Here is a 57,671-nt window from a genome sequence, read left to right on the forward strand (position 1 = left end):
CTAAATATCGTCCCGATCTTGAAGGTTACAACACAACTAATTCACCTGGTGCAACTGGTGATGGTATCACCTTAGCTAGTGCTGTTGGTGCTAAGTTAGTTGATATGGATCAAGTCCAAGTTCACCCAACTGTTCAACAAGATACTGACCATCCATTCTTGATCGGTGAAGCTGTTCGTGGTGAAGGTGCTATCCTGGTAAACAAATCAGCTAAACGTTTTGTTAATGAACTAGACACTCGTAAGAATGTCACTGCCGCAATCGATGATTTGAAGGAACATGGCGCATACTTGATTCTTGATCAAGGTATCCGTGACCGTGTTAAGGCTATCGAATTCTACGATAAGGTAGGATTGGTTGTAACTGGTTCATCCATTGAAGAATTGGCTGATAGTATCGGACTAGATGCTAAGACTCTTGAAGCAACAGTCGCTACATGGAACAAAGCAGTCGATGATCATAACGATGCTGAGTTCGGTCGAACAACTGGTATGGATCGTAGTATCGTCAAGGGACCATTCTTCTCGATCCACATTGCCCCAGCCGTTCACTACACAATGGGTGGCTTAAATATTGATGCCGAAACTCATGTATTGGATGAAAAAGGCCAAGCTATCAAGGGATTATTTGCTGGTGGAGAAATTGCCGGTGGATTGCATGGTAACAACCGTATCGGCGGTAACTCTATTGCTGAAACAATCATCTTCGGTCGTCAAGCCGGACAACAAGCATTTAAATTTATTCAAAACCTAGAGAAGACAAGTAAGTAATGGAATAAATTGTTATAATTTATTTTGTGATCTGGGTTGGATTCAATTCGTTAAGAATTAGAAACTAATCGAGGTGTGGTAATAACGCAAAGTAGGTTAAGCAATATGAATACACGTGATTTGTCGTACTTTCGAATTCTAGTTGAGAAGCGTAACTATACTGAAGTTGCGGAAATGTTTTCCGTTTCGCAGCCAACGATTACGCAAGCTGTGAAGCGACTAGAAAAAGAATTTAATTCAAAATTAGTCCATGTTGATCGAGTTCATCAAAAAACAGAGATAACTCGTTCAGGCTATTTACTGTACGAAAAATCAAAAGTAATTCAAGAAAACCTTGATCTAGCTCGTAAGGAAATCAAGGCGGCCGATAGTCAAAAAATCAAGTTTGGCTTACCACCAATAATTGGAACATTGTATTTCCCACAAGTCGTTCAAAAATTGGCACAGGCATCACTCTTTCAAAGATTGAACATATCTGAAAGTGGTTCATCAGAATTACTCGAAGAACTCGATAACGGTAATGTTGATATTGCCGTTATCGCGACGATCAAGCCGATCGAAAATCCGAAATATCAAGTTGAGTACTTGGGCAGTCGTCCCTTCAGCGTAATTGTCAGCGCTAAAAATCCTCTTGCTCAGAGTACAGAACCAATTGATTTTAGGAAGTTAATGAAGGAAAAATTTGTCAGATTGACGGATAAATATGTTCATTCGCAGATGCTAGAAGACTATTGTAATTACTATGAATTCGAACCAGAGATCGCCTATGATACGCCTGACATATCTTGGTTCAAGAGTCTGATCCGAGCTAATGTCGGGATCGGTATCTTGGTTGCGGATGAGGTGAGTCCATATGATCAAGACTTAGTCCGCCTAGACATTGCGAATCCACTGCCGGAGAGCTTTAACATCTCAGTGGTTCATCGAAAGAGTTATATTCTGAAGCCAGATGAGCAGAAGCTAGTCGATATCTTGAAACAAATGAATATTAAGAATACAAAGGGCGGTTACTATTGAAGTAATCGCTTTTTTGATACAATTGAAGTGAAAAAATTATAGGGGGAAAAGGGGATGCGAATATCTAAACGCGTTAAACGAATTGTTTGGACTAGTTTGGTCTTTGTCCTGTCATTGACAGCGTTATATGGAATCATGACGGGAACTGACTTTGGCAGTAATATTATTCAAGCCGCACAAAAGGTTAAGTATATCGGTAAGGATAAGTATAATATTGCCAAAAAAGAACACGATGCACTATTGGCTAAGAAGAAAAAATTAGTCGCACAAGAAAATAAAACACAATCACAAGTAACTGATATCAAGAATCAAGAAGAAGAGGCTAAAAAGGCAGCTGCAGAGCAACAAGCTGCCGCCGAAAAGCAGCAACAGGAACAACAAAAACAGGCCGAGAAAGCTGCCAAACAAGCTCAATATCAAGCAAATACCAGTACGTCATCGAGTAGTAGTACGAGTTCTCGAGGCGATATGAATACTTCTTCGAGTGGGCAAATCGTTGGAAATAAGAATTCACATATCTATCATGTTCCAGGGCAACGTGGCTACAATATGAATTCTAGCAATGCAGTATACTTCCAGAATGAACAAGATGCCCTCAATGCTGGCTACAGAAAGGCTAAGGTGTAGGATATGAAAAATTTAATTAAAATCTTAGCCGTTATAACGTTGACCATGTCGTTAACCGCTTGTTCTGAAACTGACTCAACCGATAGTAAAGATGGTACAAAGACAGAAGTAGTTAAAGATTATTCTTATCAGAAGAAAGCAACTAAGTTAGAAGCAAGTAATAAGAAATTGAAGAAGTCGATTGCTAAATTGCAGGATCAAATTGCTTCGAATCAAGATTATTTGAGTCAGCATGACCAGACTCAGTACAGCAATAACAATTCTCAAACTGCATCGACTGCGGATCTAGCCAACTTGAAATATACCGGCACACAGGAAATTGTCGTCAATAATAATAATCCTAACTTCTCACAAGAAGATATGTCGACTAATAATGGTGCCTGGCAGACGTACGGTGATCTCGATAATCTAAATCGAGCCACTGCAGCTAATGCCATGCTTAATGCGTCGCTGATGCCAAGCGCCAAACGTGAAGGATTAACCTGGAGTCCAACTGGTTGCACAATAAACGGATCAGCTCAGGTTGGCTATACAACCGGAGTCATCTGATCGGCTATCAATTAACGGGTCAGAATAATAATCCTAAGAACTTGATCACGGGGACACGTTCGTTGAATAGTCCAGAGATGTTGGCCCATGAAATGGATATTGCTTATTATTTGAAACAGAGTAATAGTCACTACATCAGATATCGTGTAACACCAGTATTTAGAAACGATGAGTTATTGGCACGTGGTGTTCAAATGGAGGCACAATCTGTTGGTGACGATGCGGTGCATTTTAATGTTTATATTTTTAATGTCCAGTCTGGAGTTACCCTTAATTATGCTGATGGTACGAGTCAAATTGGCTAAGGAAGTGCATCTGAAAAGATGTGCTTTTTTTTTTGGAAATTACGAATGTTTGTTTTTTTTTGTTTTTTTTCATGTGCACTTTTTAAAAAAAACGTTTCACTATTTCAAGTATCTTGATGGCAACTATAGGCACAATGTGCTTTGTAGCTAAATTTAAATTCACTATATATATCAATTATTGTGAAAGCGTTGACATAAATGGAGCGTGGTGCTTTAATATAGTCGTGGTTGTTATAATAATATAACAAGTTGAGGAATTCCTATGGGTCATGCAATACCACTGTATCAAAGTATGTTGAACGAGTTGATGCGGCAAATTGAATCAGGACAGCTGCCTGAGAATAGCAAGTTGCCGTCAGAACAACAACTGGGAGAGTTGTATAACGTTTCTAGAATCACTGTCAGACGTGCTTTGACAGAGCTAGAGAACAGAAAATATATATATAAGAGACAAGGTCAAGGGTCTTTCGTCATGTCGAAAGATGAATCTAAGCCTGGGATAAGCTACTTAAATGTTCCGAAGATGATTTCGAAGATGGGCGCAAATCCCAAAATAGAGTTGGAAAAATTCAGTATCAACGTTGACGGCACTGAGAAACGTGCCAGAGAAGAACTGGGCTTGAGTGAAGATGATTATCTGTACTCATTTCAATATCTATATTATGCGAATGATGAACCAGTCTTCAGTGAAAAGGTCTTTTTGCCATTTGATATTTTTCCAATGATTCATAAAAAAGAAATTGTCGATAAGGACTTGATTCCGTACTTGGCCAAGAGGTACGTGATGCAAGCTGAGTTTTACTCCAAAACTGAAGCTAGCCTAATCACCAGCAAGAATCGTAAGATATTCAATCTGAATGTCGGTGATCCGATGGTAAACGTTACGACCAAAGGCATCGCGGATGGTAAGTTTGTCTATTATAGTCAATCGATCGTTGTCGGTGACTTGATCATGTTCATAGTTAAATAAATGAAAGAAGGAATAAGCATGGGTGAACCAAATATTGTATTAACAAGAATTGATAACAGATTAGTCCATGGACAAGTTGGTGTTGTTTGGACTTCATCTGTGGGTGCTAACTTATTGTTAGTCGCTAATGATGACACAGCTAACGATCCACTACAACAAGAATTGATGGCTGCTACAGCTGATAGTTCTGGTGTTGGAATTCGTTTCTGGACTATCGAAAAAACTATCAACAATATCCATCGTGCTAGCGCTAGACAAAAGATTTTTATCGTTGTTCGTACACCAGAAGATGCTCGTAAGTTGCTTGAAGGTGGAGTTCCAATTAAGAACTTAAACATTGGTAACATGCACTTCTCAGATGGCAAGAAACAAGTTACTAAGTATACATATATGGATGACAAAGATAAGGAAGACTTGAAGGCATGTGCTGACAAAGGTGCCAGCGTTTACGTTCAAGAAGTACCAGAGGACAAAAAACAACCATTGGAAGAAGTGATCTAGATGCAAGTTACATTAATGCAAGGACTGTTGATCGGTCTTTTCGCAATTATTTCTGGTATTGACTTTTGGTGGGAAGGTTTCTATATCTTCAGACCAATGATAGTTTGTACCATTACAGGTTTGATCCTAGGAAATATTACACTAGGTATCGTTGCTGCCGGACTTACTGAACTAGCATTTGCTGGTTTAACACCGGTTGGTGGGACACAGCCGCCTAACCCTATTATGGCTGGTATTATGACTGTTGTTTTAGCTTATACAACAGGTAAGAGTCCAGCTACCGCTATTGGATTAGCATTACCATTCAGTATTTTGATGCAATATATTATTTTATTCTACTATTCAGCATTCTCAGTTTTGACTAAGAAACTTGATACATACGCTGAAAAGGGTGGAACAAAGAGATTTACTAATTTAGCTTTACTACCAACATGGATCGTTGGTTTGACATATGGTATCATCGCCTTCTTGTGTGTCTATGGTGCACAAGGCCCAATGAAGTCATTAGTTAACGCAATGCCTGTTTGGTTGAGTCACGGATTCGAAATTGCCGGTAGTATCTTACCTGCCGTTGGTTTTGGTTTGTTACTAAAGAGTATGTTAAAAGCACGTTATGTTCCATATCTACTTATCGGATTTACAGCTGCTTGCTTTATTAAGTTTGGTAACTTGATGCCTGTTGCTATCATTGGTGTTGCTTTAGCCTTGATCGAATACAACAGAAGCAAGAAAGATGCTGAAAACGAAAAGAAATTAAAGACTGCTATGGAAAATTCAAATGGAGGAGACGACGAAGATGGAATCTAAACAATCAGAAACTCCAACAAGAGGAAAATTAACTAAGCATGACGTTGGTATGCTTGGTATTAGATCTATTTTTAACCAGTCAGCAATGAACTACGAAAGAATGCAAGCTGATGGCTGGACCTTGGCAATGATTCCTTCATTGAAGAAGATCTACAAGGATGACAAGAAGGGCTTGGCTAATGCCATGAAGTCTAACTTGCAATTCATTAATACTAACAACTATGCCGCTCCTCTATTGATGGGACTTGAAGCCTCACTAGAAGAGAATGGTGAGAAACGTTCAACAATCGATGGTTTGAGAATCGCTTTGTTCGGACCATTAGCTGGTATCGGTGATGCCATTACTTGGTTCACAATTCTACCTATCGTTGCTGGTATTACAGCATCATTCGCTAAACAAGGAAGCATCTTAGGACCACTGATCTTCTTCCTTGTCTACGTTGCAATGTTCTTTGCACGTATTCCTATCGCACGTTTGGGATACACAACAGGTACTAAGGCCATTTCTAAGATTCGTGAGAATTCAGCTATTGTTTCACACGCTGCCAGTGTCCTAGGTTGTACAGTTATCGGTGGTTTGATCGCTACATATGTTCAAATCACTGTTAAGACAAAGATTCCAGTTACTGCCGGTCATACAATTTCGATTCAAACACAATTCTTTGACCGTATTTTCCCTAACATCCTTCCATTGGGTTACACTTTCTTACTATATTGGTTGCTCAAGAAGAAGAACGTTAGTCCTGTTATGTTGATCCTAGTTACATTCATTCTAGCTATTGTACTCTCATGGTTGGGGGTTCTATAGTATGAAGATTATTGTTACTGGACATGGAAATTTTGCATCAGGAATTCATTCAACTGTTAAATTATTAGCTGGCCAATTGCCAGGCGTTAGTTTTATTGATTTTACTGGTGATATGAACGATAAGAGTCTCTCCGCAGAGTTTACTAAAGAAATCAAAGACGATGATTCAGTAGTATTCTTCTGTGACTTATTAGGCGGCACCCCTTTCAAAGAAGCCGTCAAATTAAGTATGAGTAGTGATAAGGATATCCAAGTTACCTGTGGTTGTAACGTTGGATCATTGATGGAAATAGGCCTCCAACTATCTTCATTCGATGGTAATGCCACGCAGTTAGCAGATAAGCTCGTGGAAACAAGCAAGTCACAGACTCAATTGTTTGTACACAAAGAAAACAAATTCGAAGCAGATGCTGAAGACGACGGCATCTAACTCAAACGTCCAAGAACTCCATACCAATTTGGTATAGAGTTCTTTTTTATCCTGAATATGTTATATTTTTAACAAAGTGACAAATATTCCAGAAAGGAAATAATCATGACTCAACAAGCAGGTACAGGAAAAGGTAGTTATGAGCAAATGTTCATCAGATCTCTCAAAGAAGGTGTTGTCCCTGCGACGGGTTGCACAGAGCCAATTGCTATTGCGTATGCGGCAGCTAACTGCATGTTATATCTAACTAGCAATGACATCCAAAAAATCGATGTAAGCGTCTCTCACAACATTATGAAGAATGCCATGGCCGTTATCGTTCCTGGTACTGGTCGACCTGGATTAGTCGTGGCCGCAGCGGCTGGTGCGATTGCTGGTGACCCAAAAGTCGGTTTGAGCGTTATTTCCAAATTAAATGAGACACAGCTACCTGAAATCAATCAATTAGCAGATTCAGGTAAAATCTCCACTCATGTCGCTGAAGTACCAGACGATTTGTATGTTGAAGTTGCAGTATATGATGCAACGGATTCAGTTAGAGTCTGTATTGCAGGCGATCACACAAATATATTTTTAATTGAAAAGAATGGCAAGACTATCTATTCGAAGGATCGCCCAGCACCACACGCTATTTCAGAGACCAAACAGTTTTTGCAGACGATCAAACTTAAGGACATTTGGGATTTTGCTTTGACTGAACCACTGGCAAATATCGTCTTTATGCGTAAAGCAGCTAACTTCAACTTAGCTTTGGCGGATGATGGATTCGAACACGATTATGGTGTTAAAGTTGGTAAGTCATTGCGGAAGTCAAAGCTGCAAAAGAATAGTAGTTTGACGGAACAAATAATCTCGTATTCAGCTGCGGCTTCGGATGCTCGAATGGGTGGTTCACAATTGCCAGCCATGTCTAATTCTGGTTCGGGAAATCAAGGAATAACTGCTACGATTCCAGTCTGTATCGTGGCTAAGCACAAAAAAGCTAGTGAAGAACAGTTGATTAGAGCTTTGACTTTATCTCACCTAACAGCGTTATATGTTCATGCGTTCTTGCCAGTATTATCAGCTTTTTGTGCAACTGATTCGGCAGCTATGGGTGCGGCGACTGGCTCGATTTATCTATTAACGAACAATTACGAACAAGCTTGTTCAGCTATCAAGAATATGATTGGTGACGCGGCAGGGATGGTTTGCGACGGTGCGGGATGCTCCTGTGCCATGAAGGTTGCGACTTCGACTTCTTCCATGTGTCGTGCAGTCGACTTGGCGATCCAAGGTGTAGAGATACCGGCGACTAACGGTTTGGTTCAAGAAGACATTGACGAAACGATTCGCGGCCTAGGTAAGTTAGTTACGAGTGGTTTTGGCCAGACGGACTCAGCTATTTTAGATGTAATGATGAATAAATAGAATTCAAAAAAGCAATCTCACACGAGATTGCTTTTTTAGTATCTAGACACTTTCAACAATCGACCATTTGAGTTCGGTCTCATATCTACCAGCGGTTAGATTATTATCATTCATATGTAATAGGATGCCGTTTTCCTTGGACCAACCGATCGAAGGTACTGAATTACCTTTGCCGGTAGCTTGGATTACTTGGTCTGTTCCAAGAATATCGTGGCCAACACCATCTTCATAGAACTGTAAACTGCCTAGAAGCTTGACCGATTGTTCGTTGGTGAAGTCCTTCGCCTGTTGAACACGAACTTCAGCGTAGTCCAAATTGCGTCTTTGGTCATCGATCTCAACGATATTTTCGGGTTCATTCAGGTTGTCAGGTCGATAGATTATTTCGTTGGCGGAGAAGGGTGTGATAGTTCCGAAGTCGATGTTCTTAACGTCCATTTGAATCTTATTGGTCAGGTAAGTGATAGCTTCTTCATCACCGTCACTGCGGTAATCGTCGGCGGCAGAGACTTGTCGAGAACGTAAGGTGTTGTTCTCTGTGTCGTCTTCTGGTCGATGGTACCAATGGTTGTATTGACCGCTACAACGTGACTTTGTTTGGTAGAGAAACCGAGGTTCTTTACAACCAATTCTTTGGTGCCATCTTTGGCATCAGAAACTATTTCGTAGTGATCACTAGATAATTCTTGATCATCTACAACAACGGAATTTACGGTTGAATTTTCTCTGATCGGTAGGTGGTATGTTCCGTTAGTCAGTACTCCGGTTCCACTAATATTAGTTATCGTGGCACTCTCAGTTATATGGTCACCTTCATTAACACCGAATAAATGCAAGTCACTATCGAGTTCATCATGGTGGTCAGCGTTGGTGAGGTTATTCTTGATCTTAATGTCGGGCGAACCATCTGGAATAACAGTCAGAGTAGCTTTGTTGGTAGTGTAACTCTTATTGATAGTACCTAGCTTAACGTTGATAATGGCTTGGTACTTGCTCTGGTTGTCGTCTTCCATGGTGGTGGGATCAGTTGTCACTGACAAAGAACCGTTGAGCTCGTCGTCCTTGTTGATCTGGACTCTGGAGCCATCAGGGTTGTCACGATACCATTTGACGGTATATTCATTGTTACCATCACTGTTGTCACCACCTTCATCTCCGTCGTCGTCATCATCCCCATCGTTATCCAGTTCTCCTAGATTACCTTCGATTGAGAAGGTGGCTTTTTCCCCGGCTTTGACGGATTGATCTTCCAATCCTTGTCCGACTTGGACCTCTTTAACTGCTTGAATATCATCTCCAATAGGATTGTGAAGGGTACCGATAACTGTCACCGTACCGTGAACTTCAGGTTTAGTTACGGCTGTTAGTAGTCCGGTATCTTCATCGATAGTGGCTAGGGAAGGGTCATCAACGCTCCATGTTACCTCACCAGTATGGTGCGCTGGAATGATATCAGCGTGAGCATAAGTAGTCTTTTGTGCCATATCAAATGATGTACTGTAGATGTAATCGTCGTCTGTTCGAATCTTCATTTCTGTACCATCGGTAGGTTCAGGTACGGTGTGAACTGCTGCTACTTGAGAGTAGATCTTTTTGGCGAAGATGTTGTGGATCAATCCTTGCCATTGAACTTGTAATTGATAATAAGTGGTTTCGTCAGCTGTTTTACCAGTTATGACTAGGTTTTCTTTGGTACCACCATCGGCTTTACTAATCTTGGTCCATTCACTATCACCAGCTTTACATTGATACCACTGATATCTGGCCGATCTAGTAAGTGTGGCAACAGCGTAGACCGCTGAACGTGCTGAGTCAGTTCTTAATGTGATTGTGTTGTCAACAACAACATAGTTGTCAGCTTTTGGTTGTAAGGCAAATCCAGTTGATAACCAGATTCCAAAGAACTTTCTTACGTCTTTAGTAGGTTTGTGGTAGTATCCCACGTCTTCTGCGTTTGGTTCGTTGTCTGTATCTTCAGCTGCTACATTCTTGCTGGAGAATTGGAAGCAGGCAAGAGCTAATAGGAGGGCGAACATTGTTAGGATAAACTTTTTAAGCCGCATAAATCTTCTCCTTATTTATAATTTGTTACAAGTTTAACATTATGTATATCGAAAAATAATTCATTTTATACAAAAACTATTTTAATAATATGGGTCAAAGAAATCTATGAAAACGCAAAAAAAGACGACCTCTTATGAGGTCGTCAAATTGTCAAAACATCGGATTTAAATTTAAATTAGTCTTTTGAAACTTTGTCTTTCCATGAAGTAGCTGTTTCAGCTAATACTTCGTTCAATTCATCAATGTTCTTCTTACCTTCAGTGTTCATCCACTTCTTACCGGCTTCTTCACCATCTTTAGCAAATGGTACTACACCGTTTCTCCATGTGGCACGTCCACAAAGAACACCATTGAACTTAGCACCGGCTTCTTTAGCCATCTTAAGTTCTGTTCTGAATGCTTCAGCAGTAACACCGGCACTTAAGAAGATATAAGGCTTGTCAGTAGCATCTGATTGTTCCTTGAAGTACTTAACAGCTTCTTCTTTAGTATAAACGGCTTTGTTGTCACCATTGAATCCTTCAACGTAGTCAAGGTTAATAGGAACTTCAACCTTCAAAACATCGATCTTGTATTCAGGTTTTGAGAATTCTCTCATTGTTTCAATAACTTTGTGAGGCTTTACCTTAGCATATTCAGCAACGTCACTGATTGAGTCATCGTATGTAACTAGTTCAACGAATAGAGGAATGTCTTCTGCGGCACATTCTGAACCGATTCTTTCAACAAAGGCTTCTTTGTGATCAACGATTGTCTTGTCTTCATCTGGATCGAAGTATAGCAAGAACTTGATTGAGTCAGCTCCAGCTTCCTTGAGACGACGTACTGACCATTCTGGGATCAAGTCTGGCATTCTACCAGCTTCTGTTGTGTCATATCCTGTCTTTTCGTATGAAACTAGAAGACCTGAACCATCGGTACGAACTTTAGCTGCTGGAAGACCATATTCTGGGTCAAGTAAGATTGATGAAGCATAAGGTGTTAATTCTTTTGAAATAACTTTCTTGAATTCAACGATATCATGTTCGTTGGCTGGCTTGCCTGAAGCTGCGGCTAACATTTTCTTTAGTGAGCCACGTTGGTCAATAGCAAGTGCGGCGATAACTCCGTCATTATTAGACATTTTTTCAAGTGCTGCATATTTCTTTGGTGTCATGTATTTAATTCCTCCGATTTTTTTAAACAAATTAGTAGTTAACTACGTTTACCTTTTCAAAGTAATCTTTATATTGATTAATGTCAATATATCCTGTTTTTTCTTGAAGGGTGTTCAAAATTCCAACAGTCATTGCGCGTTTCATAACGTCTTCTGGACTTTCTTGATTTACGATACCAGCGGCTAAACCAGCAACAGTAGAATCACCTGAGCCGACAGGGTTGACGGCGTGGATCTTAGGTATGTTTACTTTAAAGAATTTATCGATGTGTTTTACGAAACAACCCTTTGAGCCAAGTGATACTACGATCCAAGGAATATCTTGGAATATTTCTTCGGTTGCTAATTTATCCTTCAAGTCGTCCAAGTCTTCAACTTCTTTGCCTATAAGTTGAGCTATTTCGTCTTGATTAGGTTTGATCATAAATGGTTTAACATCTGCTTCGAGTGCTAATCTCAAAGCTTCGTTAGAACTGTCTAGAATCACGGGTACGTTATGCTTTGCCGCAACTTTAACCATCTTAGAGTAGAGGGCAGTTGACAAACCTTGAGGTAGACTTCCTGAAATTGTAACTAATGAGAATCCACTTACTTGGTCTTCAAAATGTTCCAAGAAGCTTTCTTCATCAGATTCAGAGAGGCTAGGACCCGATTCAAGAATTTCAGTTTGATCTCCATCGTCATGCAAAATGGCGATACAGTTACGAGATTCTTGATTAATTTTCATAAATGCGTGATCGACTTTGTTTTCGTCGAGTTGGTTCAAAATATATTGGCCGATCGTTCCGCCAATAATACCAGAAGCTGTTACGGGAACATCTAATTGTTTGAGAACTCTAGTAACATTTAGACCCTTACCACCAGCAGTTTTGGAAACTTCTTTAACACGGTTGACCGTGTCGATTTTCAAATGATCTAGTGGGTAAGAGATATCAACAGAAGGGTTCATTGTAATTGTAAGAACTGAATTACTCATATAAAGCTCCTTTTTTTCTAAACGAGTTGCGAAAACGAGTTACAAAAGCCAAATTTCTGTGCTTGCTACGAATAATAAATGCGTCACTTCGTGCCACTTTTATTATTCTAGGCAATGCTCAAAATTTCCCGGCTTTTTCCACTCTCTACTCTCTAGTCGTGGTAGTATCCTTCATTCCATAACTTCATTTCGTGGTCGTAGAAGTGAGGATTGTCGTGTTGTTCTGGATTATCTGGTTCAAGAGCATCGATCTTAGCAACAAGGTCGTCGTCTTCACCTTTGTAATCAGCAGCAAGATATGTCTTAACGATATCTTCAGCCAAGTGTTCACCAACAACGGCACCACCAAAACTAATAACATTAGCATTTAGGTGTTCCTTAGCATACTTAGCAGTAGTTGTATCGTTAACTAGAGCTGCACGTACGCCTTTGTTCTTATCAGCGGCAGTTGAGATACCAACACCAGTACCACATAGAACAACACCATAATCAGCCTTGCCATCACGAACCAAGTTAGCAACACGTAGTCCGTATATTGGATAGTGAGTTCTTGTATTATCATATGTTCCGACATCGATAACTTCGTTACCCATAGCCTTTAACATATCTGAAATTTGCATTTTAACATCTGTAACAATATGGTCGTTTCCTAGTGCAATAATCATAAAATATTCCTCCTGTTATCAAATTGAATTTTTTAATTAGATTAATTTTTCAAGCATATCTAGACGGATTTGGTGACGTCCACCTGCGTAATTTACACCTAAGTATGAATCAACGATTCCTTCAGCCTTCTTAGGTCCAACGATTCCGGCACCCATTGCGATAGCCTTTGCACCATTGTGTTGTGTTGTCATGTGAGCTGTGTTTTCTTCAACAACATTAGCTGTTACCATGCCATGGATCTTGTTACTTGCCATTGCTGAGCCTGTTCCATATTCATCGAACATAACACCACGATCAGCTTTTCCATCAAGAATGTAATGTGCAAGTTCAACTGATGAATCAACGAAATCAGCAGCTGGTTTTTCGCTTAGGTCGATAACTTCATAACCCTTGCCTTCGCCTTGTAAGTAACTCTTGATATGTTCCTTCAATTCAAAACCTGCTTTATCTGAAGCTAGTGCAATTTTCATAAATTAATTCCTCCTATTATCATTGATAACTCTTACATATTGTTGATAGTAATCTAAAGTTTCATAAGAAGTGTCCTTATTGGTAATCAGGTAATCAACATCATCTAAGCTGTAAAAAGTATAAAAATCATTTCGATTCAACTTATACTTGTCAGCTACGATGTATTTTGTCTGAGAATTGTTTAAAGCAACGCTCTGGATACGTCCTTCTTCGGTATTAGCGGTCATGATCTGAGAATTCTGGATCCCGTTGACACCCACAAAGGCCTTATCGAACTTCAGTCCGCTAACGGCATTACTTGCTAAAGCACCTATTAATGTTCCTGATCTGCTTCTGTAAATTCCACCAGCTAAGATCAATTCGCATTGAACGTCAGCATTCTTGAAACTTTCGAAGACAGGAATACTTATAGTTACAATTCTTAAAGAATTAACACCCTTAATATAGGGAGCAATTAATTCCGATGTTGTACCAGGACCGACAAAGACAGTATCGAAGTTACGAATTTCATTGGCTGCTAACTTAGCAATTTCCTGTTTTTCCTTTATATGTACTTCACGCTTCTCAGCATGTGAAGCTTCTTCTAATGGAGAAACATTAACTTTTTGAGCACCACCGTGAATTCGGATCAATTTACCGGATTCGGATAACTCTTCAAGATCTCGGCGTACCGTCATATCGGATACGTTAAGTAGGGAAGTTAAATCATTAACAGTAACGATGTCATTCTTATCCAATTCGGATATTATCTTTAGAAAGCGTTCCTTTTTTAACAAAAGACCACCTCTTTTTGTTTACTATTGTTCGTTACAAACACAATTTAGCATCTATGATGTTTATTGTCAATGTTTTTTGTTTGACTTTTTAAAGCCTTTTCATTTCTCTAGGAATGCCCTTATAGGAAGAAAGTAAGCAAAATCATAAGTTTATCAATAATTGTTGACAATTTTTATGTTAGCGTTTACTATTGTCTTGTAAACAAAAACAAACAACCAATAGGCAGGTGGTGGCATTAATGAGCAATTTGGCTACTGATCCACTATTTAACGAAAGTGAAGTATTCATTTCCGATGCTTCTAATCAAGAAGAGGTTTTTCGTGAAGTAGCTGAGTCTTTATATAAGAGGGATCTAGTAACAGAAGATTTCATCAACAATTTATTGGAACGTGAAGCGAACTACCCAACTGGGATCGATATGTCAGTTGTATCACCAAAGATACCTAACATTGCTATTCCACATACGGAGAGTGAGTTCGTCAAAGCACGAATGATCGTTCCTATTAAATTGAATAAGCCAATTTCTTTCCATAATATGATTGATCCATCGAAAGAATTTGACGTTAAGTTCCTATTCATGATTTTGAACAATGATCCTGAGGGACAATCCAATATCCTTGCTCAAATCATGGACTTCATGGCTCGTACTTCCGAGAACGAGCTAGTTTCATTCTTTAAGGCTAGCGATCCTAAGGATATTTATTCATTCTTGAATCGTAAGTTTATGCAATACGCAAAAGATAACAACTAATTAAAGGAGAGTGTTTATTATGTTCAAAATTTTAGCTGCTTGTGGTGCTGGAGTTAACTCAAGTCACCAAATCAAAGATGCATTGGAAACAGAAATGGGTAACCGTGGTTATAATGTCCAAGCTGATGCCGTTATGGTTAAAGACATCACAGAAGACATGATGAAGAACTACGATCTATTCACACCAATTGCTGCTACTGATTTGGGATTCACATCAGATGTTCCCGTTGTTGATGCTGGTCCTATCCTATATAGAATGCCTGCTATGGCTGCACCTGTATATGATGCCGTAGAAAAGGTTATCAAGGAAAGCGGCAAGGGCTAGAATTTAGCTCCGGACGTTTGATTGAGTTTTCTTGCACCTATCATGTTACTAGAAGCTTTAGTATTACCTGGAAACAAGATTTTACCTCTTGGTGGTATCATCGCCATGGGTGTTACACCAGCTTTGCTAGTTGTTACACGTGGTAAGATTGTTCGTATGATCGTTATCGGTGCTTTGGAATTACCTGTCTTCCTATGGGCCGGTACATTAGCTGCTCCTATGGTTACTGAAACAGCTAAGAAGCTTGGTGCATTCCCTAAGGGTCTTGCATCAGGAACAATGATTTCTCACTCAACAATGGAAGGTCCTATCGAAAAATTCTTGGCTTACCTTGTTGGTAACGCATCTAAAGGACAAATCACATTTGTACTTTACGCTGCTCTTGCATTAGTCGCATACCTATTGATCTTTATCTGGTACGCTCGTCAAATGAAGAAGAGAAATGCTGCATACGCTGCTGAAGCCGCTGCAAAATAATTACAACTTTAGTCATACAGAAATAATTTAAGAGTCCTCGAATGAGGGCTCTTTTTTTGTGTCCTAAATCATTGGAATTGGTATACTCAAATACTTGTATTTTGTTTCTGATTTTGTGATTTTTTCACTTTATTAAGATGCAATTTTCAGAAATAAATTAAGGGTATTATATTCTTTTACAAATGAGATTAAGCGACATATAATAGCACCGTTAATGACTGGTATAACAACGATACTGACTGTATATAGACGGCTTGTAAATAATATAAATTATTTCATAAAAAAGCAATACAATTACTGTTGACCAGCCTATAATGAAAGTACACAGCTAGAATGTTTACATTTTCACAATAGTGTCGAGGGAAGTGATTAATTTGGTATTAGAGCAAAACTTAGCTGAAGATGGATATTTATTCAACACAGGCAAGTCATTCAAGAGTTATGAGTTCTTAGGATGTCATGTCTTGAGTAGTGGTATCACAGTGTTTAACGTCTGGGCACCACATGCCAAATCGGTTGCAGTCGTAGGTGATTTCAACGAATGGCAGGATTCAGATTTGACCAAAGTTGGTACCACTGGAATCTGGCACGGGGAATTTAACGGCGTAGACCCCGGCAGTTTGTATAAGTTCGCAATTACTGGGCCAGATGGTGAACGCAACTTAAAAATCGATCCATATGCTCGAGAGTTTGAAAAGAAACCCGGTGATGCTGCAGTAGTCATTAAGCCTACTGATAAAAAATGGCATGACAGTCTGTGGATGGCACGCCGAAAGCGCAGTGATTCTAAGAAGCGTCCCATGAATATCTATGAATTGCATCTAGGATCTTGGCGGCGTCATGAAGACGGCAGTTATTACAGCTATTCTGAAATTGCGGATGAGTTGATTCCGTACGTTAAGAAGATGGACTATACCCACGTTGAATTGATGCCAGTGATGGAACATTTACTAGACGCATCGTGGGGCTATCAACAATTAGGATACTTCGCAATAACCAGTCGCTTCGGAGATGTGACAGGGTTCTTAGATTTAGTCGACAAATTACATCAAGCCAATATTGGTGTGTTAGTCGATTGGGTACCGGGCCACTTTATTCGTAATTATGACGCATTGTATCAATACGATGGTACGCCGACATATGAATATCAGGATGAAAATCGTGCCAATAATCGTGGCTGGGGTGCGTGGAATTTTGATCTTGGTAAAGCTCAAGTTCACAGTTTCTTGATCTCGAGCGCGTTCTACTGGTTAGATGATTGCCATCTTGACGGACTCAGAGTCGACTCGGTCTCAAACATGCTGTATCTGGATTATGACGTTGGCAAAGAAGGTCTGACTAACCAAAAAGGTGACAACAGGAACCTCGAGGGGATTGAATTCTTGCAACAACTTAATCAAGTTGTTCATCAAGAACATCCTGATGTATTGATGATTGCGGAAGAATCTTCTGCATATGCAGGAGTCACTGACTCAATTGACAATGGCGGTCTAGGATTTGACTATAAGTGGAATCTAGGCTGGATGCATGACACCTTGAAGTTCTTTGAGATGGATCCGTTGTATCGCCGTGACAATTTCAATTTATTAACATTTGCATTTGTTTATATGCTTAACGAAAAATTTATTTTGCCATTCTCACATGATGAAGTTGTTCACGGTAAGAAATCGCTGATGCACAAGATGCCCGGTGATCGATACAATCAATTCGCCAATTTACGGACATTGATGACGTACTTAGCGGTATTCCCAGGTAAAAAGTTGACCTTCATGGGTTCAGAATGGGGGCAATTTCTGGAGTGGCGTGACTGGAGTCAGCTGGAATGGGTCGATCTAAAAGATCCTATGAATCACAAGATGCAGACGTTCATGCAATCACTCAATCGTATTTATCGTGACAGCCGTCCCTTGTGGGAACAAGATTTTGAACCAGCGGGAATGATTTATTCCAATACTGATGATGCACAGAGTTCAACGATGGGGTTTATTCGCCAAGGCAAGCGTAAGCATCAATTTGTTGTTGCGGCTTTTAACTTTGTTCCAGTTGAGCGTAAAGATTATCGTATCGGCGTTCCATATGCAGGTGAATATGAGTTACTTATCAATACTGAAGATGCTAACTATGGTGGGACTTGGACGAAGCTAGAGACTAAGTTCACGGCCGACAAGACACCATTCAATGGCCAACCTGCAAGCTTTACTACGACACTACCAGCAATGGGAGCGTTATTGATTCAACCAACCAAATTGAAGTAGGGGTGAGTCACTATGACAGAAAAAAACGAAATGTTAGCAATTATTTTAGCCGGTGGGCAAGGTACACGTTTGGGAAAATTGACTAAGTCCACTGCTAAACCAGCGATCCCTTTTGGCGGTCGCTACCGTATTATTGATTTTACTTTGAGTAATTGTGCCAATTCAGGAATTGATACCGTCGGTGTCGTTACCCAATATCAACCACTGGAACTCAATGCCCACATCGGTAATGGCTCTAGTTGGGGATTAGATGATCAAAACGGTGGTGTAACGGTGCTACAACCTTTTTCTTCTAGTGAAGGTGAGAAGTTCTTCGAAGGAACAGCGCATGCCATCTACCAAAATATCGAATATATTGATCAACAGAATCCGGAGTATCTATTGGTTCTGTCTGGTGATCATATTTATAAGATGGATTATGGTGCCATGCTTGAATATCACAAAGCTAAGAAAGCTTCACTGACAGTTGGAGTTATTCCGGTATCAATGGAAGAGGCTAAGAGATTCGGCATGATGAATACGGATGAAACTGACCGTATCATCGAGTTCGAAGAGAAGCCTGAACATCCAAAGAGTGACAAGGCATCAATGGGGATCTATATTTTCAATTGGCCAACACTCAGAAATTATTTAACAACTAGCTTCACAACTAACAAGTCATTGGAAGACTTCGGTAAAAATGTCATTCCGATGTACTTAGCCAACAATGAATCGACTTATGCCTATGCTTTCGATGGTTATTGGCGTGATGTTGGTACGATCCACAGTCTCTGGCAAGCCAATATGGAATTTCTTTCACCACATAACAGCTTGAATATTGGTGATCATAATTGGCGGATCAATTCTAAGGCACAAGTTCTACCACCAATGTTCTTGACTAATACGAGTAACGTTAATAACTCCATGATCGTTGACAGTTGCTACGTTGCGGGTGAAGTGGATCATTCGATCCTTTCACAACGTGTTTCTGTTGGAACTGGCAGTCGTGTTGTGGACAGTATGATCATGCCTGGGGCAACGATCGGTAAGAATGTTGTGATCGATCACGCACTAGTTGGTGAAGAGGCTGTTATTGGCGATGGTGCCGAGGTCAAGGGAACAGAAAAAGATATCGCCGTGGTAGGTTATGGCGAAGTTCTGGGGGTTAAAAAATCATGAAACACAACAGTGTAAGTGCCGTTATCAATTTAGTTGAACCGTGGGAAAAACTTGAACCTCTAACAGACGCTCGTCCAGTAGGAACTCTGCCATTTGGTGGCCGTTATCGTCTGTTGGACTTCCCACTATCCAGTATCGCAAATGCTGGTATCCAAAATGTCATGATTGCCTCGCCGCGTTCAGGACGTTCTGTTTCTGACCATATTCGTAGTGGTAATGATTGGAACCTAGATACGATCCGCGGCGGACTATTCAATTTCCCATACAATGATTTATCGCTGATTGCTCCGGAAAAGAAAGATACTTTGATACATCATTATTATGATAATGCCATCTTGTTCCTCAAACGTAGTAACAGTGAATATACGGTCGTTATGGGAACTAGAAACATTTGTAACATTGATCTGAAGGCGTTGTTGCGCTATCACAAAGAACGTGATAATCGGGTTACGACGGTCTATAAGAGTGTCGATGCAAGTGAGGTCAAACCAACTAATACCGTCTTGCAATTGACTGATAATGGTATGGCAACCTCGGTCGTTCAAGCTTCGAAGACGATTCCTTCTAGTGAAGGTAAACTGGCCAAAGACTTGAATATTTATTTGATGAGTACAGTCGATCTAGTTGATATTTTAAATGAAGCTAACCAACGTGGTGATTTGATCAGTCTGGAACGTTTGATGAAGCAGGCGGTTATTCAACACAACGCCAATGCCTTCGAGTACACCGGCTTCTATGCCAACATTCACGACATTCCTAGTTATTACAAGGCCAGTATGTCAATTCTCAAGGAAGATAACTTCAGAGCGCTGTTCTACAGTCAGCGTCAGATCTATACTAAGGTCAAAAATGAAATTCCAACATTCTTTGCCAAGAGTTCACAGGTCAAAGGTAGCCTGTGCGGAACGGGTGGTTATATTGAAGGAAAGGTTGATAACTCGGTTATTTTCCGTAATGTCTTCATTAACCGCAATAGCTTGATTCAAGATTCAGTCATCATGCAGGGTACTCGAATCGGCGTCGGTACGACGATTCAAAATGCTGTGATCGATAAGAATGTTGTTATCGGTCCTAATCTTGAATTGAAGGGAACGCCTGAAGAACCACTAGTGATTGGCAAGGGTAAGAGAATATTCAGACAGACGGAGGTTACTAATGAGTAAAGTTTTATTTGCGGCCGCAGAAGCAGCGCCATTTTATAAGACAGGTGGTCTGGGAGATGTCAGTTTGGCATTGCCCAAAGCTTTGATTAAAAACGGTGTCGAATTGCGAGTAGTAATTCCATATTACAAGAAACTTTTTCCAGAGCAGTATCGCTCAGAACTAAAGGACTTGATGTACTTCCAAGTTCAAGTAGGTGCTAATGCCAAATATTGTGGTATCAAAACCTTGAAGTTAGATGGTGTTGAATATTATTTGATCGACAATGAAGAATACTTTGGCCGTGACGGTATTTATGGTTATTGGGATGACGGTGAACGCTTTGCCTTCTATCAGTTAGCCATCTGTGAAATGTTGGAGAAGGTCAACTATATTCCAAATGTTATTCATTGTAACGATTGGCACACAGCTTTTATTCCCGTGCTGTTGAAGGACAAATACAATTGGATCGATTCGTATCGTCATATCAAGACTGTACTGACGATTCACAATATTCAGTTCCAAGGTGTCTATGATCCGGTTATTTTGGGCAGCTTGTTTGGCATCGGGACAGAAACCTTTGATGAAGGATCAGTTGAGTATTACGGTAATGTCAACTTCATGAAGGGCGGAATCTATTATGCAGATGCTGTTACGACAGTATCTCCAAGTTACGCTCAGGAGATTCAGACACCAGAGTTTGGCGAGAGCTTAGATGGTATCTTACGAGATAATTCTTATAAGCTACAGGGAATCGTCAACGGAATCGATACGCAAGTTTATGATCCAGCAACTGATCCTAATATTTATTCACACTATCAAGTTGACGATATGACTAACAAACTCAAGGACAAGCATGCTCTGCAAAAATCTCTAGGACTTCCACAAGTCGATGTCCCAGTTTTTGCGGTAGTATCAAGGTTGACCAGACAGAAAGGGATGGATCTATTACTCGATTCCTTGAATGACTTCTTGCACGAACATGATGCTCAGGTCATTGTTCTGGGGACAGGAGATCCAGATCTGGAAGATGGATTTAGAGGTTATCAAGTTGCTTTTCCTGATAAGTTTGTAGCGGCGATTGAGTTTGACGTGAAGCTTGCACAACAGATCTATGCTGGAAGTGATATCTTCGTTATGCCATCAGCATTTGAACCTTGTGGATTGTCACAAATGATGGCAATGCGTTACGGCAGTGTACCATTAGTCCACTCAGTTGGTGGATTGCGTGATACAGTCAAACCTTACAATCACTTCACAGGAGCTGGAACGGGATTTGGATTCACCGACTATCGTGCCAGTGTCCTAAGCAAAATGATGAATAAGGCTTATGACTTGTACCACGATGATCCCAAAGCCTGGCAGAAATTGAGATTTCAAGGGATGAAACAAGACTTCGGCTGGCAAAAATCTGCACAAAAATACCGCCAGTTATATCAAGAACTATCCGAATAAGATTGTCTTAGCGGTTGATGGGAGTTATAAACATGAAATTAGATGAAACAAAATTTACAATGGATTTTATCAATGAGGTCAAAGCCACATATGCCATCGATGTCAAAGATTCTTCACCTTTGGAGCAGTTGATGGCTCTAGGTAATTTGATCAAGCGCTATGACAGCAGTAACTGGAAGAATACTTCTAAGAACTATCGCCAAAAAGATGCCAAGCAAGTTTATTATTTTTCGATTGAATTCTTGCCAGGACGTTTGATGAAGTCTAACCTATTGAACTTAGGCATTCTCGATACGGTCAGGGATGGCCTGGATAAGTTAGGATTGGATTTTGAAAAAATCTGTTCCTCTGAACCTGATCCTGGGTTAGGTAATGGTGGGTTAGGCCGATTGGCAGCCTGCTATATGGATTCAATGGCTAGTTTGGGCATGGCAGGTAATGGTAACGGTATTCGTTATCGTTATGGTTTGTTCAAGCAAGTCTTCATGAATGGTTATCAAGTGGAATTGCCTGATGACTGGCTACGTAATGGTAATGTCTGGGAGATTCGTCGTGAGAACCGTGCCTGCCTAGTTAGATTCGGCGGTCATGTATGGCTGCAGAAACAAGCTGATGGACACTTACGACCAGTCTATGATCACACTGATGACGTGTTGCCGGTACCTTATGATGTCGGGATTGTTGGTTATCATAACGACGTTACAAATACGATGAGATTGTGGTCGGCTGAACTCCCTCCAAGTGCGGATCAGACTTTTTATAATCAAGCACAGCGTGATCGTATCGATCAGATAACCGAAGTCTTGTATCCTGATGATTCCAATGCTGCTGGCCGTTCATTACGATTACGACAAGAGTACTTCTTCTCATCAGCAGGAGTCCAGAGTATTGTCAGACATTACTTCTTGGACCATCTATCTGTTAATGAGTTTGCTCGAAAGGTCGCAATCCATATCAACGACACACATCCAACTTTGGTTATTCCCGAGTTGATGCGGATTCTCTTGGATGAATATGATTGTCCATGGGACAAAGCTTGGCAATTGACTGTCGCCACAATGAGTTATACTAACCACACGATCATGCAAGAGGCACTAGAGACTTGGCCAATTGATATGTTCAAAGGCATGTTGCCAAGGATATATGAAATCGTCGAAGAGATCGATCGTCGTTATCGTGAAGAGAAGACACCGATCTTTGGTGAGAATACAGTTGATAAGACTGCTCCACTGGGCAATGGTCAAGTTAGGATGGCTTACTTGGCCGTCATTGGTAGTCATTCTGTAAATGGTGTAGCGCCGTTACACACAGAATTGCTGAAGAAGGATGTGCTACAAGATCTCTATCGTATCTATCCTGAACGCTTCAACAATAAGACTAACGGAATAGCTAGTCGTCGTTGGTTGCAACTCGCTAATGAGCCATTGTCTAATTTGATCGACTCTAAAATCGGCGAGACTTGGCGCTATAATCCTAAACAAATTCAAACTCTGTCAGCCTTTAAGGATGACGATGATTTCTTGAACAAGCTAGAAGCGGTCAAAATTGAAAACAAAAAACAATTGGCTAAATATGTTGATGAAGAATTAGGTATTAAGATCAGAACTGATGCTATCTATGATGTTCAGATCAAGCGTCTGCACGCCTATAAGCGTCAATTACTACACGCACTTGAAATAATTCGTGAGTACTTGGATATCAAAGATCATCCTAAAAAAGATGTCATTCCTCGAGTTCACTTCTTTGGTGCCAAGGCGGCTCCTAGTTATCACTACGCTAAGTCAGTCATCAAGATGATCAATGCACTGGCGGAATTGGTTAACAACGATAAGGCAGTCGAAGACAAGTTAAAAGTCGTGTTCGTTCCTAATTATGGCGTGTCACTTGGTGAGTTGATCATCCCAGCAGCCGACATTAGTGAACAAATTTCAACTGCTTCAAAGGAAGCCTCTGGTACCAGTAATATGAAGCTCATGACCAATGGTGCCTTATCTCTTGCAACGATGGACGGAGCTAACATTGACATCGTTCAAGCTGCTGGTAAGGAAAACGAATATACCTTTGGTCTAACAGCGGATGATGTCTATGGTTATTACCATCGTGGTGATTATCACGCTGCACAATTTTACGACAGTAATCCTGAATTGCAACGTATATTAGAGACATTTGTTGACGGAACTATTCCTGGTATCTCGACCGAAGGCCGTGAAATCTACGATTCATTGCTTCGTTATAACGATGAATACTTCGTACTGGCAGACTACGCTGAATATGTTCAAAAACAAAAACAGATCAGTCAGGATTTCACAGACAAAAAAGTTTGGGAACAGAAGTCGCTCGCCAATATTGCTGCATCAGGAACATTCTCAGCTGATTATGCAGTTGCTCGATATGGTGAAGATATTTGGCAAGTACCATATGATCGAGTATTGAAATAGATAACAGGAGAAAGTTAATGAGTATTGTTATTGAATATGATTCCTTTCAGACAACTGACAAGTCTCCGTTTGGTGCGATCCAGAAACTGTCTGATGTCTGTTTCAAAGTAAAAGTTCACGCGAGTGATACGATTCAAAAAGTTATTTTACATGTGGCACAAGATGGCCATTGGGACACTGAACATCAAGTAGTAATGGATTGGCATGATCCTTATTATTGCGGTGAATTTACACCGAATAATGCCAGTTTGTATTTTTACTTTTTCGAAGTCATAACTGCCAATGAACAGTGCTTCTATGGTTGTCCGGATGGTGGATATGGTGGTTCGGGAATTATTTACAACAAGCGGTCAGATGTGCAGATGTATCAACTGACTGTAGTTGACCATGTTGAACCGATTCCGAAGTGGTATCGTCATGGTTTGGCATATCAGATCTTCGTTGATCGGTTTAATAATGGTAATCCTGACGGCCATATTAATAATCCTAAGCCGAATAGTTCTATCTATGGCCAGAAGTCTGATTTGCCAATGTACATTCGTAATAATAAGCAAGAGGTCGTTCGCTGGGACTTCTATGGCGGCAATCTTCGTGGTATTGAAGCGAAGCTGCCTTATCTCAAGCAACTTGGTGTAACGATGATTTATTTGAGTCCGATTTTTGAGGCAATGAGTAATCATCGTTATGACACAGGGGACTATTTAAAAATTGATCCTGTCCTAGGAACATTAGCCGACTTCGACCATTTGGTCGCAGCGATTCATGCAGCAGGGATGTACGTAATTCTCGATGGTGTGTTCAATCACGTTGGTGTCAATTCGCGTTACTTCAACCAGAGTGGTTATTACGATACGATCGGTGCAGAGCAATCTACTGACAGTAAATATTATCCTTGGTTCACCTTCACTAAGTATCCGAATGAATATGATAGTTGGTGGGGTGTAACAGATCTGCCAACAGTTAATAAGTCCAATCTTGATTTTCAGAAGTTTATTTATGGAGGTAAAGATTCGGTTATCGACTACTGGACTTCACGTGGAATCGATGGCTGGAGGTTGGATGTGGCGGATGAATTACCTGATGAGTTCATCATGGGCATTCGCCAAGCGCTTGATAAATATCCGAACAAAGTCTTGATCGGTGAAGTCTGGGAAGATGCCTCGCATAAGTTAGCCTATGGTCGTCGTCGCCACTATCTAGAAGGCGGGATGCTTCAAGCAGTTATGAATTATCCGCTGCGAAAACTTATTATCCGAGTCTTAACGGGTGACCTGAAACCATCAGAATGGTGGTTAGAATTGATGACTCTGAAGGAAAATTATCCGAAGACTGTTTTCAATTATAATTTTAATAATATTGGCAGCCATGACACTGAACGTATTCTGACAATGCTTCATAATAATCATGACTGGCTTCAACAAGCCTTCGGTCTACTTTTCACTATGCCGGGAGTACCATGTTTGTACTATGGTGATGAGGCCGGCTTAACTGGTGGCAAAGATCCCGCTAATCGGCTTATTTCCCATGGGATACTGCTGATACGGTAACTCAAGCAAAAGTCAAAGAGTGGTATCAATGGCGTAGTGAACATTCGTGGATCAATGAAGCTGATTTTGCACCATTTTATCTGTGTGATTATGGAATTGGCTTCGTGTATTGGCAAAATAATAAGCAAGTATTGGTAGTCTTGAATACTTCACCGAACTCTCGTGAAGTTCAGACAAATGATTTTATGTTAGATGTCATTCCAAGTAATCTGTCTGCTAAGATCAAGAAGTGCTTGATTGGCAAGACATTGGATCAATCAGCTATCAAAGTTATTGAAGATTTTTAAGTAAATAAAAAAGTTCAGAATGAAGAATTAACTTCGTTCTGAACTTTTTTGTTTAGTCATTAAAGTTGTTATTTTCAACATCTTTGATGAATGTCTTCAAGTGATCGAAGTAAACTGGAGCGTTGTCGATCATGTGATGGTGTCCACCATTTGGTGTTGTAACTAAGCGTGCGTGAGGAATTTCCTTTTGCATGATCTTAGCTGTAGGGATAGGCATTGTTTCGTGTTCACCGAATGTGATCAAAGTTGGGACTTTGATTTCTTTAAGGTGTTTTCTGAAGTGCCAGTCCTTTAATTTACCAGTGATAACGAATTCGTTGTCACCTTGGAAGACGCCATAGACGCCAGTAGCAGTGGTGTCGATCAAGTGTCTGATTGATGTTGGTTGCTTGCGGTCGATATATTCTGCATTTAGTATATCAACGTAGCTTTGGTATGTAGCGTCAGTAAGATTGTTGTCAGCTTCGATTTTTTCCATGTACTTAACCTTGTCAGGACCAAGTGTGTCCAAGCGGCATTGGTTGATACTCTTTACATAGTCGTCAATTTCGTCGACCATACTTGAGATGATAGCACCCTTTAGGTGTTGTCCATATTTAGCAGCGTACATTTGAACTAGAGCGCCACCCCATGATTGTCCAATAAGGTAGAAGTTATCTAGTCCTAATTTTTGTCTTACTTCTTCAACTTCATCAACAAAGTATTCATAAGTAAGGTATTTGTCAGCGATAGCAGGGTCACTGTAGTCGGGTTGGTCTGAGTACCATGATCCTAGTTGATCATACATTGATACTTGAACACCAAGGTCAGCGAGTTTCTCACCGAAGTTTTCGTAATATTCGTGATTTCCACCAGGTCCGCCGTGTAGGCAAAGTAATTGGATGTCGCCGTGGCCTTGTGTGTTTGTCCATAAATGGTAGCCATTATCGAGAGTGATAATTGTTGTGCCTTGTTTCATATGATTTCACCTTCCTGAATGTAATATTAATAGTATATAACCCAATCAGGTGCGAGTCCAAATATTTTGTAATATTTCTTTAATCAATTTAATTTAAATCTACTTTAGGGATGAACATTTATTAGATATAGATACCTAACTAACACTGACATGTAAGCACTGACATAGATATTACGTATATCATATAAATTATAAAGATAATTTCAATATTAAAATTATGACATCGGTTTCTTAAATTAGTAGGAGAAGTTATTTTATTTATTGACCAGAATCAATTATTTGTTCAAAACCCCATTGTTACAATGTATTATGGTGACTATGTGAGCTAAAATATGATAAGATTTATATGCTTGGGGGCGATACGATGAAGAGGAAATTAATCAAATTATTAGCCGCAGTCATGTTACTCGGGGGAGTCACGACTGTTGCTGAAAACAATTTACCGATGGTATCAACTACGCAAGTTGCACAAGCTTCGTCGGATACCGCAAATTCACAAAATATTTCATATGATATTTATCAAACTGGAACTGACAATGTTGATTCCAATAGTGCTTATTTTACAAAAACAGCTAAAACATCACAAAATGGTGATGGGACATATAAAGTTACGCTGACTATGACTTTGCCAAAATTGAAGTCACTAGCAATTATTTCAATTGACGGTCAAACGCCAATTGTATCAGCGACTTATGATGACAATGGTACGACCAAACAGGATATTAGCTTCAATGTTAATAGCTTGGATGCATTGAATAATAATATTGCCGGAACATTAGAGTCGAAGACCAAAGCATTAGGAATTGAACTAACAAAATCTAATGTTGATTTTAAGTTCGATACCGCCACTGCTAGTGGAGCTACTAATAGTAGAAGTGCGTTGTTGGATAACTTGAAGTCGATCACTGATGCAACCAAGGGTAATAACAGTCAAACGACTGATACGACCCCGGTGATTCCAGATGATTTGCATAGTTCAAAGAATGTGATCATTGAGAATCCTAAGTCGAGAACGACTATTTCTAAGAATAGGGATGGTCAAAGTCTTACCTATAAGGTAGTTAAGAATGACAGGAGCGGTTCGGCAGCAGCTAATTACTTAACTAATACGGCCACAATCACACCAAATAACGATGGAACTTATAACGTTGCCATGACGATTGCTTATGATAAGAAGTTGGGTGATTCAGCAGTCAAAATCAATATGATCAATAATAAAACGATCGATCCAAGTAATATCTTTAAGTACACCAAGGGTAACAATGATTATTTGAAGTTTAACTTCAACATCGATAGTTTGGATGACTTGAGTAAGTTGATCCCAGGACAATTGAGCTTGAACAGCCCTGATTATGGTTTGGATTCATTGCTCGACTTTAATTTGGACTTTGACGGATTATCGTCATTAGACCTATCCAACTTAGTTAACACGTCGGACCTTTCTAACATGATGAATGATCTGAAGACTTTGTCCAGTGATTTGAAGTCATTACAGAATGTGACTGCATCGGCTGCGACTGATACTAGTTCGGCTAACGACGTTGCCCAGACATTGCCCAAGACTGGAAATGATCCAGGTTATCTCTTAACCGCCATTGGTTTTACGGTCTTGTTGTTATGGTTCATCCTTCTTCGTGGTACTTATTTGAAAAATTGAGAGAGCAAGCTTCGGTTTGCTCTTTTTTTGTACTTTCTTTCAAAACTTGACCTTAATCAAGTTGGACGCTCCTAAAACCTTATACAATGTATTTGTGCTTAGGAGGAAAGATAATATGAAATTTAATATATGGGTTCAAAAAAATCAAAATAGAATGACTGCGGCAATCGCAATTTTAATCGTTGTCAGTTTCGCCGCAAAGTTTTTACACTTGCCAATGGTTGAAACACCAGCCATGATCATCGCAAGTATCATCGGAGCTATTCCAGTATTCTTACATGCTTGGACAGCCTTGATGAATAAGGTTATCAGTATTGAACTACTAGTTACAATCGCCGTCATCGGTGCTTTCGTAATCGGGGAATACGAAGAATCAGCCGTAGTTACATTCTTGTTCTTATTCGGTAGTTACTTGGAACAAAGAACTCTACAAAAGACTCGTTCCTCTGTTAAGAACTTGACACAAATGGCACCAACAACTGCCGAAGTTGTTGATGAAGATGGAAATATTTCTACAGTTGATGTTGATGACGTTGACGAAGGTGACCACGTAATCGTCAAACCCGGTGGTCAAATTCCTGTCGATGGCGTTATCGTCGAAGGTAAAGGATACATGAATGAAGCTTCGATCACTGGTGAATCAACACCAGTCGAGAAGTCTATCGGTGATAAGGTCTTCGCCGGTTCACTTACAGATAATGGTACTATCACTGTTGAAACAACTTCAGTCGGTGAAGATACAACATTTGGTAAAATCATTGAACTTGTTGAAGAAGCTCAAGACAGTGCTTCTCCAGCCGCTAAGTTTATTGATAAATTTGCTACATACTACACACCAGCAGTTTTGGTTATCGGTATTCTAGTTTGGATCTTCACTCAAGATTTCCCATTAGCTATCACAGTTCTAGTTCTTGGATGCCCTGGTGCTTTGGTTATAGGTGCTCCAGTTTCAAACGTTGCTGGAATTGGTAACGGTGCTAAGAACGGTATCTTGATGAAGGGTGGTAACGCCGTAAACACCTTCTCAAAGGTTGATACATTGGTTCTAGATAAGACCGGTACGCTAACAACTGGTCAAATGAGTGTTACAGAATTGACTCACTTTGGTAGTGACAAAGAATCAGACATGGCATTGTTAAGTGCTGTTGAAGGAACATCAGATCACCCATTAGGTCGTGCAATCGTCAAATATATCACTGGTGAAAATGTCAAAGCCACAGCAGAACTTCCTGAACTAGATACTGTTAAGGGTCAAGGTTTGCAAAGTGCTGACGCTGATATCTTAGTTGGTAATGAACGTCTGATGAAAGCTAATAACGTTGTTATTAGTGATGAAGCAAGAAAAGCTATGGATGCACGTGTCAACCAAGGAGATTCAATCGTCTTGATGGCCGTAAATAAAGAATTGAAGTTGGTTGTTGGTGTTAATGATCAACTCAGACCAGATGCCTTTGAAGGATTAACAGCCTTGAAGAATGCTGGTATCAAGCGTGTTGTCATGCTTACTGGTGATAATAAGACTGCCGCTCAACATGTTGCAGACAGATTACCAATTGATGAAGTTCACGCAGAATTATTACCTGAACAAAAAGTTGATTTTGTTAAGAAGTTTACTGATGAAGGACATCACGTTGCCTTCGTCGGGGATGGTATCAATGATTCTCCATCACTCGCTACAGCCGATATCGGAATTGGTATGGGTACAGGTACAGATGTTGCTATCGAAACAGCCGATGTTGTTTTGGTTAAATCAAGCTTTGATGCACTAGCACATGCTTATGTCTTAGCTAAGAAGACAGTTGCTAACACACAAGAAAATATCATCATTGCCGTAGGTACAGTTGCACTACTATTATTAGGTCTATTAGTTGGTGTTATTCACATGGCAAGTGGGATGTTTGTCCACGAATTCAGTATCTTGATCGTTATCTTCAACGCTATGAGATTATTAAGAATAAAATCTTTCAAAAAATCTCCAAAACTTGATGTAAATCAAGTTAAGACCGCATAAAAGATACTAGTATATAACTTGTAAGTTAGTTAAAGATATTTAGGAGGAACTTAAATATGGCAAAAGTAGTATTACAATTAGGCGAATTAACATGCCCATCATGTATGACAAAAATTCAAAAAGCAGTTTCAAATCAAGACGGAGTTTCAGATGTTAAAGTTATGTTCAATGCCGGCAAAGTAAAAGCTAACATTGATGAATCAAAAGTTTCAGGTGAAGATCTAGGTAAAGTTATTACTGAATTAGGATATGAAGTTAAGAAAATCAAGACAAAGGAAGTTGCATAATGACAGAATTAACAATTGACGAGAAGTTTGCTGCAGAACAAAAACAAGCTGACGCTGATCACCACAAACCCACAGCTGGAGCAATGACTGGACACATCGTTTCTAATCACGCTTATATCAACGTTAAATTGCACCAATTAAAGTGGTTCGTTAAGGGACCAAATGCTGAGAACTACAAGGCAGTTTTGAGTGATACGATCGATGAAAACAATGCTTGGTTCGACAAGATTGCTGACCAATTGTTAGATGAAGGCGAGTTACCACCATCAACAATGAAGGAATACTCAGACTACACAATGATCGAAGAAAATGGTGCTAACAAGTATTTGGATGCTGAAAGCATGATTCAAACTGTTGTTAATGATTTTGCAACTGACAATATGTTTGTCACACGTGCAATCAAGTTGGCACAAAACGAAGATCGTCCATTTATGGCACAAGTTCTAGTTGAGTTGCTTGGCTGGAACAATCATCAAATTCGTATTTATCAAGCTTTACTTGGTAATGATGCTAAGGCTGGATTTGAAGAAGACGATGATGATGACGACGAAGATTAGAGAGTGCAGGAAGGGCGGTCAGCTCCTGAGCATAGCCTAGGTAATTAAATGATGCGGTTTGTGCATCCTTTAATTATCGTAGCTAAGCGGAGGGAGTTGTCCTTCCGGAACTCGTTTTAGAACCGGATAAAAATGGTAAAGTTTACTATAGATATTAGTTGATAGAAGGGCTTAGTTGGTCCTTCTATTGCTGTATTCTGATATTCCGGTTCCGAGATATTTAACCTGCCGTGGGGACCGGTTCGAGCCTCGGTCTCGAACCTCGACTTGAAGCTTTTCTTCGAAAATCTTCAAGCTCGTCCCGTGGTGTAAGAACGGAAGTTCACCGTTCTTACACCACTTTCACGGCCGGATAAATATCTCTCCACCTCCATTTCTTGTAAGTTGTATTTAGATTCAAAGTAGTTTTCAGAATAGTAGTTGAGCAAGAAAATAGTTAAATACTCCTTAAGTTAGTAGTGTTATAAGCGAATAGAAGTATATTGATATTTAGCCGGAGGTAGGGAGTGATGTACCAGCAGTGTTAGTGGTGTTGAACGGCGGGTTACCGTTCTTACAGCACAGGATGTCTTTTGAAAGCTGCTAGTTTGTGCAGAGTTCAAAAGCAAGACTTCAGACCTTGGCTGAAGTCGGTCCCACAGCAGGTACAATCACTTCCAACCGGAGGCGGCAAAAGAAAAGAGGAATAACATGGCACATCTAGCTCATAATCACACAGCTGAGGATTGTGTGGAATTAGTAACGATTTTTCAATCGTTATCTGAAGAAGATACAAGTACAGTTGCTTCATTAGTTTCAGACAAACACTATGAAAGTGGCGAATACATTTATCAAGCTGGCGATCCTGCAGATGCTTTGACAATTGTGGCGCATGGACAAGCTAAGGTTTTCCAATTAGCTTCTAATGGAAAAGAACAAATGTTGAGAATCCTGCAGACTGGTGATTTTGACGGAGAAGCCGCACTTTTCAGTAATGAAGATCGAGGTAGTTTTGCTCAAGCTTTGATGGACACGGACGTTTGTCAGATCAAACGTAGTGATTTTCAGAAGTTGATGAAGTCATCACCAGAATTGGCTGTTAATATGGTCAATGCCTTTGGACAACGGATCGTTCAACTTGAACAACAGACTACTGAGCCGCAACTTCAAGTGTTGAAAGCCGCTTGGCCAGTTACTTGTTAGAAACTGGTGCCGGTTTGAAGCAGGATGAATTTGAATTACCTTTGAAGAAAAAAGATATTGCGACTTATCTGGGAACGACTCCAGAAACAATCAGTCGCAAGCTGAGTTCGTTGGCTAAGGATGAATTGATCGAGAAGAAGTCTAATACTTTGATCAAGATTCTGGATGCTGATGGATTGGCTATGGTTGAATAATTAGTAATATATTTTTACATCAAAAAATGGAGCTAACTCGATTATGAGTTAACTCCATTTTTGTGTGTAATACGGAAATATTTGACAGTACATCACATTGCATCAGGATATTTGATGAACCATTATGAATGGTCGACACTTTGTGACCAAGGAGATGTGTGCAACATCCAATTGATACCGTACTTATCAGTGAAGCCACCCATCTTGCCACCCCAGAATTGTTCAGCAAATGGCATCGTGATGTTTACTTGTCCTGATTCTTCTAGGTGTTTGTAGAATTCGTCGGCAGCTTTGGCACTTTCTGGATCTTCACTATTGATATCTAACAATAATGATACTTGTCCAGATGGTTCTGCGTTGCCGGTGAAGGCGTCAGCACATTCGATTTTCATGCCAAGAATCGTGAAGCCAGCGTGCATAGTCATGCTCTCTAAATCAGCATCTTCAGGGACACCGAATTGCTTGGCTTGTTCAGACTTGGGGCTCAGACGGTATACTTCAGTGGCTCCGAAGACGTCTTGGTAATATTCAATAGCTTCTTTGGCATTTTTGAAAGCTAAGTATGGGTAAATTTGTGATTGCATTCGAATCATCTCCATAATCATTTTTATGACCAAATTGTACCAGATAAACTATACGAAATGTCTAAAAATGTAATATTTATTATTCAATGATGAATTGTATGATATCAACGTTTGTGGGGCCTCGAATAAGTTATAATTTTTGAATTATCTTTATAAAAATGGTAATATTATTTAACTAAAATTTTCGAGGTGGACATGACGGAAAAATCTAAAGTTAAACAATTAGATGAAAAAATGATTGAACAAGAGCATCTTGACGATGTTGTTCAAAAAATCAAAACTTCTGAAAAAAAGCTCCAAGATCATATTGATATTGCGGAAGATGATTTGAAAGTTATCAATGGCGCTTTCGATGATATTCATGTCGGTATGGATGGCGATGCTATCTCGATGGATTCGGCACTTTCGATCCATGCACAACAACAGATGCTCGATGAGCGTAATAACAGTTGGCAACAATCAAAGCAGCGTTTGGGAATTCTGAAGAAGTTGGAAAAGAATCCATTCTTTGCTCGATTGGACTTCCAGGAAAAAGGTGAACCAAAGCGTGAGACGATTTATATTGGTCTGAGTTCTTTCACGGACAAGACTGATCACTTCTTGGTCTACGATTGGCGTGCGCCGATTTCTAGTATTTACTATGATGGTAAGCTCGGTGATGTTGAATACCAAACACCAGATGGCTTGCAAAACGTTGACTTATTTTTGAAACGTCAATTCTTAGTTGAGAATGGTAAGATTCAAGCTTATTTTGACACGCAGGAAACTATCGGTGATCAAATGTTGCTGGAAGTTCTTGATGGTAAATCTTCGACGCATATGAAGGGTATCGTTAAGACCATTCAGGCGGAACAAAACAAAATCATTCGTGATACCAAGTCGAAATTATTGTTTGTCCAAGGTGCTGCCGGTTCTGGTAAGACTTCAGCTATTTTGCAACGGATCGCGTTTCTTCTATATAGATATCGTGGGACTTTGACTTCTAGTCAAGTGGTTATGTTCAGTCCGAACATGCTATTCAACGATTATATTCAAGATGTTCTACCAGAAATGGGTGAACAGAACATGGTGCAAATGACATATGCACAATATTTGTCACGTCGTTTGCCTAATATTTCGGTTGAGAATCTTTCCCAACAATTTGAAAAACAAGAAGATCCAGTTAAGAAAAATATTTCGAAGTTTGTTTCGGATATTGAGTTCTTTAAGATTCTGACCAACTATGGGAAGTTACTTAACCAAAGTGGTGTCAGCTTCAAGAATATCAAGTTCCAAGGCAATATCTTTATTCCTAAGGAAAAAATTGCGGAGATCTATTACAGCTTCGGTCCACAATATAATCTGGGCAATCGACTAGATGCGACTGTTGAACGTCTTCAAAAAATGTTGCGTCGTAAAGTGGGTTCAGAGATGCGCTCGAAGTGGGTCTCAGAACAGATCGAGGACTTGAGTCAGGAACAATTGAAGATGCTCTACAATACTGCCGATCAAGAGTTCAAAAACGGTGATGAAGAGCATAAGTTCTTAGCTCGTAAGATCGTTATGGCAGCGATGCAAAAAGTTTATAGTCAGATCATTCACTTACGATTCTTGAATGTCTCGACTAATTACTTGAACTTCTTGAAGGCTGTACCTAAGATCGCGGACTTGAAGAAGCATGGTATCAGTGAAGCACAATGGCATCAGTATGTTGATGACTTCGTTGATTTGTTCAATCACAAGCAGATCTCGATGGATGACCTGAGTCCATATTTGTACTTGTACGATATGGTGACTGGTAAACATGGAGAACTCGATATGAAGTTTGTCTTCATTGATGAGATTCAGGATTACACACCATTCCAATTAGCATACTTAAAGGACAAGTTCCCAAGAGCTCGTTACACAATGTTGGGTGACTTGAATCAATCGATCTTTACTAAGAAGAACAGCCAGACATTATTGTCAGAGGTTCAAAGCTTATTCAATGCGGATGAAACACGTGTTGTGCAATTGACACATTCATACCGTTCAACTAAGCAGATCACTGATTATACCAAGGCAATTTTGACTAACGGACAAAAGATCGAACCATTTAATCGTGAGGGTGATTTGCCTAATCTATTGATGGCGCAAGATACCAAGGAATCCCTACAACAAGTTATTGGTCAGTTAAATTCGAATAATAAAAAGAATTATACAACTGCTATCATAACCAAGTCGTTAGAGGAATCAGAACAAGTTCAGAAGATGCTAGAGGATTCTGGTGTTGAATCCACTTGGATCAGATCTGAGAATCAACGTTTGGCGACTGGTACGATTGTTCTACCATCATACTTAGCTAAGGGACTAGAATTCGATGCCGTTATTATGTGGAACGCTTCGAGGGATAGATTCGATGAAGACGAGCAACAACTTGTCTACACGATCACATCACGTGCCATGCACCGCTTAACTATTGCCGCAATTGGTGGATTAACACAATTGTTGGAACGTGTACCTGAAAAATATTATACAAAATAATTTTTTGAGAAATCAAAAGAGGCAGCCGTCTTCGTGACAGCTGCCTTTTTCATTAGCTTAATTTTTTTAATGTGAAGGACCGGTTGGAAGTCTTCCAGTCTACTTTGATTTGGTGCAAATTTTACATAAATTTTTAATAAAATATTCTGTTTAGTTTTTCCTATAAAGAAGGACCCTTGATCATCGCTACCTTGAAGATCAGTTAGTTTTTGTAGTTTCAAGTAAGGATGGTTTTGAAGATAAGTCTTCGTTTGTTGATTGTCTCCATATTTGGCGGAGTCATTGCTATCTAGGACAGTCGTGGCTTCACGGAAAGCACGATCACGAACAGCTACATCGGATGAAAACAGCAGTGTCACTGGTATCAAGGCGATGAAGAAGATAGTAACTATGGTAGATACTATTATTTTGTTCATAATATTCACTCCATGGTCGTATTCTTCCGACTACATGCTACCACGGATTTGTTACAGTGGATTATTTAAGTTTTTTTGGAATTTATTATTATTTTTTTGCCTATGGTTGGAAGTGATGGACCGCTGTGGGACCGACTTCAGCCGAAAGGCGGTCTGAAGCCTCGCTTTTGAACTTCGCACAAACCTCGAATTTCAAAAACGTCCTGTGCTGTAAGTCCGGAAGACCACCGTCCAACAGCACTGTCACTGCGGGTCCATCACTTCCAACCTCCGGCTAGTATGGATATCTATGTAGTTTTAAATATCTAATATAGTATCAAATTAAGAGGTCTCTTAGCTGAAGGTGGAGAAAAATTATACCAGCCGTGAGTGTGGCGGGACGCCACAGGACGAGCTTTGAAATTTGCGAACTATGCAAAGTTCAAAGTCGAGGTGAGAGACCACGGCTCGAACCGGTCCCCACGGCAGGTATGATTTTTCGTAACCGGAAGCGGACAACCAACCCAACAAAAAAGCCGAAGCATAAGCTTCGACCCTCTAACCTAATAACGTCAAAATAACCCGATTCAATCGCTTGGAAAGTTCAAACAATTTTTCGTAAGTGGGATCATCCTGATTTTCTTCAATATTAGTTTTGAGTTGCTTGAGTTCAAACGGCGTGAAATAAGTCTTCAAGTCGTGACTACCATAAAGAGTTGCCAATAATGCGAATGTTTCAGGTGAAACTTTACTGTCAGAATTTAAGAATTCTTTTCTGACATCACTGACTAAGTCCTCTTTGACACGATGGTCAGGCAAGTAATTATTAGTCTTGAATACTATGCCAGTTACGGCCTTTGTAACGTCAACTTTGTCGACCAATGAATCGCCGATTTCGTTGTAGATCTGCTTAGTGATATTTTCTTTTGTGGCCATGGCACGAAGTACATGTGTAACGCTCTTACCCTGATTCTTATTGATGATCTGGAAGAATTCGTTGAGATATTCCTTACCATCTGGCAAAACCTTGTTAATGATGACACTGTTATCAGTTAAATCAATAATATCGTTTAAAGCTAAGTCGAAAAAAGAACTTTCAGCTAAATAGGCCCTGCGTCTTGTATTCTTAAAAATTCGTACACTGCCTTTTTCATTGCACGATAAAATAAAATATTTTTGTGGAATATTTAAATTCATAAAGTGCTCCTTCTAATTCGACACTAGTTCGTTTTGTTTGACTAGCGTTGCCTTAATTTCTGGTACAAGTTTGCTTTCAAGTAAGATATAACCATCTTTGGTGAAGTGAAGTCCATCTTTTTGCAATAGTTTATTGACTGAAGATTGGCTTGCCATCAAGTGTAGTAGATCAATGTACGATACATCCATTTGCTTAGCGAGATGTTCAGTTACTAATTCAAATTGTAATTGTCTAGTCCAAGGGCGAGTTGGGTTCTTGACCCAGTCGGTATACGGTGGAGAAAGCAAGATTACTTTGGAAGCTCCAATTGCTTCTATCATAGTAGATAGATTCGATGAGAACTTACCCGGTTTGATCTCGTCAGTTGTAGAAATATCGTTGGCACCAAATCCTAAGATGACCATATCTGGCTTCAAACTTACGATATCTTGTTCAACACGTGTCACAGCATTACTGGTTTTGTATCCAGGGATGGATACGTTAATGACTTCGTCTTTGGGGAAGTTTTTTTGAATAGCGTCGGTGAGTATATCACTCATAACGCCGTCATGAAATCCCGCCATGATCGAGTCTCCAAATAATACTATTTTTTTCATATATTAGTTCCTTCTAAAAAGTTCTATACTATATAAGAATACCAGAAAAAATGTTAAGTAGGTTTAGTTATATGCAAAATTTATCTAACTACAATGAATTTTCTCGTTCACAATGGGAAACATTTCATGGAGAGTACAATAAGCAAGCTATTACTGATGGCGAATTGCGCAAGATCAAGTCCTTGGATGACGAGATTTCAATTGATGATGTGAAGTCGATCTATGCGCCGATTCGACACTTGTTACATATTTATTTGAAGAATTATCGTAAGTTGACCAAATTAAAAAGTGACTTTCTTAATAGTAGTAATAAGAAGGTCCCCTTTATTATCGGCGTATCAGGTTCTGTAGCGGTCGGGAAGAGTACCACGGCCAGATTACTGAAGATCATGTTGGAACGTGCCTATCCGCAGTATAACGTCGCACAGATGACAACTGACGGGTTCTTGTATCCTAGTGAGATATTGAAGGAACGTAACTTGATGGATAAGAAGGGTTTCCCGGAGACCTATGATATGCCTAAGCTATTGAAGTTTTTGAGTGACGTTAAGACAACAACTGGTCCGATATCTTATCCGTTATATTCACACAATATTTATGACATCATTCCTGATCGTCATGAAGAAGTGAATCAGCCAGATATCCTGATCGTTGAAGGTATTAATGTTCTGCAGCTGACACAGACTTCAAATATTTATACCAGTGACTTCTTTGACTTCTCGATCTATATTGATGCTGATGTCGATGACATTGAAGAGTGGTTCTTGAATCGTTTCGAGACACTATTAGACTTAGCGCGTAACGATCCGAATTCTTATTACTACCAGTACACACAAGTATCGGAGAAGAAAGCTTTGAAGATGGCGCGCAACGTTTGGGATAATATCAACTATGTGAACTTGCGTGATTATATCAAACCAACGATGACTCGGGCTGATTTGATCCTTCACAAAGCTGAGAATCACCAAATAGACAAAATACTTTTGAGAAAATACTAAAAAAGCATTTCCAAAGTATGACAGAGAGTCGTTTTTCATATACAATAGAATAAATTAAAACTAGGGGGATATGGATTTGAGCAAACAATGGCCAGATGCGGACAGCATTATTGTTTTGGATTACGGTAGCCAATACAACCAATTGATCACTCGTCGTATTCGTGATATTGGTATCTATTCAGAATTACTACCTAATACAATTACTGCCGCAGAGATTAAAGAAATTAATCCAAAAGGTATTATTTTGTCAGGTGGACCAGATTCAGTTTATGACAAAGATGCCTTCTCAATTGACCAAGACATTTATAAGCTAGGAATTCCTATGCTTGGTATTTGTTACGGTATGCAATTGATGTCTTACAACTTGGGCGGAAAAGTTGAATCTGCTGACAATCGTGAATATGGAAAGGCTGATATCAAAGTTACTGATTCAGAATCTGCCTTATTCAAGGGATTGCCTGAGGAACAAGTTGTTTGGATGAGCCATGGTGATTTGGTACGTGAAGCACCAGAAGGATTCACCGTTACAGCAACAAGTAAGAATGCACCTATTTCATCTATTGCCGATGTAAATCGCAAGATGTACGGTGTTCAATTCCATGCCGAAGTGCGTAATACAGAATATGGAATGGATATTTTGAAGCACTTCGCTTTCGACGTCTGTGAAGCCGAAGCAAACTGGACAATGGATGACTTCATTGACCAACAAATTCAAAAGATTCGTGATACTGTTGGCGATAAGAAAGTTCTTTTGGGACTTTCAGGCGGTGTCGACTCATCAGTTGTTGGTGTTCTATTGCACAAGGCAATCGGTACACAACTAACAAGTATCTTCGTTGATCATGGACTTCTACGTAAGGGTGAAGCCGATCAAGTTATGGCTAGTCTTGAAGGCAAGTTTGGCTTGAACATTATCAAAGTTGACGCTCAAAAACGTTTCTTAGACAAGTTGGCTGGAGTATCTGATCCAGAAACAAAACGTAAGATCATCGGTAATGAATTTATTCAAGTATTTGATGAAGAAGCAACTAAGCTTAACGGAATCGAATTCTTGGCACAAGGTACTCTATATACTGACGTTATCGAAAGTGGTACAAGTACTGCTCAAACAATTAAGTCTCACCATAATGTTGGTGGACTTCCAGAAGACATGCAATTCAAACTTATCGAACCATTGAGAACATTGTTCAAAGATGAAACTCGTGAGTTAGGTGAAAAACTAGGCATGCCTCATGACCTAGTATGGCGTCAACCATTCCCAGGTCCTGGCCTTGGAATCCGTGTTATTGGTGAAGTTACAGAAGATAAGCTAGCAATCGTTCGTGATTCTGACTTTATCCTCCGTGATGAAATCAAAAAAGCTGGATTGGATGAAGAAATTTGGCAATACTTCACAGTATTACCTGGCTTCCGTTCAGTTGGTGTTATGGGTGATGGTAGAACATACGATTATACGATCGGAATTCGTGCCGTTAACTCAATTGATGGTATGACAGCTGACTTCGCTAAGATCGATTGGGATGTACTTCAAAAGATCTCAGTTAGAATCGTAAACGAAGTAGACCATGTCAATCGTGTAGTTTATGATATTACATCTAAGCCACCAGCAACTATTGAGTGGGAATAGTAGAAGCTAAGATATAAATACCGTTATACCGGCGTTTGTTGACTCTTCTCTTCTGTATTTCCCGTTACTGGCACCGAAATGGCACCAGTAATGTGTTTCTTACCCGTAAACTGATTACGAGTGGGGACAACGACCGGATGATCTACTGGTGTGAAATCAACTAGACCATTTAGATGTTGTGCTGTCTCAAAGTTACTGTTTGGATATAGATGTCCATAAGTTCCTAAAGTTGTCTGAATGTCTTCATGTCCCAAACGTTCCTTAATAATCAATGGGTTTTCTCCAATGCTGATTAACAGGGACGCATGAGAATGTCGAAGCGCGTGGACACGAATTCGATGAACATTCGCAGCCTTAGAATAAATGTTGATCACTTGGGACAGCGATCCGCGAGTAGTTGGTACACCATTGTATGAAAGCACAAAATCTGTTTTAACTTCTGACGCTTGAATCTCTTTCCACTCGGAGAGATATTCAAGTGTCTTTTTGTCTAACGGAACTGTACGAACGCTGGCACGAGTTTTAGGTGAAGTAAATTCATAATTAAACGCATTTAAATAATAAAGTGTTTTGTTGATACGCATTGTACCGGCTTCAAAATCAATATCTTCCCACTGAAGGGCGGTTGCTTCACCGATACGGGCACCAGTCATAAATAGAAGCCAAATTGTGGTGAAATTGAAACGTTGATAGTAGTCATTAAGATCCATTAAGGAAATGACTTTCTCGAACTCGGTTTTAGTCCAGAAATCAATCTTCTTCTTTTCCTTCTTTAAATTACCAACAATTTTTGTTGGATTCTCTTCACAGAATCCTAGTACAATTGCACGATCAAAAACCAAAGATAACAAGCATTGAACTAGGCGGGTGTACGAATTACTTACTTGACTCTTCATCATGATTTGCCATTTCTGTATATCCACCGGCGTAATTTTGTTAATGAAATACTTGTTAAATCCTTTGAATTGCTTTCGAAAGATGCTAACACGACTGTCAAAAGTAGCCTTTTTGACATGACCTTCATACCAAGGAATAAAGAATTGCTGACAGAAGTCGCCAAAGGTGATCTGATTAGTTGAACCTTCTTTAACTCCATTTGCCATTAAATCACGATAAGCAGTTTTTGCCTCACGCTTTGTTTTAAATCCGCTACGGCGCTTTTGAACTCGTTTACCGGTTTGTTCATCTACGCCAATATTGGCACGGAAATAATAGGTACCATCTGCTGCTTTTTTAATTACTTCGGTTGTCTTTGTCATTGTGATTGCTCCTCTGACGCGGAGGCACCGATTTTAGCTAACTCTGAAAGAGTTCGAGCATTAAGTGTAAGGCCTAATACTTCTTCAACCGCAGTTACTGGAACGCGACCTAGCTTCTGTGACTTGTAATAGAGACAACCTTTCTTGACCATTAACAGTTTTGCACGTCTGATAATGTCTTTGGAAGTCCAAGGCCCATATCCTAAAGCCACAAGTTCATGTTTAGTCATAGTGACAACGTGAACCATGATTAGCCTCCTTTCGTTGGAAGCTAGACCGTATACCTTAGCTTCCATATTAACAGGATCGAGGAATAAGTACAGCTCAATTGTGTCGGAAAACTTACCACCCTGTTCCGTCACTAACGGACATAGGAATTGCACCTCTCCTGCTTACGTGGGAGCCTCGCGGAAGTATCATTATTAACTTAACTTGTACGATCATTAGTTAAAAATCGTAATCAAAGAGTGGGAGGCGCTCACATTTTTGGTCATGGCGTCCACAGATCAACAGTTCAAGTAAAGTCAGAAAGTTAGGGTAGCAATATTCAGTTTTCAAAGGACTCACAGGTTTTATTTCCTGTTCACTATATACATACAAATAAAGGCCGAGAAATGAAACCAAAAAAGCAAATTAATCAAAAAAGATTAATTTGCTTCTTGTCTGGCTATAAATAACGGTTTAAATTGAATTTGTAGACGGTACGAATGAATTGTTCGGTTAGTATCTGGTAACGATCCTCGTCAAATTTTGAATGCCCTCGACAAGTGATGCTGATAATTAATGGCTGAAATTCGTTTATTAGCTGTGCCATGGCAGATGGATCACCATGCTGAGCTGCGTAAATCGTTTCGGTATAATTCATTGCAATTCGCTCTCCTAGAGTTAGATTTGGGTCGTCTAATTCTGGGAGAGATGGAGGAGATCGAATCCTGATGGTTAAACTAGTCGAAGAACGTAGAACCGATTTTGCTCAACACCTTGCGATGCCGTTTGGAAATCGCTTGACTGCTGACATGAAGAATCTGACCGATTGCCTTATCTGAAAGTCGTTCAACGTACTTATAATAGAGCAATTTCTTTTGAGCATCAGTTAACCTGGATATAGCAATAATTAGTCGTTCATTGACGAGGTATTCTTCAAAGTGAATAGCTTGTTTTTCCGTAAGTAGTTTAATAATTGGTGGTCCATCGTCAATCGGGTACTCTACTGTTTCCTCGTTTAATGGTACTTTGAGAACCTGGCGTTGATCCTGAGAATAAAGTGAGCGAGTTCTGTTTACGAGTGACAGCTTGGCATAGTGCGAAAATGCTTGTTTGACATCTTGATCAGACATAACAATTCCTCCTTTTACCAAGCAAATACTCAAAAAGGTTTTCAAATGAAACCACAATAGAAATTATTACATTTATGATGGTATTATCGGATTAGTGAAATTATTTAGTGTACTGGGAAGTTAATCTCAAGATAGACACTCAATCTAAGCATCGTATTCTAAAATTAAAAAACCAATAATCTGTAAGAATAACTCCTACAAACTATTGGCTCTGCGTCTTAGCGTCTGGCTCTGTGATAGCTGTTATAATTCCATGCTTTATGTTGATTATGGTTTCGTGCTTACACTTGGGACAGAACAGTGGAAACCTTAATAATTCAGTATCTTCTCGTACTTTAATTCGTGTCTTACTATTGCAAGTAGGACATAATATCCATGATTGTTTTTCCATGTAATACTTACCTTCTTCATTAATTTATCTCAAAGGAATACAAAATTCGCATAAGTGCAATGAAACTTTTGAGAAGGAGTATCGTTCAATTATTGGTCTAGTATTATCTATGGGTAAATTGATAGTTAAGTTTTGAATGTTTTTCCAAAAACGTGATACACCCTCTGTTGTATGTGTAACTTCAAATATAGCGTAATGTCCGTTGGCAATCTTACGAGTAGGTAAATCAAACTGTTTTTCTCCATCAGAGATAATGATACCTACATCATATCTTTGTTTTTCTGCGGGGGTTTGTATTGGATTATCCATTGCTATCCCAAGTATGGTGGTATCGTTCTTGAATAAGTTATTCTGCTTTAAGTACGCCTTGAAGTCTTCCATTAATTGTTTATTTTCTGGACCATACTTACCAATTCTACGCATGTATGCTATATCAATACCTTTAAATTCTTCAATAATCAACGCTGTGAACCTCCTAGATTAAAATCTTATCAAGCTTTGATAAGACAATCGTAAGGGCAATTAAAATGATTTTCAAGATATTTTTTAAAATATAGTACAGCCTATTTAACTAATAGAATAGAACCTTGGTCTATCACATTGGCACTTATTATTCACAAACACTTTATGCATAATCAATTTGAATTATTAATTCAGTATATTCGTTTGCTACTGGTGAGTTATTGATATTTTCACATTTCTTAAATCACGGACAGAGCGTTGCTTGTGTTTGATAATAATCTACTCTAATACTAGTTTTATATTGACACAATATTGGCTTAAGTTCTATAATATAACCACTGGTTACTAACCGATGGTTACATTATAGAATGGGTGACGAAAAAATGCAAATAGCGCGTACAAAGATTATTGAGGCAGCAAAGAAACTATTTGAAGAAAAGGGAGTTGATGAGACATCTATACGTGATATTGCACAGAAAGCAGGATATTCTCATACAACAATATATCTCTACTTTAAAAGTAAACAGGAGCTATTTAATTTAATTGCAAAGGAGCCATTGGAAGACTTATATTCAAAATTTGAAGAGATTTACTGTTTAAAAAAATCCAACGAAGATAAATTTTTTCTGATGTGTGAACAATACGTCGAATTTGGAATTAAACAGAGGAACTTTTATTCATTATTAACCACTTATAGGGGTGAAAGGATTGATAAAGAGAGATTTGATAATAAGATCAATGATTTACGTATGAGCGCATTAGATTTAGTATCAAAGGTACTGTTAAAAATAATTCCTGTGAATGTAGAGAGTGAACTAAAAAATAATTTAATTCGAGGTATGTTTTATTTTCTGCACGGAGTCGTTATGACCTATGTTACTTCTCTAGAGTCCGATAAAGAACTCATACCCCGAGTTAAAAAGATTGTGGATGATTATATTGGTTACACTTTTTTTAAAAATGATAATGAAAGAAAAACAAATCAGTGAGCATATATGGAAATTGGAATTTAATTTCTACTTTTTGATTATCAGCATTTGGCTTGTCAAAAACAATAATAATGTGTTCCTGATAGATACTGGAATAAGCAAGATTTGGGAAATAGCTTGTAACTCAGCATCTGAGAAAGGCAATATTCGAGGAGTTATTTTGACTCATGGGCACAGTGATCACGCAGGAGGGGTCAATCAAATCAATGCTCATAATCCTGAGCTGCCAATATTCATGGACGGAAGAGATTATGAGTACTCTTCAGGTGAAAATCCTTTTCCTGGCAGAAAGAAAGTAGAAAAAATAATTTCAGCAGAAGTACCTATTATTGATTTAAGAAAAATAAATAAAAATGATTTTTTTGAATTGACTGGTTTAAAAATTATGTATACTCCAGGTCATAGTCCGGGACATACAGTTTTTTATCATGATAATGATAAAGTATTAATAGCAGGGGACTTATATACTGAAAAAAATGGATTGCTCAGACCCCCAATGAAACAATTTACTTCTGATATGCCTCAAGCATTGTTGTCTGGAAGGCAACTATTTGAAAAGATAGATCCGAAAATCATCAGTGTTTGTCATGGTAAAGATGTTAATGTGCCCTTTGATTTTAGTAAAGTTGTATAAATGCCGAGGTTATAACTTCAAAGATACCTAACACAAGCTTGGATGTGGGATACAGTGCAAACAGTCAAAAATATTTACAGAATAGAATATATTCTCCTAATTGTAATTCTTTCTCTTTTTTATGTTGAAATCAAAGGAGATTGGTATTTCTTCTTTGGCGTATTTTTTGTATTTGATGTTGGAGCTATTGGATACTTATTTTCGAAGAAAATAGGCAATATATTTTATAATTTGGGACATACACTGATTATTCCGCTGTTATTATTCATTCTATGCCAATTAAATTTAATTGTTGTAAGTAAGTGGATTCTAGGCTTTTCTATCATTTGGCTCATCCATATTTTTTTCGATAGACTGTTAGGTTGGGGGTTAATGCCCAGATAATTCTATTTGTTAGCAATATGAAAATTATGGGAGTTGTGACAGGAGTCGGATAGTTTCTGAGCACGATTAAGATAAATTGTTCGGTTAAATAGAGCGAGTAGTACCCAAAATTTATTTTTGGCACTACTTCATAATTTATCATACTGATAATTAGGTTTGCTACAAAAAGAATATGAAATAAGCCTATTGGTTTATGATTAACGCTGAAAGAATAACAACTAGTAATTTGCTATAATGGTTTATGAGTAAATTTTGAAAGGCGGGTTTTAGTTTGATTGAAATTTCAGATAAGATTACTGAATTAAAGAAAAAGATTGAACGGAATAATGAAAAGTTTTATTTATCTTTAACCCGTGAAGAACAGAAAAAAATTGGACAGTTTACTACACCAATACCAGTTGCAGATTTTATTGCAGAACGATTGATAAAAAATAGTAAAAAACTGGGATCAAAAATTTCAATTCTTGATCCAGGAGCAGGTACAGGGGTTTTAGGGTTAGCATTGGTTGAAAAACTATTTGATCTGCAACAAAATAAAATGATCAGATTGGTAACTTTTGAAAATGATCCTGTGGCTGGCAAAGTTTTGAGTGAAAATCTACGTTTAGCTAGAGATTATGCTACTAATTGTAATATAGATTTTGATTTTGAAATAAACTCATATGATTATATTCTTGGTAATGATAGAGTTGCCATAAATGATTTATATATAGATGAAGCTAGCTATGACTTTGTTATAGCTAATCCGCCATATAAAAAGTTGCGTAAAAATAGTCCTGAAGCAGAATTAATGGATTTTGTTGTTCATGGAGCACCAAATGCTTACGGTTTTTTTTGGGCAAAATCGACTATAGAACTAAAAAAAGGTGCAATTAGTGGATTTATTATGCCACGATCATGGATGAGTGGTGCATATTTTGCTAGATTACGTCATTTTATGTTTAAATTGGGTAGCTTATGTGAAATACATTCTTTTGATGAACGAAAAAATGCTTTTGGCTCAACAAATGTGTTACAAGAGCTCGTTATTGTTTTGTTTAAAAAACAAAATATTGATAAAATTAAGTATTTTTATCATAATAATATTAATGATTTGACAGAAAGTGCGGGGATTTTTACAGCAACTAATTTGGCTATTGTGGGAGATGAACAGCGAGTTTATAATATTGCAACTGAGCGTGATAGGAAAAGTTTATTATGGACCAATCAGTTTTCAACTATATTTCAAGATGCTGGACTGAAAATGCGTACCGGACTGACCGTTTCATTTAGGAACCGCGCTTTATTACGGGATAAGTTAGAAGACAATGCTGTTCCTATTTTCTACAGTGATAATTTTAAAGATAGATTGGTTTATATGGATAGTAGCAATAGTCATTATCTTCTGACCAATCATAAAGGACTATTGCAGACCAATCAGGATTATATATTTGTTAAGCGCTTTTCTACCAAAGAGGAACACAGACGTGTTCAAGTAGCGTATTTTGAATCAGATTGTTTTAAATCATATCGCTCGATTAGTACAGATAATAAGCTAAATTTTGTTACTGCGGACGACCAGCAAGTCTTACTTGGAGCGTTTATCATGTTAGCTTCAACCCAATTTGATAGATATTATCGTTTGATTAGCGGTAACACGCAAGTTAATTCAACTGAGATAAATACGATGAAGTTTCCTAACAAATATCAATTAATCAGATTAATAATGGAAAAGAGTGTTACTGAGATTCTAAATTTAAAGCAAGATCAAATAGATTCGCTAGTGGAACAATTTTTTCCGGGAGGATTAAATGAGTAAAATCGAAGATGCAGTACAAATCTTAAAAGATGTTGAGTTTAGTACTAATATAAGTACTAAGAGTATGGCAGCACGTTTTATTTTAGCGGCGACTCGTATGCAACCAGATGGTGATTGGCAACTAGCATCTAATGAATGGATTAGAATTCATGATGCTTTAGTTTTTCTAAATAAATATTATGGTTTTTCATTTAAAGAAAATACACGAGAATCCTTACGAAAAAGTGGTCCAAAACTTATGGAATCTGTAGGATTAGCTGAATATAAAAATATGTTGGCAACTAACTCTGGAAAATTCAGTTGGCGATTAAGCAGTGATTTTTTTGAAGTCATTAAATCTTTTGGAACAGATCAATACGAAAATAGAATAAAGGTTTTTAAAAATGAACATGGTACTCGTGTACAATTAATAAGAGACGCTCGACAGAAAACTATGCTTAATATTAAATTTGATGATCATAGATTTCAATTAACGCCCGGAAAACATAATGAACTACACAAAGCAATACTTGAAAAGTTTGCCCCTATTTTTGCACCCAATGCAGAGCTATTGTATGTAGGAGATACTGCAAAGAAAGACTTGCTGTTTCAGCATGACAAAATAACTGAGTTAGGCTTTCCGATGAATATGCATGACGTTATTCCCGACATAATATTATATGATTCTCAGCGTGAATGGATGTTCCTAATAGAGGCGGTTAGTACAGTCGGTCCCATGTCGTTTGAAAGAGTAAAACGTATTAAGGATGAGTATACAGGAAAAGCTGGATTGGTGTTTGTAACTGCTTTTCGTGATTGGAAAACATATAGAAAATTTGTTGGAAAAATTGCTTGGGAAACTGAAATATGGATATCTGATTTTCCAGACCATATGATTCATATGAATGGTGATCGTTTTATGGGACCATATTGATTAAAGTTTGGGAATTTATCTAGGATAATTATATATTATGAGCCTTAAATATTTAAAAAGAAAACTTAGGTCTGATAGTTTTACCAGATAACGGAATGTATTTGTTCAGAATCGTTGAAAACTCAATATTCTTATTAGTTATCAAAAACTTATGTATTCACGACATTCAAATGAGTGTCGTGTTTTTGTGCCTATAAACCAGACTTAATGGTCCAGTTTGTACCTGTCTTTTCTAAAACAAGAGAGTACTGCGAATACTGGATCATATTGGTCTCACTATCAAGAAACTTAACGGTAACGTCAACTTGAATATTGTCACCTTGACGATGGAAGGTTGGATTGACTAATTCCGCAAAACGGTAGTCTTTATTTAATGGCTTTGTACCGCCATCAACATAATATTTCAATTCATTGGTGGTGCCGCTTGGATAAAGGGTGAAGAAAGTGGTTAGAAACTTAGTGATGCTGCTAGTGGTTTCGGCATCAATTGAACTATCCGTTTGGAGCTGTTTTTCAGTTGCTTTAGCTTTAGTCGGAGCTGCCGCAATTGTTGGATTAGTCACGATCACCATGTCACCATCTTTATTCTTCATAACATTCAATGAATAGGTGGACTCGATTGCTTTTGCGGCACCTTCTTTTTGACTATTTTTGATCTGTTGACTAACCGTGAATAAGACTTTGTTGACCTGATTCTTCTTAGCCTCAACTTTCCAAATCTGAATATCAGACACGGTGGAAGTGGTCGGAATATCTGAACGAAGCGCATCAGCGTTCAAAGTCACCAGACCATTTAGCATGAATTTACCAAGATTCTTTTGGCGCGTTTCTAATTTTTCATGGTTGGGTTCCCAAGTATAGTAAACCTTAGCAAAATCGGTGACGAATGCTTCGATCGCGTTGGTATCGGTCAACTTAATTTTCACCACTTCACGTTCATGCACCGTATGTTTATTGATGGCGGTGAAATTCTTATAGACGCCAAAGCTAACACTGGCGATCAATATCAACCAACAGAACCAAGTCGTTTTTCGCCGGATACCAACGCGAGGTTGCTTTAACTTGCGGGGCTTTTTTTCTTTCACCGATTTTGGTTGGCGCTTTGGTGGTCGTTGTCGTTTAACTTTTTTACGTGGACGTTTGGGACGGGCTTTCTTATGTGAAGCGACTTGATGTTTGGCTGGACGTTCGTTGTATTCATACCGTGGGTCGCGTTCAGTTTCTCGATCATAGGATGGCTGTGGTTGACGTTGTTGTTCAAAGTCACGGGGTGGGTAACGCTCATCGCGATAATCATTCGGTGGTCGGCGATAGTTGCGGTCGTCCCGTTCCTGTATTCGCTGCGGTGGTCGCTCCTCATAATCTTCATGATACTGTGGTCGCGGGCGTTCCGCATAGCGATGATCACGGGAATCTTCGTAGTCATCGTACTCATAGTCGTAGTCTTCATAATCTTGACGGGCCATGTCGTGTTCCTCCTTGTGGATCAGATTTACCATTTAAGCTTAGTGGCGAGATTAGCCACACTATTTTGTTGCAAGATGGCAAGGTGATTATTTTTTTGATTGTTGTGGTCCAATTCATAACACTGATAAAATTCAGGATAGTCATTGCGAAAACGGTCAAATAACTGGCGTAGGCGAACCTGGGTGTAGCCACGATAGTCTAGTTCACTGTAGATGTCGTATTTGTCATCGCTGGTGAAAAATTCTTCGGCAAGGTGTAATTCTCGATCCAAAATGTATTGGCGGTCGGCTTCACGAAACTTAGTGTTGCCTAACCAATCCTTGACATTTTGTTCATGTTCCAAAGCTAGGCGAAACTCACGGCGTTTACCATATTCAAATTGCGGTAATTCAGCGACAAAGTAATCAATTGTTTTGACCAAGTCATCAACGTTAGGTTCATGTTGTTCAAAAAACTTGATGCGTTCCCATTCAGCCGAAGCGTGATCGAGTTGTTTGTTACGCAACAGGCGATTGTCGCCGTAGTTCAAATCGATCCGACTTTCCACTAAGGTGTGGTCGATGGCATTGGTCAACAGATCCATCCAGTGATCATAGCTAAAGCCATCTTCATTTAAGCTAGTCAGGGAAATCACCTCATTTCTTGATCCGGCCAGCCCCGACAAGATGGGCTTGCCAGTAGGCTGTATTTAGATTCGCGTAACCAAGTGGATCGCCGGCATTGTACATACGCATATTACCAACATAAATGCCAACGTGGGTAATGTAATCGGAAGTGGCGTAAGTGCCTTTGAAAAAGACTAAGTCACCAGCTTTCGCGCTTTTCATACTGATGTGTTGCGTTGCGTCATATTGCGCCTGGGCGGTACGCGGAAGTTTAATGCCAGCTTTGGCATAGGCCCAACTGGTTAGCCCAGAACAATCAAACCCGGTGGTTGGGGTAGAACCACCAAAAACGTAGGGCGTGCCTTGATATTTAAGGGCTTCGGTCATAATGGCTTTAACCGTTTTATCACTGAAATTAACTACAGTTGGGTTAAGATATTGACTGACTAAACTCACATAGAACATATTGCCATAGGCGTAGCGCCAGCCTTCATCTGAAACTGGATTGGTGTAAGTGACTTTTTTACCGCCAGCTTTTTCTTTGGCGAAATCACTGGCTGTTTGGAGCGAATATTTCTTGCCATGAGTAGCCACATAATTAATAAAGGCACCACCAAAGTTGTAACTTTGAATGGCCGCATTTAAATCGGTTTTGGTTGCTTTCATGGATTTGATCAAACTGGCAAAGTATTTCACGCCTTGTTTGATCGAAGCGTCTGGCGATAAACTACCAGGCGCTTGACCCAGCGATTCGCTAGATTGCATCACATCGCTGCCTTTACCGCCAGATTCAACTTGCATAATCGCAAGGATCACCGTTACTTGATCAGGAATACCAAACTCCTTACAATACTTTTCAACGGTACTTTTGTATTTGAGTACTTCAGCAGAAAGATTCATTGAATCAACGACTAAAGTGGTCGTATCACCGCTATCATCGTCATCAGCCGTCATTGCCACTGAAAAAAACAACAAGCTAATGAGTATGATCGGTAAGACGGCTAAGGCTAACCATTTTTTAGTCATTTGTGCTTTGGTCGCGGCTTGGTCGGTAATTTTCGGCGCATGGCGTTTTGTGTAACAACGAAATTCAGTGGCTTGCCAGTCGTCGGTTTAAATTGCCGTTTTGTGCCAGCTTTAGGTTCTGTGCTGAACGATTGTCTTGTGCGCGGCGTTGGCGCTTTGGTTGGGTCTTTCGGATTGGCTAATTTAGTCGTACTTGGATCGCGTGGCTTTGGTTGCGTGACCGGTGAAACGGTCGGCTTTTTCTTGATCGGATCAGAATTAGACGGTTGCCGTGGATTCTTTGATGGATTGACCACCAGTTTACGTCGTTGCATTTCTTCACGGTGTTTCTTTGCGGCCAGTTCGCGTTCTGATTGATTGTCTTGCCGTTGATTTTTCAAGCCATTTTTGAAATCACCAATGCCTTTTTTAGCTGTTTCTTTGCCTTGATGCAGGCCGTACTTAGTATTGATGGGTAAATCCTTTAACCGTTCTTGAGTACGTTTGGCAGTTGCGGCCATTTTCTTTTTGGTGTCTAACGCGGCACCCACTTTTTTACCAGCACGAGTCATCTTACTACTGGTGGCATCGCGCTTATTTGGTTGAGGGCGTTTCGGTTTACCTTTACCGGTTGCGTCAGTACCGGTTTCAGGCTTTGGTTGTGGCCGTGGCTTTAAACCGCGGGCGAGCATACCACCCATTGCGGCATTACCCATGACTTGCCGGATCAAACGACTACCACTGCGGCGCAGACGACTGGCACCAGCTTGGGAGTCAGAACTTTTAAGTTGCATCATACCCATTAAATCGCCGAGCTTCATCCAGATACCGGCAAAGATGACGATTTGGAGAAAGGCAACTAGGAAGAATGGGGTGGTGGTCGATAGTCCATAGATCATGGTGGAAAGGCAGAAGGTCAACGTTAAGACGATGGTGATGCCAGCCCGCATCATGATCGTATTGAATAGTCGTAGTACCGCCGTTTTCATTAAGCCGTTAAAGCCTGGAATCATGGCTAAGAGACAACTGATCGGCAAGAAAATGGCGTAAATAATGAAAAGGATCTGACTAAATAACATCATCGCCGTTAGAAAGAATACGAAGATGGTGATCGCGATATCAAAGATACTGACAAAGGTGGTCACACCTAAACGTTGAATCGTTTTGACGGCGGATAGATTGTCGTTTTCTTTATTCTCAATTTCAGCTTTGACGATCTCTGTGCGGTCTTTACCTTTATTTTTGAATGGATCAGTTTTGACCAGCTTATTGACGCGGTCTTCACCAACGTCTTTAATATTGGAATCGCCAAATTGTAATAACGTCCACGGTTGCTTGACTTGAATGTTAAATAACGTTTCGCGGATCGTATCAACACCGTTTTTTGAGGTGGATTGCTTATTTTGCATGATCATTTTAGAACCTATATTTAAAGCTGAGGTACTCATATCGGCGGAAAATTGGTTGATCTTGCCAATATAATCGGGTGAGTAGGCAATAAAGCTGGCCGATAGAATAAAAATCACCACAAAATTGACTACCGCTGAGATTACTTTGGAAGATTCACGTTTGACCAAGCCGGTATAGGCGACATACACGCCGAGCACTAACACCAGTAACAAAAGCATACCGGGATAAAAGCCATCAGAACTAAACCCGTTTTTAGAAACACCGGCGAGTAGCTGCATATTTTTGCCAATGGCATCAGTCGTATCTTTGATGAAGTCTAATGAATAAGCTTGTTGAATCAGGTAGCCAGTGGCGTAGGAAAGATAAACTGAGATCAACCACAGAAAGTTAGTGATGGCATAAACGGCGTACATCACCGACTTACCAATGCCATCACCCCAATTCCACGGCAACCAATCCCATGATGAATCAACGAAATAATCTAGTTGATAGTTGTTGACCGGATATTTGGAAAATTCGTGTTTATTATTGACGGTTTCATCGACTAAGCCAGTTGCGTGGACGGTTTGGAGCGAAGTAGCACTCACTAGCACCACGACTAGTACAAGGCCAATCAGTAATAAAAGTCGTTTTTTACGGGGCGACATTTACTCACCTCCAGTTATCTGCGCTGGTGGGTGAGTATCGAAAGCCTTGTATAAGTGTTCAAAGATGTAATCAAAGTGCAGAACGCCGACATGACCCCAAATATCTTGGAATAAGCATTCACCATTATCTAGTGAACGTAGGCGGTGTTGATTGCTTTCATCTTCGGCGTCTAGGCCAAAGAAAGTGAGCGTGTTTTTAATTTCATTGATATCAGTCGAACGAAAGGCAAATTTCATACCGATATTATTTTTCATCTTTTCGTCTAAGAGATCATTGGCGTTTTGGGTGACCAGATAAACCCCAGCGTTCATTGAACGGCCTTCACGGATTAACTTCATAGAAAGAGCTTTACCTTGTGCCACATTCAAAAATGCCCAAGCTTCATCGAGATCTACGATTTTAAATTGCGAACGATCGGCGTGGATAAAGTCGATGGCGAAAGTCGAGATGATCATCAACATGGCGACGGATAACATTTCCGCGGTGATGTATTCATCTTGAGTTTTGTCGGCATCGGGCAGGACCAAATCAGCAATTTGAATGATATTGATTTTGCGGTCCAAGGCGATCGAACGGCGAGTGGAGCCATCTGAAAAGAGTAAGGCAGCAAAATCATAATCGGTGAACGATTCAATATGATCAGCGATATTGTTGGCAATCGGTGTCCCTTCGCGGCGCAGTTCGGTGATCACTTTCAATAATCCTGGTTGCGGGTCAAGAGTGACGTTGCGAATTGCTTTGCGTAAAGTCGGAAACCGTTCGGCATCACGACTAGAGATCCCAGTTAAAAAGGTGAGCGTATCCACCGCTAAACTTTCGGAATCTTTCGGGTTGCTGAGAATTATATAAGGATCGAGTAGACCACGATTAGCTTCTTCACTGGTCAAGTTAACGATATTGATGTCGTCTTGCATAAAGTCTAAGTTTTTCGCCCAGTCGGTCCGTTCCGATTTTGGATCAAGAATCAAGGCTTGGGCGCCATAAAGTACGGCGTAGTAAACGAGTAAGTTATTAGAAAATGATTTACCACCACCTAGTGAACCGAGAAAGGCGGCGGAAAGGGCGTTGGTCACAGTTCCTTTTAAACCTTGCGCAGCTAGATCAGGTTTGATGAAGACATTACGACCGGTATCCACGTTGTAGCCCACATAAATACCCTCGCGCTCGCCTAAAGCTTGGGTAGCGCCAAAGCCTAATGAAGCAATGAAATCACTAGTGACGTACTGGATATAATCGTTCATGTAGCGCTTTGAAGCCGGCATGAACTCGCTGTGTAGACCCAGCATATCGCCGAAAGGTCGGACTAATTTGATATTCAGCGAATCATAGAAATCAAGGACTTGATCAGCGCGCTTTTTCATTTCATCGTAGTTTTTTCCACTAACGCGGATCACGTAGGAAATTTTGTACATTGCGTCTTTAGTTTGATCAAGTTCGGCTTCCAAGTCGTCAACGGAATCAAGCGCATCGGCGACACCGCGAGTGGTTTCATTATTAGATTCATAGGCGTGATTATCTAAATCTTTCAGCTCTTTCTTTTTGTTACGGACCTTAGTTAGCGCCTTTTTGTTGGTCACGATTTCTACATTTAATGAGGTATCAATGGGGAAGTCGAATTGTTGTTGCTGAAAGTAGAAAATCTCACTACCAGGAAAATCTAATTCACCAACAATATCGGACAAGGCCATATAGGTGACATAGGATTCAGTAAAGCCGTGGGTAATGATCAAGTAGCGCTGCTTTTGCTCGATCAATGAACGGGTCGGTTTGATCAAATCGTATTTTTTGATCACCGTATCTTGATCATCTTTTTGTCGTGGCAGGTGATATTGGTAGTCTTCATAATCTTGGCCTGACATACCGTAGAGATGTTCTAACAGATAACCAAAGTCATCTTTGATCAATGGTCGAATTTTAAACCGGCGACTAACTTTATCGGAGAGAAAACGGGCGACTTTACGAAATCGATCAACTTCACTGTTGTTCATCACCATGAAGTCACCGGTATATTTTTCGTTGAATTCATGAAGAAAGTCCTGAATGCCAAGCCTGATATCATGCCAAATGCCTTTAGCGGATAACTCGCGGTCGTTTAACAACAGTTTGAAACCAATAAAAAAACGATAATCAACTTGATTATCGCCAATATTGTCGATCAACGCGGCGGCCTGACCGTCAATGTGTGTGTCGGCAATACTCTTTAAATCACCTTTGACCGTGGCCTTGGAACGGCGCATCGTGTCATTGATACTGGATTCCGTGGCAAGCTGCAAGAGATGTAGTTTGCCGTCACGATTTTGTGAGATCAACTGACGGAAGTTTTCGTGGACCTCCGCTTTTTGATCAGGTGAGAGAAAGGAATAGTTATAGGGGACGAGTTCGTAATAGGCGAAGCATTCGCCATCACGATTGAACACTAAATTGTCTTCGATATATTTTATGGGAAACTTCACTGGTCGAACCTCCTTACGTGGGTGATGTGGTCAAGGGCATGAGCTTTAACAGATTTGACTGGCCGCCCGGCAAACGTGATCTTCTGGGCGGTAAAATAAGTGATCACCGAGCGCAGAAAGCCTAGTGGCCGTTTGTTATCAAAAGTCTTTTGACTCATGAACCAAGTAACGGCCGCCGGAATACCGAGATATTTCAGGAATGCGCCATCAATGAAACTAAGTGGTGGTACATCACCAAGCAACATGACCAAAAATAAGGCGACGATGAACCAAGTCATTTGCGTGAATGTGACGGGGAACGGTAGATTAACATCGTTGATCGCGTAAAGCACTTTTTCCACGGACCAAATGCTGGTGTAACTACGAATCTTTTTCATAAGTGACCTCCTTTCTTTGGGGTAAAGAGGACTGATCCATTTGCTAGACCAGCCCCCGAGCAGAAACTTAGTTTGCGTATTCATAAATAGCGCTGTTAGTAACCAAGTAATTACCTTCAATTTCCATATCGCGACCCAGTGCTTCAAAGTCGAGGTAGGCAATGACTTGATCTGGCAGATCACCGAAAACGGCACCAGATTCCACAGCATCTTGAGCTAGCTCGGCCATATCTGAAACACCTTTATAGATAATGATATCCTCAGCGTTTTCAGCTAGTTCTTCAATATCACGGAACCATTCGCCAATCAAGGCACTAACGTCAGCACCAAAATCGTATTCTTCAAGTCGTTCTAAAGCAGCATACTTACGATTGATCTCGTCTATTGAATCAAAACGGTCAATTTCAAAAGGTGCTTCGTAATCATGAATTGCGTACTCTTCACTGTCATTCTTTAATTCCAACTGTTCGGCAATGGCATCAGGGTATAACGGTGGAGTGAACCATTTACCTGTGGTCTTCCCTTGATTGTAATAACCTAAGTTGACGATAAAAACGCGTACCGTTTCCATTTAGCTCCCTCTTTTCTGACAGTAATTAGGCGCCAACAACACGATTGAATAAGTTCAATAGCACATCTTTAACACCGGCGGTATT

Annotated in this window: 54 protein-coding genes and 4 pseudogenes (2 of these 58 cut by a window edge); 32 read left to right on the plus strand and 26 right to left on the minus strand. The window is 39.6% G+C overall.

Going from position 1 to position 57,671, the window contains the following annotated elements; all coding sequences use genetic code 11:
• From JCM14932_RS01990 to JCM14932_RS02035, 10 genes and pseudogenes are all read left to right on the plus strand, one after another.
• Positions 1-770: the 3' portion of a flavocytochrome c gene (locus tag JCM14932_RS01990; RefSeq protein ID WP_025023383.1), read on the plus strand. The gene continues 685 nt to the left of window position 1, outside the view; the window shows 770 of its 1,455 coding nt (coding positions 686-1,455); its start codon lies off the left edge, out of view; the stop codon is at positions 768-770.
• 105 nt (positions 771-875) lie between these two features.
• Positions 876-1,787 (plus strand): LysR family transcriptional regulator, encoded by a 912-nt coding sequence (locus JCM14932_RS01995; RefSeq protein ID WP_025023384.1) that lies wholly within the window; start codon positions 876-878, stop codon positions 1,785-1,787.
• 54 nt (positions 1,788-1,841) lie between these two features.
• Complete coding sequence (locus JCM14932_RS14250) at positions 1,842-2,414, plus strand: sunset domain-containing protein (protein ID WP_025023385.1); 573 nt, start codon at positions 1,842-1,844, stop codon at positions 2,412-2,414.
• A 3-nt stretch (positions 2,415-2,417) separates the two neighbouring features.
• Positions 2,418-3,268 (plus strand): annotated as a pseudogene (locus tag JCM14932_RS14255) (DNA/RNA non-specific endonuclease).
• A 262-nt stretch (positions 3,269-3,530) separates the two neighbouring features.
• A complete protein-coding gene (locus JCM14932_RS02010) occupies positions 3,531-4,238 on the plus strand; it encodes a GntR family transcriptional regulator (RefSeq protein WP_025023386.1) in 708 nt (235 codons plus the stop codon).
• 18 nt (positions 4,239-4,256) lie between these two features.
• Entirely contained in the window at positions 4,257-4,739 is a 483-nt protein-coding gene (agaB, locus tag JCM14932_RS02015) for a PTS galactosamine transporter subunit IIB (protein ID WP_025023387.1), read from the plus strand.
• Positions 4,740-5,546, plus strand: coding sequence for a PTS galactosamine transporter subunit IIC (gene agaC / locus JCM14932_RS02020; protein ID WP_025023388.1), 807 nt, complete (start codon positions 4,740-4,742; stop codon positions 5,544-5,546). It begins immediately after the preceding gene.
• A complete protein-coding gene (gene agaD, locus JCM14932_RS02025) occupies positions 5,536-6,354 on the plus strand; it encodes a PTS galactosamine transporter subunit IID (RefSeq protein WP_025023389.1) in 819 nt (272 codons plus the stop codon). Before agaC ends, agaD begins: the two co-directional genes overlap by 11 nt.
• A gap of 1 nt (position 6,355) precedes the next feature.
• Complete coding sequence (locus JCM14932_RS02030) at positions 6,356-6,784, plus strand: PTS sugar transporter subunit IIA (protein ID WP_025023390.1); 429 nt, start codon at positions 6,356-6,358, stop codon at positions 6,782-6,784.
• Between the two features lie 105 nt (positions 6,785-6,889).
• Positions 6,890-8,194: an L-cysteine desulfidase family protein gene (locus tag JCM14932_RS02035; RefSeq protein WP_235700498.1), complete on the plus strand. Its 1,305-nt coding sequence runs from the start codon at positions 6,890-6,892 to the stop codon at positions 8,192-8,194.
• Positions 8,195-8,236: 42 nt separating this feature from the next.
• On the opposite strand, the gene JCM14932_RS02040 is transcribed toward JCM14932_RS02035, so the two are convergent.
• The 7 genes from JCM14932_RS02040 to JCM14932_RS02070 form a co-directional block, all read right to left on the minus strand.
• The gene (locus tag JCM14932_RS02040) at positions 8,237-8,632 is read right to left on the minus strand and encodes a hypothetical protein (protein ID WP_025023392.1); all 396 of its coding nucleotides are present in this window, start codon (positions 8,630-8,632) and stop codon (positions 8,237-8,239) included.
• Positions 8,633-8,646: 14 nt separating this feature from the next.
• Positions 8,647-10,257 carry an Ig-like domain-containing protein gene (locus tag JCM14932_RS02045; RefSeq protein ID WP_025023393.1) on the minus strand — a complete coding sequence of 537 codons (1,611 nt, stop codon included), beginning with the start codon at positions 10,255-10,257 and terminating at the stop codon, positions 8,647-8,649.
• 176 nt (positions 10,258-10,433) lie between these two features.
• On the minus strand, positions 10,434-11,414 hold the full coding sequence (lacD, locus tag JCM14932_RS02050) for a tagatose-bisphosphate aldolase (protein ID WP_034542376.1): 981 nt from the start codon (positions 11,412-11,414) through the stop codon (positions 10,434-10,436).
• A 31-nt stretch (positions 11,415-11,445) separates the two neighbouring features.
• Complete coding sequence (locus tag JCM14932_RS02055; RefSeq protein ID WP_025023395.1) at positions 11,446-12,390, minus strand: hexose kinase; 945 nt, start codon at positions 12,388-12,390, stop codon at positions 11,446-11,448.
• A 152-nt stretch (positions 12,391-12,542) separates the two neighbouring features.
• Complete coding sequence (lacB, locus tag JCM14932_RS02060) at positions 12,543-13,055, minus strand: galactose-6-phosphate isomerase subunit LacB (RefSeq protein WP_025023396.1); 513 nt, start codon at positions 13,053-13,055, stop codon at positions 12,543-12,545.
• Positions 13,056-13,091: 36 nt separating this feature from the next.
• The gene (lacA, locus tag JCM14932_RS02065; RefSeq protein WP_025023397.1) at positions 13,092-13,526 is read right to left on the minus strand and encodes a galactose-6-phosphate isomerase subunit LacA; all 435 of its coding nucleotides are present in this window, start codon (positions 13,524-13,526) and stop codon (positions 13,092-13,094) included.
• Between the two features lie 3 nt (positions 13,527-13,529).
• Positions 13,530-14,303, minus strand: a complete 774-nt coding sequence (locus tag JCM14932_RS02070; protein ID WP_025023398.1) for a DeoR/GlpR family DNA-binding transcription regulator — start codon at positions 14,301-14,303, stop codon at positions 13,530-13,532.
• 239 nt (positions 14,304-14,542) lie between these two features.
• Here JCM14932_RS02070 and JCM14932_RS02075 point away from each other — a divergent pair, with 239 nt between their 5' ends.
• The 9 genes and pseudogenes from JCM14932_RS02075 to JCM14932_RS14260 all read left to right on the plus strand — a co-directional run bounded on the left by JCM14932_RS02075 (position 14,543) and on the right by JCM14932_RS14260 (position 26,137).
• Positions 14,543-15,055 (plus strand): PTS sugar transporter subunit IIA, encoded by a 513-nt coding sequence (locus tag JCM14932_RS02075; protein ID WP_025023399.1) that lies wholly within the window; start codon positions 14,543-14,545, stop codon positions 15,053-15,055.
• Between the two features lie 19 nt (positions 15,056-15,074).
• Positions 15,075-15,380: a PTS sugar transporter subunit IIB gene (locus JCM14932_RS02080; RefSeq protein ID WP_025023400.1), complete on the plus strand. Its 306-nt coding sequence runs from the start codon at positions 15,075-15,077 to the stop codon at positions 15,378-15,380.
• 30 nt (positions 15,381-15,410) lie between these two features.
• Positions 15,411-15,857: pseudogene (locus JCM14932_RS02090) on the plus strand (PTS glucitol transporter subunit IIA); the annotation flags it as partial.
• 374 nt (positions 15,858-16,231) lie between these two features.
• Entirely contained in the window at positions 16,232-18,112 is a 1,881-nt protein-coding gene (gene glgB / locus JCM14932_RS02095; protein WP_025023402.1) for a 1,4-alpha-glucan branching protein GlgB, read from the plus strand.
• Between the two features lie 12 nt (positions 18,113-18,124).
• Positions 18,125-19,270: a glucose-1-phosphate adenylyltransferase gene (locus JCM14932_RS02100; protein ID WP_155832055.1), complete on the plus strand. Its 1,146-nt coding sequence runs from the start codon at positions 18,125-18,127 to the stop codon at positions 19,268-19,270.
• Entirely contained in the window at positions 19,267-20,433 is a 1,167-nt protein-coding gene (glgD, locus tag JCM14932_RS02105) for a glucose-1-phosphate adenylyltransferase subunit GlgD (protein WP_025023404.1), read from the plus strand. Before JCM14932_RS02100 ends, glgD begins: the two co-directional genes overlap by 4 nt.
• Positions 20,426-21,865 carry a glycogen synthase GlgA gene (glgA, locus tag JCM14932_RS02110; RefSeq protein WP_025023405.1) on the plus strand — a complete coding sequence of 480 codons (1,440 nt, stop codon included), beginning with the start codon at positions 20,426-20,428 and terminating at the stop codon, positions 21,863-21,865. Before glgD ends, glgA begins: the two co-directional genes overlap by 8 nt.
• Positions 21,866-21,897: 32 nt before the next feature.
• Positions 21,898-24,303 carry a glycogen/starch/alpha-glucan phosphorylase gene (locus tag JCM14932_RS02115; protein WP_025023406.1) on the plus strand — a complete coding sequence of 802 codons (2,406 nt, stop codon included), beginning with the start codon at positions 21,898-21,900 and terminating at the stop codon, positions 24,301-24,303.
• A 17-nt stretch (positions 24,304-24,320) separates the two neighbouring features.
• Positions 24,321-26,137, plus strand: a pseudogene (locus tag JCM14932_RS14260) (glycoside hydrolase family 13 protein).
• 52 nt (positions 26,138-26,189) lie between these two features.
• On the opposite strand, the gene JCM14932_RS02125 reads toward JCM14932_RS14260, so the two are convergent.
• Positions 26,190-27,095, minus strand: a complete 906-nt coding sequence (locus JCM14932_RS02125) for a proline-specific peptidase family protein (protein ID WP_025023407.1) — start codon at positions 27,093-27,095, stop codon at positions 26,190-26,192.
• A 364-nt stretch (positions 27,096-27,459) separates the two neighbouring features.
• On the opposite strand from JCM14932_RS02125, the gene JCM14932_RS02130 reads away from it, so the two are divergent.
• The 5 genes and pseudogenes from JCM14932_RS02130 (at position 27,460) to JCM14932_RS14265 (ending at position 32,983) form a co-directional block, all read left to right on the plus strand.
• Positions 27,460-28,752: an LPXTG cell wall anchor domain-containing protein gene (locus JCM14932_RS02130; RefSeq protein WP_025023408.1), complete on the plus strand. Its 1,293-nt coding sequence runs from the start codon at positions 27,460-27,462 to the stop codon at positions 28,750-28,752.
• A 115-nt stretch (positions 28,753-28,867) separates the two neighbouring features.
• Complete coding sequence (locus JCM14932_RS02135) at positions 28,868-30,763, plus strand: heavy metal translocating P-type ATPase (RefSeq protein WP_025023409.1); 1,896 nt, start codon at positions 28,868-28,870, stop codon at positions 30,761-30,763.
• A 56-nt stretch (positions 30,764-30,819) separates the two neighbouring features.
• Positions 30,820-31,050: a heavy-metal-associated domain-containing protein gene (locus tag JCM14932_RS02140; protein WP_025023410.1), complete on the plus strand. Its 231-nt coding sequence runs from the start codon at positions 30,820-30,822 to the stop codon at positions 31,048-31,050.
• Positions 31,050-31,607, plus strand: coding sequence for a ferritin-like domain-containing protein (locus JCM14932_RS02145; protein ID WP_025023411.1), 558 nt, complete (start codon positions 31,050-31,052; stop codon positions 31,605-31,607). The genes JCM14932_RS02140 and JCM14932_RS02145 overlap by 1 nt, the downstream gene beginning before the upstream one ends.
• A 690-nt stretch (positions 31,608-32,297) precedes the next feature.
• Positions 32,298-32,983, plus strand: a pseudogene (locus JCM14932_RS14265) (Crp/Fnr family transcriptional regulator).
• A 122-nt stretch (positions 32,984-33,105) separates the two neighbouring features.
• On the opposite strand, the gene JCM14932_RS02155 reads toward JCM14932_RS14265, so the two are convergent.
• Positions 33,106-33,567 carry a VOC family protein gene (locus JCM14932_RS02155; RefSeq protein WP_025023412.1) on the minus strand — a complete coding sequence of 154 codons (462 nt, stop codon included), beginning with the start codon at positions 33,565-33,567 and terminating at the stop codon, positions 33,106-33,108.
• A gap of 195 nt (positions 33,568-33,762) precedes the next feature.
• On the opposite strand from JCM14932_RS02155, the gene helD reads away from it, so the two are divergent.
• On the plus strand, positions 33,763-36,069 hold the full coding sequence (gene helD / locus JCM14932_RS02160) for an RNA polymerase recycling motor HelD (protein ID WP_025023413.1): 2,307 nt from the start codon (positions 33,763-33,765) through the stop codon (positions 36,067-36,069).
• Here helD and JCM14932_RS02165 read toward each other — a convergent pair.
• The 3 genes from JCM14932_RS02165 to JCM14932_RS02175 all read right to left on the minus strand — a co-directional run bounded on the left by JCM14932_RS02165 (position 36,057) and on the right by JCM14932_RS02175 (position 38,258).
• Positions 36,057-36,485, minus strand: a complete 429-nt coding sequence (locus JCM14932_RS02165) for a hypothetical protein (RefSeq protein ID WP_025023414.1) — start codon at positions 36,483-36,485, stop codon at positions 36,057-36,059. The two genes, helD and JCM14932_RS02165, sit on opposite strands and share 13 nt — an antisense overlap.
• Before the next feature lie 537 nt (positions 36,486-37,022).
• The gene (locus JCM14932_RS02170; protein WP_025023415.1) at positions 37,023-37,661 is read right to left on the minus strand and encodes a GPP34 family phosphoprotein; all 639 of its coding nucleotides are present in this window, start codon (positions 37,659-37,661) and stop codon (positions 37,023-37,025) included.
• Between the two features lie 12 nt (positions 37,662-37,673).
• On the minus strand, positions 37,674-38,258 hold the full coding sequence (locus JCM14932_RS02175) for an SGNH/GDSL hydrolase family protein (protein WP_081776083.1): 585 nt from the start codon (positions 38,256-38,258) through the stop codon (positions 37,674-37,676).
• 71 nt (positions 38,259-38,329) lie between these two features.
• Here JCM14932_RS02175 and coaA point away from each other — a divergent pair, with 71 nt between their 5' ends.
• A complete protein-coding gene (coaA, locus tag JCM14932_RS02180; RefSeq protein WP_025023417.1) occupies positions 38,330-39,256 on the plus strand; it encodes a type I pantothenate kinase in 927 nt (308 codons plus the stop codon).
• Between the two features lie 70 nt (positions 39,257-39,326).
• Positions 39,327-40,883, plus strand: coding sequence for a glutamine-hydrolyzing GMP synthase (gene guaA / locus JCM14932_RS02185; protein ID WP_025023418.1), 1,557 nt, complete (start codon positions 39,327-39,329; stop codon positions 40,881-40,883).
• A gap of 23 nt (positions 40,884-40,906) precedes the next feature.
• Here guaA and JCM14932_RS02190 read toward each other — a convergent pair whose 3' ends face one another.
• The 6 genes from JCM14932_RS02190 to JCM14932_RS02215 form a co-directional block, all read right to left on the minus strand.
• On the minus strand, positions 40,907-42,142 hold the full coding sequence (locus tag JCM14932_RS02190; RefSeq protein ID WP_025023419.1) for a site-specific integrase: 1,236 nt from the start codon (positions 42,140-42,142) through the stop codon (positions 40,907-40,909).
• Complete coding sequence (locus JCM14932_RS02195) at positions 42,139-42,390, minus strand: DUF3173 domain-containing protein (protein WP_025023420.1); 252 nt, start codon at positions 42,388-42,390, stop codon at positions 42,139-42,141. The genes JCM14932_RS02190 and JCM14932_RS02195 overlap by 4 nt, the downstream gene beginning before the upstream one ends.
• 419 nt (positions 42,391-42,809) lie before the next feature.
• On the minus strand, positions 42,810-43,007 hold the full coding sequence (locus JCM14932_RS02200; RefSeq protein WP_025023421.1) for a helix-turn-helix domain-containing protein: 198 nt from the start codon (positions 43,005-43,007) through the stop codon (positions 42,810-42,812).
• Between the two features lie 79 nt (positions 43,008-43,086).
• Positions 43,087-43,479, minus strand: coding sequence for a sigma factor-like helix-turn-helix DNA-binding protein (locus JCM14932_RS02205; protein ID WP_025023422.1), 393 nt, complete (start codon positions 43,477-43,479; stop codon positions 43,087-43,089).
• Between the two features lie 202 nt (positions 43,480-43,681).
• The gene (locus JCM14932_RS02210; RefSeq protein WP_016382736.1) at positions 43,682-43,870 is read right to left on the minus strand and encodes a cysteine-rich KTR domain-containing protein; all 189 of its coding nucleotides are present in this window, start codon (positions 43,868-43,870) and stop codon (positions 43,682-43,684) included.
• Positions 43,871-43,894: 24 nt separating this feature from the next.
• Complete coding sequence (locus JCM14932_RS02215; RefSeq protein WP_025023423.1) at positions 43,895-44,332, minus strand: AraC family transcriptional regulator; 438 nt, start codon at positions 44,330-44,332, stop codon at positions 43,895-43,897.
• Between the two features lie 383 nt (positions 44,333-44,715).
• Between JCM14932_RS02215 and JCM14932_RS02220 the strand changes: the two genes are divergently transcribed.
• The 5 genes from JCM14932_RS02220 (at position 44,716) to JCM14932_RS02240 (ending at position 49,050) form a co-directional block, all read left to right on the plus strand.
• Positions 44,716-45,321, plus strand: coding sequence for a TetR/AcrR family transcriptional regulator (locus JCM14932_RS02220; RefSeq protein WP_025023424.1), 606 nt, complete (start codon positions 44,716-44,718; stop codon positions 45,319-45,321).
• Positions 45,272-45,955, plus strand: a complete 684-nt coding sequence (locus JCM14932_RS02225; RefSeq protein ID WP_051528052.1) for an MBL fold metallo-hydrolase — start codon at positions 45,272-45,274, stop codon at positions 45,953-45,955. The genes JCM14932_RS02220 and JCM14932_RS02225 overlap by 50 nt, the downstream gene beginning before the upstream one ends.
• A gap of 42 nt (positions 45,956-45,997) precedes the next feature.
• The gene (locus tag JCM14932_RS17580) at positions 45,998-46,339 is read left to right on the plus strand and encodes a DUF4260 family protein (protein ID WP_025023426.1); all 342 of its coding nucleotides are present in this window, start codon (positions 45,998-46,000) and stop codon (positions 46,337-46,339) included.
• A gap of 271 nt (positions 46,340-46,610) precedes the next feature.
• Complete coding sequence (locus JCM14932_RS02235) at positions 46,611-48,137, plus strand: Eco57I restriction-modification methylase domain-containing protein (protein WP_235700501.1); 1,527 nt, start codon at positions 46,611-46,613, stop codon at positions 48,135-48,137.
• Positions 48,130-49,050, plus strand: a complete 921-nt coding sequence (locus JCM14932_RS02240) for a BsuBI/PstI family type II restriction endonuclease (RefSeq protein ID WP_025023428.1) — start codon at positions 48,130-48,132, stop codon at positions 49,048-49,050. Before JCM14932_RS02235 ends, JCM14932_RS02240 begins: the two co-directional genes overlap by 8 nt.
• Before the next feature lie 191 nt (positions 49,051-49,241).
• Here the strand turns inward: JCM14932_RS02240 and JCM14932_RS14275 are convergent, their stop codons facing one another.
• The 8 genes from JCM14932_RS14275 to JCM14932_RS02280 all read right to left on the minus strand — a co-directional run.
• The gene (locus JCM14932_RS14275) at positions 49,242-50,516 is read right to left on the minus strand and encodes a conjugal transfer protein (protein ID WP_025023429.1); all 1,275 of its coding nucleotides are present in this window, start codon (positions 50,514-50,516) and stop codon (positions 49,242-49,244) included.
• 26 nt (positions 50,517-50,542) lie between these two features.
• A complete protein-coding gene (locus tag JCM14932_RS02250; protein ID WP_235700505.1) occupies positions 50,543-51,100 on the minus strand; it encodes a hypothetical protein in 558 nt (185 codons plus the stop codon).
• A gap of 52 nt (positions 51,101-51,152) precedes the next feature.
• The gene (locus JCM14932_RS02255) at positions 51,153-52,148 is read right to left on the minus strand and encodes a bifunctional lytic transglycosylase/C40 family peptidase (protein WP_025023431.1); all 996 of its coding nucleotides are present in this window, start codon (positions 52,146-52,148) and stop codon (positions 51,153-51,155) included.
• Positions 52,145-54,184 carry a CD3337/EF1877 family mobilome membrane protein gene (locus JCM14932_RS02260; RefSeq protein WP_025023432.1) on the minus strand — a complete coding sequence of 680 codons (2,040 nt, stop codon included), beginning with the start codon at positions 54,182-54,184 and terminating at the stop codon, positions 52,145-52,147. Before JCM14932_RS02260 ends, JCM14932_RS02255 begins: the two co-directional genes overlap by 4 nt.
• Positions 54,185-56,638, minus strand: coding sequence for a conjugal transfer ATPase TcpF (gene tcpF / locus JCM14932_RS02265; RefSeq protein ID WP_025023433.1), 2,454 nt, complete (start codon positions 56,636-56,638; stop codon positions 54,185-54,187).
• A complete protein-coding gene (locus JCM14932_RS02270; RefSeq protein WP_025023434.1) occupies positions 56,635-57,015 on the minus strand; it encodes a conjugal transfer protein in 381 nt (126 codons plus the stop codon). Before JCM14932_RS02270 ends, tcpF begins: the two co-directional genes overlap by 4 nt.
• Positions 57,016-57,082: 67 nt before the next feature.
• Positions 57,083-57,586 (minus strand): antirestriction protein ArdA, encoded by a 504-nt coding sequence (locus tag JCM14932_RS02275; protein WP_025023435.1) that lies wholly within the window; start codon positions 57,584-57,586, stop codon positions 57,083-57,085.
• Positions 57,587-57,611: 25 nt separating this feature from the next.
• Positions 57,612-57,671, minus strand: partial view of a hypothetical protein gene (locus tag JCM14932_RS02280; RefSeq protein ID WP_003678268.1) — the 3' portion only. It continues 162 nt past the right edge of the window; 60 of the gene's 222 nt are visible here — the last part of the coding sequence; its start codon lies off the right edge, out of view — the gene reads right to left on this strand; the stop codon is at positions 57,612-57,614.

Source organism: Companilactobacillus nodensis DSM 19682 = JCM 14932 = NBRC 107160, assembly GCF_000615905.1.
Lineage (GTDB): Bacteria > Bacillota > Bacilli > Lactobacillales > Lactobacillaceae > Companilactobacillus > Companilactobacillus nodensis.

Bases quoted from the DNA above. Each gene is read 5' to 3' on its own strand.
- JCM14932_RS02125 (WP_025023407.1), bottom strand. From the start codon at position 27,095: ATGAAACAAGGCACAACAATTATCACTCTCGATAATGGCTACCATTTA.
- JCM14932_RS02040 (WP_025023392.1), bottom strand. From the start codon at position 8,632: ATGGACGTTAAGAACATCGACTTCGGAACTATCACACCCTTCTCCGCC.
- JCM14932_RS02115 (WP_025023406.1), top strand. From the start codon at position 21,898: ATGAAATTAGATGAAACAAAATTTACAATGGATTTTATCAATGAGGTC.
- JCM14932_RS02155 (WP_025023412.1), bottom strand. From the start codon at position 33,567: ATGCAATCACAAATTTACCCATACTTAGCTTTCAAAAATGCCAAAGAA.
- JCM14932_RS17580 (WP_025023426.1), top strand. From the start codon at position 45,998: ATGTGGGATACAGTGCAAACAGTCAAAAATATTTACAGAATAGAATAT.
- guaA (WP_025023418.1), top strand. From the start codon at position 39,327: ATGGATTTGAGCAAACAATGGCCAGATGCGGACAGCATTATTGTTTTG.
- JCM14932_RS02035 (WP_235700498.1), top strand. From the start codon at position 6,890: ATGACTCAACAAGCAGGTACAGGAAAAGGTAGTTATGAGCAAATGTTC.
- JCM14932_RS02055 (WP_025023395.1), bottom strand. From the start codon at position 12,390: ATGAGTAATTCAGTTCTTACAATTACAATGAACCCTTCTGTTGATATC.
- JCM14932_RS02255 (WP_025023431.1), bottom strand. From the start codon at position 52,148: ATGACTAAAAAATGGTTAGCCTTAGCCGTCTTACCGATCATACTCATT.
- glgA (WP_025023405.1), top strand. From the start codon at position 20,426: ATGAGTAAAGTTTTATTTGCGGCCGCAGAAGCAGCGCCATTTTATAAG.
- JCM14932_RS02205 (WP_025023422.1), bottom strand. From the start codon at position 43,479: ATGTCTGATCAAGATGTCAAACAAGCATTTTCGCACTATGCCAAGCTG.
- JCM14932_RS02080 (WP_025023400.1), top strand. From the start codon at position 15,075: ATGTTCAAAATTTTAGCTGCTTGTGGTGCTGGAGTTAACTCAAGTCAC.
- JCM14932_RS02275 (WP_025023435.1), bottom strand. From the start codon at position 57,586: ATGGAAACGGTACGCGTTTTTATCGTCAACTTAGGTTATTACAATCAA.
- JCM14932_RS02240 (WP_025023428.1), top strand. From the start codon at position 48,130: ATGAGTAAAATCGAAGATGCAGTACAAATCTTAAAAGATGTTGAGTTT.
- JCM14932_RS02030 (WP_025023390.1), top strand. From the start codon at position 6,356: ATGAAGATTATTGTTACTGGACATGGAAATTTTGCATCAGGAATTCAT.
- JCM14932_RS02175 (WP_081776083.1), bottom strand. From the start codon at position 38,258: ATGAAAAAAATAGTATTATTTGGAGACTCGATCATGGCGGGATTTCAT.
- JCM14932_RS02270 (WP_025023434.1), bottom strand. From the start codon at position 57,015: ATGAAAAAGATTCGTAGTTACACCAGCATTTGGTCCGTGGAAAAAGTG.
- JCM14932_RS14250 (WP_025023385.1), top strand. From the start codon at position 1,842: ATGCGAATATCTAAACGCGTTAAACGAATTGTTTGGACTAGTTTGGTC.
- JCM14932_RS02250 (WP_235700505.1), bottom strand. From the start codon at position 51,100: ATGGATCTGTTGACCAATGCCATCGACCACACCTTAGTGGAAAGTCGG.
- lacA (WP_025023397.1), bottom strand. From the start codon at position 13,526: ATGAAAATTGCACTAGCTTCAGATAAAGCAGGTTTTGAATTGAAGGAA.
- JCM14932_RS02010 (WP_025023386.1), top strand. From the start codon at position 3,531: ATGGGTCATGCAATACCACTGTATCAAAGTATGTTGAACGAGTTGATG.
- JCM14932_RS02045 (WP_025023393.1), bottom strand. From the start codon at position 10,257: ATGCGGCTTAAAAAGTTTATCCTAACAATGTTCGCCCTCCTATTAGCT.
- JCM14932_RS02130 (WP_025023408.1), top strand. From the start codon at position 27,460: ATGAAGAGGAAATTAATCAAATTATTAGCCGCAGTCATGTTACTCGGG.
- JCM14932_RS02100 (WP_155832055.1), top strand. From the start codon at position 18,125: ATGACAGAAAAAAACGAAATGTTAGCAATTATTTTAGCCGGTGGGCAA.
- glgD (WP_025023404.1), top strand. From the start codon at position 19,267: ATGAAACACAACAGTGTAAGTGCCGTTATCAATTTAGTTGAACCGTGG.
- agaB (WP_025023387.1), top strand. From the start codon at position 4,257: ATGGGTGAACCAAATATTGTATTAACAAGAATTGATAACAGATTAGTC.
- JCM14932_RS02190 (WP_025023419.1), bottom strand. From the start codon at position 42,142: ATGACAAAGACAACCGAAGTAATTAAAAAAGCAGCAGATGGTACCTAT.
- JCM14932_RS14275 (WP_025023429.1), bottom strand. From the start codon at position 50,516: ATGGCCCGTCAAGATTATGAAGACTACGACTATGAGTACGATGACTAC.
- JCM14932_RS02170 (WP_025023415.1), bottom strand. From the start codon at position 37,661: ATGAATTTAAATATTCCACAAAAATATTTTATTTTATCGTGCAATGAA.
- JCM14932_RS02145 (WP_025023411.1), top strand. From the start codon at position 31,050: ATGACAGAATTAACAATTGACGAGAAGTTTGCTGCAGAACAAAAACAA.
- JCM14932_RS01995 (WP_025023384.1), top strand. From the start codon at position 876: ATGAATACACGTGATTTGTCGTACTTTCGAATTCTAGTTGAGAAGCGT.
- JCM14932_RS02210 (WP_016382736.1), bottom strand. From the start codon at position 43,870: ATGGAAAAACAATCATGGATATTATGTCCTACTTGCAATAGTAAGACA.
- helD (WP_025023413.1), top strand. From the start codon at position 33,763: ATGACGGAAAAATCTAAAGTTAAACAATTAGATGAAAAAATGATTGAA.
- lacD (WP_034542376.1), bottom strand. From the start codon at position 11,414: ATGACACCAAAGAAATATGCAGCACTTGAAAAAATGTCTAATAATGAC.
- JCM14932_RS02260 (WP_025023432.1), bottom strand. From the start codon at position 54,184: ATGTCGCCCCGTAAAAAACGACTTTTATTACTGATTGGCCTTGTACTA.
- JCM14932_RS02135 (WP_025023409.1), top strand. From the start codon at position 28,868: ATGAAATTTAATATATGGGTTCAAAAAAATCAAAATAGAATGACTGCG.
- JCM14932_RS02195 (WP_025023420.1), bottom strand. From the start codon at position 42,390: ATGGTTCACGTTGTCACTATGACTAAACATGAACTTGTGGCTTTAGGA.
- agaC (WP_025023388.1), top strand. From the start codon at position 4,740: ATGCAAGTTACATTAATGCAAGGACTGTTGATCGGTCTTTTCGCAATT.
- coaA (WP_025023417.1), top strand. From the start codon at position 38,330: ATGCAAAATTTATCTAACTACAATGAATTTTCTCGTTCACAATGGGAA.
- lacB (WP_025023396.1), bottom strand. From the start codon at position 13,055: ATGATTATTGCACTAGGAAACGACCATATTGTTACAGATGTTAAAATG.
- JCM14932_RS02165 (WP_025023414.1), bottom strand. From the start codon at position 36,485: ATGAACAAAATAATAGTATCTACCATAGTTACTATCTTCTTCATCGCC.
- agaD (WP_025023389.1), top strand. From the start codon at position 5,536: ATGGAATCTAAACAATCAGAAACTCCAACAAGAGGAAAATTAACTAAG.
- JCM14932_RS02220 (WP_025023424.1), top strand. From the start codon at position 44,716: ATGCAAATAGCGCGTACAAAGATTATTGAGGCAGCAAAGAAACTATTT.
- JCM14932_RS02140 (WP_025023410.1), top strand. From the start codon at position 30,820: ATGGCAAAAGTAGTATTACAATTAGGCGAATTAACATGCCCATCATGT.
- JCM14932_RS02075 (WP_025023399.1), top strand. From the start codon at position 14,543: ATGAGCAATTTGGCTACTGATCCACTATTTAACGAAAGTGAAGTATTC.
- JCM14932_RS02200 (WP_025023421.1), bottom strand. From the start codon at position 43,007: ATGAATTATACCGAAACGATTTACGCAGCTCAGCATGGTGATCCATCT.